Raw genomic sequence first — 55249 nt, forward strand, 5'->3', positions numbered from 1 at the left:
GTTGCGAAAAGACAGCGAAGTTGACCCCTTCGCCATCGAAAGTTGCACCAAGCGGGTTTGGCCGCCCTGCACTCAACAGGTGTCGCTGGCCGAATGGCTGACCGCGCTGAAGATCCCTGACGATCAGGTGCCGCCCCTTGCCTCGGCCATGGCCGCAGAGGGCCGCACCACCCCTGCCACCGCGCTCTTCGCCGCTTCTCGCCATCTGGCCCGCCTGACCAACCGGGCTCGCAGATTGTTTACCGCCGCTGATGCGGTTTTGATGCCCGTCTTGTCCTCCGCTCCCCTGCCTGTTGGCTCTCTCGACCTCTCTGGCACCGATCCGGAAGCCCACATGGCGCGGCTGGAGTCTTTCTCCCCGAATGCCGCGCTGGCGAATGTCGCGGGGCTGCCCGCGCTTGCCTTGCCCTTTGGCATGTCAGGTGGTCTGCCGCTTGGTGTCCAACTGATCGGCCCGCCCGGTTCTGACTTTGCGCTGCTATCCCTGGCGGCAATGATCGAAGCCCGCGCCCCCGCCCTGTCCTTTCCGTCCGCAATTGCAGGCCTGCCCGTATGACCAAGGTTCTGGAACTTCACAACATCACCAAACGGTTCGGCGCGCTCACGGCCAATGACGATGTCACCCTGACATTGGACCAGGGCGAAATCCTTGCGCTTCTGGGCGAAAACGGTGCAGGCAAGACGACGCTGATGAATATCCTCTTCGGCCACTATGCCGCCGATGAGGGGCACGTGAAGGTGTTCGGACAAGACCTGCCCCCCGGCCTTCCCCGCGCGGCCATCGCGGCGGGCGTCGGCATGGTCCACCAGCATTTCACGCTGGCAGGCAACCTGACGGTGCTGGAAAACGTGATGCTGGGGTCGGAGCCGCTGACACGGCTGAAATCGGCACGGGGAGAGGCGCGGAAGAAATTGATGGAGATCGCGGACCGCTTCGGCCTGCCGGTGAAGCCAGAGGCGAAGGTCAGCTCGCTATCCGTGGGCGAGCGGCAGCGGGTCGAAATTCTCAAGGCGCTTTACCGCGATGCGCGGGTGCTGATCCTCGATGAACCCACGGCTGTTCTGGCCCGACCCGAAGCGCAGCGGCTGTTCGAGACGCTCCGCGACATGACGCAAGAGGGTCTCTCGCTCATCTTCATCAGCCACAAGCTGCACGAGGTGATGGCAGCCTCGGACCGCGTTGCGGTGCTGCGCGGCGGTAAGATGGTGGCGGAACGCAAAACCTCCGAGACAAGCCCCGGTGAACTGGCCGAGCTGATGGTGGGCCGTAAGGTCGAACGGCCCGTCCGCCATGACCACCAGATTGGTGCGCCAGTTCTGGTAGCCGACAAGGTGCGCGTTGAGGACGGCGGTGAAACCCGGCTCGACGACGTGTCGTTTACCGTCCATGCGGGCGAGATCCTTGGGATCGTCGGCGTGTCTGGCAACGGTCAGGCGGCGCTTGGCGCGCTGTTGTCCGGTCTGACACATCCCGCATCAGGCTCGCTGACGCTGGCGGATCAGGATGTGGGTCATCTGGGGCCGCGCGGCATGATCCGGGCCGGCGCTGGCCGGGTGCCGGAAGATCGCCACGAAGAGGGCGTCGTGGGCGAGCTGTCGCTTTGGGAAAACGCGGTTCTGGAACGGCTGCGAACGCCAGAGTTTTCGCGCCGGGGCTTTGTGCGTCAGGCTGCTGCCAAGGCTTATACAAACGACCTTATCAAACGCTTCGACATTCGCGGAGCGGCCCCCGAAACGCGCATAAGGCTGCTGTCTGGCGGCAATATGCAAAAGCTCATTCTTGGCCGCGTTCTGTCCAACGGCCCCCGCTTCGTGCTGGCCAACCAGCCCACGAGGGGCCTCGACGAAGGGGCGATTGCCGCGGTTCACGCGGAACTACTGGCCGCGCGGGCCGAAGGTGCCGCGATCCTTCTTATATCAGAAGAACTGGAGGAAGCCGTGGCGCTGTCCGACCGCATTCAGGCCATCGTCAAGGGACGCCTGTCAGAACCCATTTCGGCGGACGAGGCGGACCCGCAACGCTTGGGGCTGATGATGGCGGGTGTCTGGACGGAGGACGATCATGCGGCTTGAACGACGGTCCCATGTGCCCCTGCATCTTGTTATTCTCGCGCCATTGGCGGCGGTCTTTGCGGCGCTTCTGCTGGCCTCTGGCCTGATCGCAGCGGCGGGGGTCAATCCGCTGACCGCCTATGGCGAGATGCTGACCGGCGCGCTTGGGTCACGCCTGTCGATTACCGAGATGCTAACCCGCGCGACACCGCTTATTTTCACCGGGCTGGCCGCCGCCGTCGCCTTCCGCGCGCGGCTGTGGAATATCGGCGGCGAGGGGCAGTTCTTCGTCGGCGCATTGGTGACGGCATGGATCGGCCATTCCCTCGGCGTGCCGGGCTGGATCGGTATCCCGCTGCTGATGCTGGCGGGCATGGCGGCGGGGGCGGCGCTGTTGGCGGGACCTGCCTTCCTGCGGCTTAGGTTCGGCGTGGATGAAGTGGTGACGACGCTGTTACTCAACTTCATCGTCATCCTCTTCGTGGGCCTGATGATCGAAGGACCCTTGCGTGATCCGCTGGCCTTTGGCTGGCCGTCCTCCGTGCCGGTGGACGGAGATTTTCGCCTGCCAGACCTCGTTCCCCGCACGCGGCTGCATATCGGTCTGCTCTTTGCCGTCGCCGCCGCCGGGGCCGTTTGGCTGGTTCTGGCGCGCACGGTCTTCGGCGCGGAAACGCGGGCGGCTGGCCTCAATGCCTCGGCCGCGGCCTTTGCAGGCATCTCCCTCCCCAAAACCATCATGGGCGTGGCGCTGCTGTCCGGCGCGCTGGCTGGTCTTGCCGGATCGGTCGAGGTGATGGGGGTCACGGCGGGCGTTACCACCACGATGAGCCCCGGCTTCGGCTATGCAGGCATCGTCGTCGCGATGCTCGCCGCACTGCACCCCGCAGGCGTGGTCGCTGCCGCTGTCTTCGTGGCCACCGTCTTCGTGGGCGCCGACGCCATGAGCCGCGCAACCGGCGTTCCCAGCTTCATTGCCGACGTGATCGTGGCGCTCTGTCTGTTGACCATGATCGTGGCCCTTTTGTTCACAACCTACCGGGTGCGCCGATGAGCGATGCGATTGACCTTCTCATGAACACGAGCCTTTGGGCCGCCGTCCTGCGCCTTGCCACGCCGTTGATCTTTGGTGTCCTTGGTGCATTGCTGTGCGAGCGTTCGGGCGTTCTGAACCTTGGGATTGAAGGCATTATGACCATGGGCGCCATGAGTGGTTGGCTGGCCGTCTATATGGGTGCGCCGCTGCTGATGGGGTTGATGGTTGCTGCCGTGTGTGGGGCGCTAATGGGGCTGATCCATGCGGGGCTGACCGTACCGCTTGGCCTGTCGCAGCATGTGTCGGGGCTTGGCATCACGCTCTTTGCCTCGGCGCTGGCCTATTACCTTTACCGGCTGATCGTGGTGGTGGGCGAAACCCCGCCCGCGATTGAGGCGTTTCAGCCGCTCGACCTGCCCATCCTGTCGGATCTGCCGATAATCGGGCCCATCCTGTTTTCACAAAGCGTCCCCACCTACCTGGCGCTGCTTTCCGTTGCGGTCATGGCCTATGTGCTGGCGCGCACGCCGCTTGGGCTGGCCATTCGCATGACCGGCGAAAACCCCCACGCGGTCGAGGCGCAGGGGCTGAACCCGATCCGCATCCGCATCGGCGCGGTGGTGGCGGGGTCTGCTTTGATGGCGGTTGGCGGGGCGTTCCTGACCACCGCGGCGTTCAACAGCTTCTTCCCCGGCATGGTGCAGGGGCGCGGATGGATCTGCATCGCACTTGTGGTCTTCGCAAGCTGGCGGCCGGGCAAGGCTCTGGTCGGCGCGTTGCTGTTTGCGTTCTTCGACGCCTATCAGCTGCGCCTGCAAACCGCGATCGAGGGCGTGCCCTATCAGCTGTTCCTGATGGCGCCCTATGTGCTGTCGATTGTGGCGCTGATCCTGGTGGCGCGGCGCGCGGAAGTTCCGGCGGCGCTGATGGCCCCCTACCGGCGCGGAGAACGCTAGTCCAAGGCCGCCATCGCGTGTGACAGGCCATTGCGGATATGGGTTTCTAGAATGGACTGTGCCTTGTCTGCGTCGCGGGCAAGTGCCGCCTGGAACATCGCCCGATGTTCCTGCGCGGCGATCTCTCCCCGATGGGTCAGGACGAGCATCTGATAGCGCAGATACTTGTCGAACAGCGTGGCGTGAAGGGACAGCAGATTGCGGGAGTTGCACGCCTGGATCATCGCCAGGTGAAACTCCCAGTCATAGCGCTTCCACTGTTCCTTGTTGGTTTCGTCCCCTGACAGCATTTGCCGTTCAAGGAGATGCAGCTTGTGATGCGCGGCCACGAGGTTGCCCTCCCAATCCGCGTCTCCGTTATCGATTGAAACTTTGAGAGCGGAGCATTCCAGCAGCACCCGCAGATCGGCGATCTCGATCAGATCCTCACGCGACACGGGCGTCACGAAGAACCCGCGCTGCTCCTCGGCCGCGACGAACCCTTCGCTGGCCAGACGGTTCAGCGTCTCACGCAAGGTGGACACGCTGGCGGCATAGCGCGACTTCAGCGGCTCCAGCTTCAACTTCGACCCCGGGGCCAGCCGCCCAAATATGATGTCGCGCTTGATCGCGTCATAGGTGGTCGAGCCGACCGTGCTCAGGGTCTTTCCCATACCGATCTCCTGCCCGGTATTTCACTGCATTGCAGACAAGTTGCTACTTGTCCGACAGGCTTCAATCTAGCACCAATTTTCACATTTTTCAAAATATCATATATTATTGATTTCATCTGCTGACGTGTCTATCGTCGATTCGATGACTATCGCACGGGGTGACAGGGCCTCGGACAAACCGGGACAAAACCGAACGTGACAACAACGGCCAATCCAGACACTCCCCGCAAAAATTGCCTCGCCATGGGCCGTGTCGCGCCATGAACGGCCCGACGCGCATCGCGATTGTCGGCGCGGGGTTGGTGGGTCGGCGTCACGCCGATGCCATCTGGCGCAATCCGGGGGCAGACCTCTCGGCCATCGTTGACCCTAGCGACGAAGGCCGCCAATTCGCGGCGCAACATGGCGTTCCCTGCCACGGCAGCCTTGCAGAGCTTTTTGCCGCCGACCACCCCGATGGGGTCATCCTGTCCACTCCGACGCCATTGCATGTAGAACAGGGGCTGGACTGCATCCACAATCGCTGTGCCGTGCTGGTGGAGAAGCCCATTTCGAACTCAGCCGAAGATGCGATGCGTCTGGTTCTGGCGGCCGAGCGGGCGAATGTGCCGCTTTTGGTGGGTCATCACCGCCGCCACAACCCGCTGATCCAGAAGGCCAAGCAGATCATCGAAAGCGGCGCTGTTGGCGCGATCCGCGCCGTGCATTCGCAATGCTGGTTTTACAAGCCAGACCATTACTTTGACATCGCACCTTGGCGCGCCCAGAAGGGGGCCGGCCCAATCTCGGTCAACCTGGTGCATGACATCGACCTTCTGCGCCATCTTTGCGGCGAGATCATCAGCGTTCAGGCGCAGGTCGCCCCATCGAGCCGTGGTTTCGAAAACGAAGAAGTCGCCGGCGCGGTCATGCGATTTGACAATGGCGCGATCGGCACGCTGACCCTGTCGGACGGGATCGTCGCCCCCTGGAGCTGGGAGCTGACCGCGCGCGAATATCCGGTCTACCCGGCGACCTCCCAAAGCTGCTATCTTATCGGTGGCAGCGAAGCGTCGCTGTCCTTGCCCGATTGCACGCTATGGAACCAGAACGGCAAGCGGGACTGGTGGGAGCCGATCAACGCCACAACGATTGCGCGGCCCTCATCGGACCCGCTCGACAACCAGATCGCGCATTTTCTCTCGGTCATCGCGGAAGAGGCCGTGCCGCTGGTGTCTGGCCGCGAAGGCACAAGAACGCTGAGCGTGATAGAAGCGATCCAGAAATCTGCGCGCACCGGACAGGCGGAAAGGCCGATGACGTTCGACGACGCCCCTTCGGTCGGGGTGGCCATATGAGGGGCAGTACGACGCGCAACAAATTTACCGCCCCCCGCAGGCACCGCCGAACCGGTCGTTGCGGGGACACCACCACAAACTGCTGATAATCCAGCAAAACCAGTGTCAGGGAGGACACATCATGAAACTGAACATCACACGCAGAGTCGCCATGTCGGCAACCCTTGCCGCGGGCCTAATGGCCAGCGTTTCGGGCGCCGCCTTCGCTGACGGCCATATGATCCAGCTGCGGCTATCCATGGCCGGGTCGGAAACCGACCAGCGCTCGGTCGCCATGGCAGAGGTCTTCGGCCCCGCCGTGTCCGGTTTCGCCAGCTACGAGCCCGCCTATAACGCGACGCTTTTCGCACAGGGCACCGAGCTGGAGGCAATCAGCCGTGGGAACCTGGAAATGTCGATCACCTCGGCACAGGAGCTGGCACAGTTCTTCCCTGAGTTCTCGATCTTCACCGCAGGCTATGTCCATCAGGACGCAGCCCACCAGGTTGCCGTCTTCAACGATCCGCTGTTCGAGCCGTTCAGCCAGCGGGTGATCGACGATCTGGGCGTGCGCCTGCTGTCGGTCATGTATCTGGGCCGTCGTCAGGTGAACCTGCGTCAGACCCGCGATGAGCTGGAAGTAATGACCCCCGCCGATCTGGCTGGCGTGAACCTGCGGATGCCCGGCACCGACGCATGGCAGTTCCTGGGCCGCGCCCTGGGGGCCAGCCCGACGCCAATGTCCTTCAGCGAGGTTTACACCGCCCTGTCAACCGGCGCGGTTGACGGGCAGGACAACCCGTTGCCGACCGTTGTCGACGCGCGCTTCTACGAAGTGACCAACCAGATCGTTCTGACCTCGCATCTTGTGGACCTGAACTACATCGCCATTTCCGAAGCTGTCTGGCAGAGCATGGATGCCGAGCAGCAGGCGATTGTGCAGCAAGCGGCAGATGACGCGGCAGAACTGGGCCGCCAGCGCCAGCTGCAACTGGAGGACGAGCTTGTCGCCTTCCTTGAAGAGCAGGGTATGGAAGTCTACGAGCCCGATCTGGCCACGTTCCGCAACCAGGTGCAGGCGATGTATCTCGACAGCGAATTTGCCGAGACATGGCCGGAAGGCGTTCTTGAGCAGATCAACGCCCTCGGCAACTGATCGACTGAAACAAGTTCCGTTCCGGAGGAAACCCCATGCTGGACAAACTTCGCAAGTGGTTCACCCACGGAACGGAATTCATCGCCGCGATGATGCTCGCGGCGATGTTCCTGACCTTCCTGATCCAGATCTTCTCACGCTATGTGATGCAGGCCCCGTTCGGCTGGACGCTGGAGCTGTGCCTGATCCTCTGGGTCTGGATCGTCTTCTTCGGCTGCGCCTTCATCGTGAAGGAGCGCGACCACGTTACGTTTGACATTTTCTACCTTTCAGGCGGGCGCAAGACACGCCAGGTTCTGGCGCTGGCCGCCGCCGCGGCCATTGTCATCGGCATGGGCATCTCTTTCCTGCCGACCTGGGACTATATCGACTGGATGCGGATGCGCCGCACCTCGACCGTGGAGAACCCGTTTACGGGCGATCGCATCCCGCTGCGCACGATCTTTTCCGTCTATGCGCTGTTCATGATCGCGATCATCGCCCGCTATGCTTGGCGTTTCATCGACGTTCTGCGAAATGGCCCGCCCGATGAGGACCACGAAATACCAGGGCATGACCCCGAGCCGCCCCATATCCGCCATGGGGAGGACGCGACATGAGCATCGAGCTTGCGTCCTGTCTTGTCACCCTGTTCGTTCTGGCCGGCATCGGAACGCCGATCGGCTATTCGATCATCCTCGCCTCACTGGTCTATTTGGGGTTCGCAGGGCTGGATCTGGCGCTGGCCGGTGAAAAGATCCTGCAAGGGCTCTATCGCAGCTTCATCCTGTTGGCCGTGCCGCTGTTCATCGTCGCTGCAAATATCATGAATGCGGGCACGATTTCGGACCGGTTGTTGCAGTTCTGCGTGGCGGCCGTGGGCCGGTTCCGGGGCGGCCTGGGTCATGTGAACGTCGTAGCGTCCCTCATCTTTTCCGGCATGTCCGGCTCTGCGGTCGCGGACGCAGCCGGCATCGGCAAGATCATCATCCAGATGATGACCAAGGGTGGCCGCTATGCGCCGGGCTATGCCGCCGCGATCACCGCCGCCTCGGCCACGATCGGGCCGATCATCCCGCCGTCGATCCCGATGGTGCTGTATGCGCTGGTGTCGAATTCCTCCATCGGGGCGCTGTTTCTGGCAGGCATTGTGCCGGGCCTGATCATGGGCGTCGTGCTGATGGCGATGAATTACTATATCTCGGCCAAGCGCGGCTTTGCGCTGGAAGAACCGGTGCCGCTGAAGCAATTGCCCCGGCATACCGCCAATGCCTTCCCTGCGCTGCTGATGCCCGTCATTCTGCTCTATGGCATCTATGGCGGCGTCACGACCCCGACCGAGGCTGCTGCCGTTGCCGCGCTTTATGCGCTGCTGCTGGCCGGGCTGTTCTACCGGGCCCTGTCGCTGCGTTCCCTATACAACATCTTCGTTGAAAGCGCCCGGTCCTCTGCCGCTGTGGGCCTTGTGATCGGTGGCGCGCTGATCCTGAATTTCGTGGTGGTGTCGGAGAATATCCCGGCCATGGTTGCGAACTCTTTGGTCGGGATCGACATTCACCCGCTGGTGTTCCTGTTGCTTGTTAACCTGCTGATCCTCGCCCTTGGCTGCGTGTTGGACGCCACGACGATCATCCTTGTGATCGTGCCACTGTTCATCCCCGCCTGCCGAGAGCTTGGGATCGACCTTGTGCATTTCGGGGTTCTGGTGGTGGTGAACTCGATGATCGGGTTGATCACGCCGCCCTATGGCATCCTGCTGTTCGTGATCAATGCGGTGACGGGCATTCCCCTGAAAGAGATCATTGGGGAAATCTGGGCCTTTCTTGCGGTTCTGATTGCTGCCCTTCTGTTGCTGATCATCTTCCCTGATCTCGTACTCTTCCTGCCAAGGCTGCTTGGTTTCTAAGGCCGAAAGACCCACACCATGCCGCTTACCATTGCAACCTCTGCCGTGCCGGGGGACTTGCCGCAAAAGCTTGAGGCTATTGCTGCAGCCGGTTTCGCGGGTGTTGATCTGGCGGAGGCTGATTTTACCGGGTTCAGCGGCTCAGCCAGTGACCTGGCTGTGATCGTTGCCGGGCACGGGCTGACCCTGAATGCACTGGTTCCGTTCGACGGATTGGAGGGGGTGCAAGGCCCGGACCGCATCCCCGCCTTTGATCGGCTTGAGCGGGTGTTCGACCGAATGGAGACGCTGGGAACCGAGCTGTTGGTTCTGCGCGCCTCGTCCCTCCCCGATGCTGATCCACAGCCCGACCGGGTGCAGGAGGATCTGAGCGAGCTTGCCACCCGTGCCAAGGCGCGCACGCTTAGGGTCGCCTACCAGGCGGTGCCCTGGGCGCGTATCCTGCCGCACGAAACCGATGCCGGTGCCTTTATTGCCGACAAATTCGGGGCTGGCGTCCAGCATATCGCCCTGCTGAGCGACGACATATTCGAAACGTCTGACCTGTTGGCCACGTCAGGCTTTCAATGCCTGGCGATCCCTGCCAATTACTACGCCCATATCCAGTCGGTCTACGATCTGGACGAAGCCTTGGTGGCCCGTGTGAGGGCGGAAAATATCCTGTATGCGCGTGACGGCGGGGGCGAGTATTTCCAGATCTACAGCCTGCCGATCATTGGTGGCTTCTTTTTCGAGATCGTCGAAAGGCGCGGTGGCTATGCGGGCTATGGCGCGCGCAACGCACCCATACACATCGCCGCGCAAAGCCGTCTGCCACGCCCCGCCGGGATGCCCCTGCAATGACCCGGCAGCCATCCTTGACGGCCGGGTTGATCGGGCACGGGATCGCCGGATCGCTTACCCCTCCGATGCACGAGGCCGAAGGGCGCGCGCATGGCCTCGACTATCGCTACAAACGGCTGGACACCGCCCTGCCCCCTTACCGCGACCAAAGTCTTTCCCAAATGCTGGATGAGGCTGAACGTGCCGGTTTCAAGGGCCTGAACATCACCCACCCGTTCAAGGTGCAGGTTCTGCCGCTGCTCGATGAGTTATCTCCAGAGGCCAGCGCCATTGGCGCGGTGAACACGGTTCGGTTCCGCGATGGCCAGCGGATCGGGCACAACACTGATATTGGCGGCTTCACCACCGCCTTTCGCAGCGAACTGCCGGGTGTGGGCATGGATCATGTTCTGTTGCTTGGGGCCGGTGGCGCAGGCGCTGCGGTGGCCCATGCGCTGATTGCCCTTGGTGCGCGGGCGCTGTCGGTTATCAGCAAGGAACCAGACCAGACGCGGGGGTTGCTGGACGCGCTCGGCGCGCTTTACCCCGGTTGCCACCTGCGGGCGTTGGACGGGCTGAACCAAACGGCACTGCACGGCGTGCAGGGCGTGGTCAATGCGACCCCCATGGGGATGGACGCCTATCCTGGCACGGCGATTGCCCCCGATTTGCTGCGCCCTGACATGTGGGTGTCGGATATCGTATATTTTCCCCTGGAAACTGCGCTATTACAGGAAGCAAGAGCCATCGGATGCCGGACCATGTCCGGGGCCGGTATGGCAATTCATCAGGCCGCGCAGGCCTTTCAGATCATCACTGGGTGCAGGGCGGATGTCAGCCGCCTGAGCGCCGAGTTCGACAGGCTGACAACGCCCGACCCAGTCACACCAGCATCGTCAGGATAGCTTCAGATGACCGACGCAGACGAGATCCGCCATTGGTGGCGCACTTCCATCATCGACATGGAACCGGGCAAGATCGCTTTTCGGGGTCATCCGATTGAGGACCTGATCGGCGCGGTCAGCTTTCCGCAGATGATCTGGCTGATGGTCCGCGGCGATCTGCCCTCGAAGCAGCAGGCAGATCTTTTTGAATGCGCGCTTGTGGCTGGTGTCGATCACGGGCCGCAGGCGCCCTCGATCGCGGCAGCGCGGATGGCGGCGACTTGTGGCGTGGGGCTGAACAACGTGATGGCGACGGGCGTCAACATGCTTGGTGACGTGCATGGCGGCGCCGGCGAACAATGCGCCGAGCTTTATTATGACATTGCCGCCCGAATGGATGGTGGCGTGGTCCTGGATCAGGCGGTGCGCGACGGGCTGGACGCATGGCGGGCGGAATACGGCAAGATCGTCTCTGGCTTTGGCCACCGCTTTCACAAGCCCGTCGATCCTCGTGCGCCCCGGTTGATGGGGCTTGTCCGGGACGCGGCCCGCGACGGCACGGTATCGGGCCGGTTCGCGAAAATCGGCGAGGCCGTTCAGGACGAACTTGGGCGCCAACGCGGTGGACGCCCGATTGCGATGAATATCGACGGGGCCACGGCGGTGATCTTCTGCGAGCTTGGATTCCCCCCGCCCCTGTCACGCGGGCTGTTCTGCCTGTCGCGGTCCGTTGGTGTGCTGGCCCATGGCTGGGAACAGATGCAGCAGGGCGGCCGCAACAAGGGCCCGATGCCGCCGAAATACCTGCCCGAATACGAGCCCAAGGGCGACGCCAGCTAACCACCTAGGCCTTTGCAGAATGGCTTTTTTGCCGACCGGCAGCCGCATCAGAACCGCGCGCTGTCTTTCACCGCATTGTCGGTTTTTTGGCGTTTTCCCCTCACCAATGCCATGCGCGCCATCGGCAAGGCTCGGGTGATGCCAAAGTGATGCAGGGTTCGCACCGCGCAACCCACTCTAATTCTTGATAATTCCGAAGTTTGGCTTTCAGAGATCAGAATGACTGATGAAGTAATAAATATTGTATATTTTTGCCTTCATCACACAATTATGTTTGAATCTGCATCATGACTCTGCGGAGCTTTCGCTATGGCGAAGACCGATGCCCCCAACTGTACCAACCTCTCTGCGAGTACTGACCTGCGTGGTGCGGGTGACGTCCGCCAATGACCTGCTGCCAGCGCTTCAGGCCGCCGTTGACAGTGGCAAGCCCACGGTTCTGGATGTGGCAATGATCAACAACCCGCCGCCCACGACCGGGCATTGGAACATCCCGGATATCTATTCGCCGGATAAGGATGTCAGCCACGTGTCCGCCTGACGGCACCGGCTGCATCGCAGACGACAGGCCCCTCCCCCACCATTCGGGGGAGGATCGCGTTCAGGGCTTTGCTGTCAGCATCTCGCACAAATGGCGCACGGCCAGCGTATAGCCGTTGACGCCAAACCCCATCAGGACCGCGTCCGCCCGCAGGCCCACATAAGAGGTGTGGCGAAAGCTCTCGCGCTTGTGGATCTGGCTGACATGGACCTCGACCACGGGGCCTTCAAAGGTGTTCAACGCGTCCATAATGGCAATCGAGGTATGGGTATAGGCCCCGGCATTCAGCACAATCGCGGCGGCCTTCTCACGTGCCTCGTGAATCCAGTCGACAAGCTGACCTTCGTGGTTCGACTGCATCTGCCTGACCTCGACCTCGAAGCCCGCCGCCTCGGCCGCGCAGTTGCGTTCCACATCTTCCAGCGTGTCATAGCCGTAAAGCTCCGGCTGACGCTGCCCCAAGAGATTGAGGTTCGGGCCGTTCAGGATGTAGATGGTCTGGCTCATATCGGGTCTTTCCGGGGCATGAGGGGCGGCTCTCGCCTTCTAATGGCAGCGAAACCGCCCTGTATCAAGCCTTTGCGCCCAATGCGGTCAGAGCGAGGCCTCCTCCTCGAACTTGACCAGCTCCTCTTCGAGGATCGGGGTGGACATGGTCATGGCGTGAATGCCCATGATGGTGGTGAGCTGGATGACCTCCATGATTTCCTCGCGCGTGGCGCCTGCGCGCAGGGCGTTCTGAATGTGCCGCCGCACGCCCGGGGCCCAGAGATGCGTGGTTGCCGCGTTGATCGCGATGAAGATCAGCTCCTTGTATTTCTGTTCCAAGGGCCCGTGGTTTTGCGGGACAGACCGGAAATGCAGGAAGCCCTCCAGATACTCCGGGTCCATCTGGGCCATCTTGTCCCAGACCGGGTTCCAGTCATCCGATTGCCGCTGCGCCTCGGTGTAAGGGTATTTGCTATCGGTCATGGCCTAGCCTCCCCGGTGTTTGAAGCTGTCGCGGCGGAAGGAATAGAGCGCGGCGGGATCGACGGCCACGTCCACCACGGCGGGCTTGCCGCAGTCCAGCGCCGCCTTGATGCAATCGGCCACCTCATCCAGCGTTTCCGCCTTGAAGCCTGCCGCGCCGTAAAGCTCCGCCAGCTTGTCGAAGGGCGGGCTGGAGATATCGGCGCCGATATAGCGCTGGCCGAAGAAATCACGCTGATAGGCTTTCTCCGCCCCCCAACAGCCGTTGTTCATGACCACGTTCACGGTGTTGATGCCGCAATCAACCGCGGTGGACAGTTCCGACACCGTCATGCCGAAACCCCCGTCGCCCATCAGGCTGACAACGGGCCGGTCGGGCATGGCGAGTTTCACGCCAAGACCTGCGGCAAAGGAAAAGCCCACAAGGCCGAAATCGAGCGGGGTGAAGAGGCTCTTGGGTTGCCAATAGTTCATCGCATCCGTGGCCTGCAAACACAGGGTCCCCGCATCCATGGTCAGGGCGCTCTCTTTCGGCAACACGTCGCGCAGCGTCTTGAACAGGCCCGAGGGCTGGATGGGCAGCGTCGCCACATCCGCGTCTGCATCGCGTTTGGCCAGATACGCCTGCCGCTCGGTCTTGTAGGCCGCCGTCCAGGCCTCCGCCAATTTGCGGTCATCGAGTTTCGCCAGCGCCACCACCAGTTGCCGCGCCGCCGTTGGCGCATCGGCCAGGATGCCAAGGGTCGAGGGGAAGTATCGCCCGATCGCGGTCGGTTCCTGCTCGATCTGGATGATCGCGGCGTCGCGGTTGATGTTGTCGTAGCTGTAGAAGGTGGAGTTGAAGCCAAGCCGCGTGCCAAGCGCCAGGATCACGTCGGCCTCTTTCACCAACCGGGATGCCACCGGGTTGCCGCGCGGGCCCATCTGGCCTGCGTTGAGCGGATGGCCAAAAGGCAGAGCGTCACCATGGCCGGGTGAAGTGACGATGGGACAGCCCGCCGCCTCTGCCAGTGCAAGCGCGTCATCGGCGGCCCCGGTCATCTTGATGCCGCCCCCGGCAACAATCACCGGACGTTCAGCATCGCGCAGCATGGCGGCGGCCTTGGCAATCGCATCCTCCGCCCCGGCAGCAGGGGCATAGGCATAGGTTTCAGGGCCATGAAGCGGCTCGAAATCGGCTTCTCCCGACAGCACGTCGCGCGGCAGGTTCAGCTGCACCGGGCCCTTGCGGGGGGCTTGCGCCACACGAAAGGCTTCGCGCACCATTTCCGACACCCGGTCAGTGCTGGTCGCGGTCCAGGTCTTCTTGGTAATCGGGGTGAAGAGCGCCTCCTGGTCGACCTCCTGAAAGGCGTCCCGGTATTTATGGGCAGAGGACAGCATTCCCGCGATGGACACGACCGGCGAGTAGGCCGCCTTGGCCTGCGCAAGCCCCGTGACAAGGTTGGTGGCCCCCGGCCCGTTCTGGCCAGCGAGGATCACCCCGGCCCGGCCTGAAGCGCGGGCAAATCCATCTGCCATATGCGTCCCAGTGCGTTCGTCATGCACCCCGATGAACCGGATCTCGGGCGCGTCATAGAGCGCATCTAACATCTCCATCGTGGCCGAGCCGATGAGCCCGAAAATGTGATCCACCTTTTCGGCCTTCAGGGCCTCGACCGCCGCTTGACCGCCTGTCAGTTTCGTCATTGTCGCGTGTCCTTGTTCCTGACCTCAGCCCGTGTGACGGGAGAGGAAGTCTTTCGTCGGGCCGGTGAACAGATCGGGCCGTTCCAGAAGGCCCAGATGCTGCAAGTCCGTCACGATGATGGTCTCTGCGCCTTCGATCTCGCTCGCGATGGCATGGCTCATAGCTGGAGTGCTGCCGCTGTCATTCTCGCAGGTCATGACCAGCGTTGGATGGGTGATGGGCGGATCGGGCCGGATCAGTTCTGTGACGCCAGCCGCCAGCACGTAGCGGTGGCCGGTGTAGTTGTCGGGGTCGTTGGCGAGCACGGTGTCCCGCACCCAGTTCACCGTGTCAGCGTGATCCGCAAGAAACCCCGGCGTGAACCAGCGTTTCAGCGTTTCCTCGATGGTCGCCGCAGGCCCCCCTGCCCCTGTGTCGCGCGCGCGTTGTTCTACCAGCGCCTGCGCCTCCGGGCTCCGTTCATGGGGAGAGTTCTGGATGACCAGCGCCGTGGCGCGGTCCGGGTGATCCATCGCAAAGCGCCGGTTGATCATGCCGCCGAGCGAGAAGCCCACCAAAGCGGCCTTCTCGATCCCCAGATGATCCAGCAGCCGGACGATCTGCTCCGACAACACCGTCAGGCTCGGGGTTTCGCCCGGCAGGGCACTTTCCCCGTGACCGCAAAGGTCATAGGTCAGCACCCGGAACCGGTCGGCAAATGCAGGGACGTGATCGGTCCACGTCGCCCGCGTCAGCCCGAGCCCGTGGATCAGAACCACCACCGGCGCGCCATCAGGGCCCGTCAGATCATAGGCGGTGCCATCGGGGGCGATTGCCATCGCCTACACCCCCGCCGGGTTGTCGACGGAGCGGCCCATTTCCTCCAGATCCTCGTAGCGGTTGCCGATCCGGTGATGCGGATGTCCGCCGAGGCTGCCGCCAAGCGCCACGATGATCTCATCCTCCGCAGGGGCGTCGGGGATCGTGGTTTGCAGCGTCTGGTAGTGGGACCGCCGCCCGCCATCATCCTTGTCCATCATCGGGATGGTGATGGTGCAACCCGCCGCACCCCGCGTGTTGGAAAAGACCAGATAGGTCTTGGCATCAATCGCCTCGCGCAGTTGGTTGCCGAACCACAGCGAATGGGTCAGCGCCTGAGCGTGTTCCACCTCGCCGCCCATGCCGACTACCGACGCCTTGCCGACCCCTTCGATAGTGCCGCCCGACAGGCGCAGCAATTCTTCGGTCAGAAGTTTGCCAAGCGGCGGGCAATGTTCACGGATCTCTGGCTTCAGGTCCTCCACGAAGCCACGCCCGAACCAAGGGTTCCGGATCACCGCCATCGCGGCGAACATGCGGGTGGGCTCAGGCACCTCGCGGCCCCCTTCCACATGGGTGGTTTGAGTCATCGTGAGGATACGGCGGATTTCTACGGCCATGGTCTGTCAATTCCTGTTCGCATGTATGTCTTGGTGTCAGGCGTAAGCCGGCATGACCTTGTCGATGAAGAGCTTCAGGCTCTCCTTCTGCTGGTCCATGTCCATGCCCATGGAGGCGTAATAGATGAAGGAATCCACCCCGATAGCTTCGTAAAGCTTGAGCTTTTCAATCACCGTCTCAGGCGTGCCAAACATCAGGTTTTCTTCCAGCATCACCGGATCGACGCGGAAATTGCCCTCCAGTTCCTCGGCGTTCACCGTATCGGGGAAGCCGTTGCGGACTTCGCCTGTTTTGGTCATCAGATTGCCGAACATCGCCAGCTGCACCCGGATCGCGGCCAGCGCCCGCTGGCGGTCTTCCTCGGACTCATACACGGCGGTGTGGCGCATCATCGCCCATTGGCCCTTGAAGGGCCCATGCTTGGCGATGGCATCGTCCAGCCGTCCGCGATAGCTTTCCGCCTCGCTCATCGGCATGGTCAGGGGCCAGCTCATGATATTGCAGCCGTGTTCGACCGCGTAGTCGAACGTGATCGGCGCTCGGGCGGCAACCCAGATCGGCACGTCGTCTTGCAGAGGTTTCGGACAAGAGGTCGCCTTGGGGAAGTGCCAGAATTCGCCGTTGTGCTCGTAATCGCCCTTCCACAGCTCCTTCACCACCGGAAGCATTTCCTGCATGTAGCGCCAGCTGTCGCGCTGATCGAGACCGGGTTTCATCCGGTCGAACTCGCGCTGATAGGCCCCCGAACCGATACCGAATTCCAGCCGCCCCTCGCTGGTCAGGTCAAGGAACGCCGCCTCTCCGGCGAGGTTGATCGGATGCCAATAGGCCGCGTTCACGACACCGACGCCAAGGCGGATGTTCTTCGCATGCTCGCCCCACCAGGTCAGGATCTGGAACGGGTTCGGCGCGATGGTCATCTCCAGCGCGTGGTGTTCGGCGGCCCAGACAATCTCGAAGCCCGCTTCATCGGCCATTTTGACCATCTCCAGCGTGTGGTCACGGACGTCGCGGATATCGACGTCAGGCGTCATGCGTTCGAGATTGATCGCGAGGTGAAACTTCATTGTGTGATCCTCAACGGGGTTGGAAGGGGCTGGCGATGGGATCGTCGGACATGTTCATCCAGACGGTCTTGGGGCGGGTGAAATCCCACAGCGCCTGAAAGCCGCTTTCGCGCCCGTAGCCAGAGTTTTTCATGCCGCCGAATTCCGCGATTGGGGAAATCGCGCGGTAGGTATTGACCCAGACGATCCCTGCCTTGATGCGCTTGGACATGCGCAGGGCACGGGCATTGTTGCGGGTGAAGATGCCGGCGGCGAGGCCGTGGACAGTGTCATTGGCGAGTTCCAACGCCTCCTCCTCGGTGCGAAAGCGCTGCACCGCAAGGACGGGGCCAAACAGTTCCGTGTCCACAATGGTCAGGTCATTGCGCGGGCAGTCGATGATCGTGGGCTCATAGTAGAGCCCCGGCAGCCCCTCGGGCCGCTTGCCGCCGACCAGCACTTTGCCGCCTTCCTCCTGCGCCAGCGCAACCTGCCGGGTGATGTGGTCAAGCTGTCCTTGCGTGCAGAGCGGCCCCATCTCGGTTTCTTCGGCCTGCGGATCACCGATCAGAATGCCTTGGGCGATGCCAACCATTCGGGCCAGGAAGTCATCGGCGATATCCTCGTGAAGGTAGAGCCGCGACCCCGCCACACAGCTTTGCCCCGACGCCGCAAATATGCCCGCGACCGAGCCGTTTACGGCGCTTTCAATGTCCGCGTCGTCAAACACGATGAAGGGGGACTTGCCGCCCAGTTCAAGCGACACTTCCGCGAAGTTTTCCGCCGAGTTGCGCACCACATGCCGGGCCGCAGCCGGGCCGCCGGTAAAGGCGATGCGGGCGACCAGCGGGTGTTTCGTCAGCGCCTCGCCGCAGGCGACGCCTCCGGTGACAATATTGACGACGCCATCGGGAATGCCGGCCTCAGCGACAAGCTTGCCAAACTCCAGCAGCGGCGCAGATGCATGTTCGGAGGCCTTCAGAACGATGGTGTTGCCGGTTGCCAGCGCCGGGCCGATCTTGACCGCGCTCAGGAACATCTGAGAGTTCCACGGGATCACGGCAGCGATCACACCAAGCGGTTCGCGGTTGGTGAAAACGAACATGTCCGGCTTGTCTATGGGCAGCGTTTCGCCGTGGATTTTATCGGCAGCACCCGCGTAAAACCTAAGGAATTCCGCGATATAGCTGGCCTGCCAGCGGGTTTCCTTGAACATCTTGCCGGTGTCGCGCGTCTCGATCCGGCCAATATGTTCCGAGTTTTCAGCCAACAGATCCGCCAGCCGACCGAGGCATTTGCCCCGTTCTGTCGGCGTCATCTGCCCCCAGGGACCATCCAGCGCCGCATGGGCGGCCCGCACCGCGCGATCCACATCCTCGGGCGTCGCTTCGGGGATCTCGCACCAGTCGTCGCCGGTTGCCGGGTCGAAGGTTGTGAAGCGCGCGGCACTTGTGGCCTGAACCCACTCGCCACCGATCAGCATGTCATATCGCTGCAACTCGCCCATCAGTTCACGGCCCCCATGGTTTGAAGGGTTTTCGGTGTGACGCGGTGATAGGCCCCGTCGAGGTAGGTCAACGGCTCTCGGTCGCCCTGATCGACGGCCTCGACCCGGCCAAAGACGACAAGATGACTGCCCGACTTCACCACATTATCGACGGTGCAAGCGAAGCTTGTCGCACCCTCGATCTGCGGCGGCATACCCTTGGCGCCAAGGCACGGGATACCCGTGAAGCGATCTGCGATTTCGTGGTCATGGGCACCGGCGAAGCGGTCCGCGACGCGATCACTGTGATCGGGCAGCACGTTGACGCAGAAGCGCCCGTTTGCCTCAACCACCGCGGCGATGCGGCTTTTGGAATGCAGGCACACCAAAACTGTCGGTGGATCGGCCGAAACTGATGAGAAGGCGCTGACGGTCGCCCCGTGCCGACCGGCGTCGCCATCGGTGGTGACGACGGTCACGCTGGATGCCACGCGGCGCATGGCGCTGATGAATTCAGACCGCTCGACTGCGGGTGTCGGGGGTGTCCCCTGCATCGCAACCTCCCTTGCTCTGCCGATTTCGCGTTGAGGGAAAGGTTGCAGATTTCATCATATTTGTATAACGAATTAAATTAAGCGATAAATTCATATTTATTGAACTGTGAGCCCGTGAACCTCGCCGCCCTGCAAACCTTCGTTGCCATTGTCGAAACCGGATCGCTCGTGCGCGCCTCGGAACGGTTGCATGTTACGCAATCAACCGTGACCATGCGCCTGAAAGCCTTGGAGTCCGAGCTTGGCCAGACCGTGCTCAATCGGCAAAAATCGGGCGTGACCCTGACGCCTGCCGGCACCAAACTGCTGAACTACGCTCAAATTATGATTGGCCTTTGGCGACAGGCCAAGCTGGAGGCAGGACTGCCTACGGGCGTCAACATGATCTGCAACTTCGGCTGCACGCCCGATCTCTGGCCGATCGGCGGCAAGCGCATCTTCGACATGATCCGCGCCCGCAATCCCGATATTGCCCTTTCGGTCTATCACGGCAGCCCCGACGTACTGGACAGATGGATGGCGGCGGGCCAGATCGACCTGTGCCTGACCCGCGAACCAGTGGCGCGCAAGGGACAGTCAGTGATGGCGCTGCCCGCGGATGACCTGGCGCTCTATTCGGATCGCCCCGACACGCCTGTTCGCAGCGGCTCGAACTATATCTTTGTCGATTATGGCGAAGACTTCCGTCGCAGCCACGGCGAGGAATATCACGACGCGGGCACTGCTCGGACAACTTTCAACTCAGCCAGTGCCGCGCTGGACTTCCTGTTGGAAGTTGGAGGCTCGGTCTACCTTCCCCGCAGCCTGGTTGCATCGCGCCCTGATGCAGCCCGGCTGCATGAAATCAGCGAGGCGCCGCTCTTTGAGCTCGGCACATATCTTCTGATGCACGAAACAGCACGGAACAACTGGGGTTGGATCGTCGATGGCTTCTAGGCGGTTCGGCTATCATCTCGCGAAAAAGGAACCGGTTGCAATCCGGTCCCGGCCACTGTCTGATTTCCGAAAAGGCCGTGAATTGGACAAGCGACAATGACAGTGACCCTGAAGGATGTGGCAGAACGCGCGGGCGTGTCCCGCTCGGCCGTGTCACGGACCTTCACACCAGGAGCTTCCGTCTCGGCCAAGACCCGCGCAAAAGTGGAACGCGCGGCTGCTGAACTGGGATATGCGCCAAGCGCGTTGGCCTCGGGCCTGTCGACCGGGCGCACCAAGCTGATCGGCCTGGTGTCCAACAACTTCCGCAACCCTATCTTCCTGGAAGTGTTTGACCTGTTCACCCGTGCCATTCAGGATCGGGGCTTGCGCCCCTTGTTGGTGAACCTGTCTGACGATACCGATCCTGATGCCGCAATCCGCATGTTACGGCAGTATTCGGTGGATGCGGTGATCGTGGCCTCCTCTACCTTGTCACCCGCCTTCGCAGTGGATTGCAGTGCAGCGGGACTTCCGGTTGTTCACGCCTTTGGCCGCGCCACGGACCAGCTTCAGGTGCCGGTGGTCGGCATCGACAATGTAGAAGCGGGGCGAATGGCGGCGCGCGCGCTGCTGGCACGGGGCTATAGGGATATCGGCTTTCTGGGCGGCCCCGCAGGGGCAACCACCACGCAGGATCGCCTGGAGGGCCTGCGCAGAGAGCTATCGGGCCACGCGGGCATTCGGCTGAGGGAAAGCTTTGCAGGCGGCTATTCCCATGACGCTGGCGCGCGGGAAATGGCCCGGCTGATCACGGAGGAACCCCTGGCCGATGCCTATTTCTGTGGCGATGACGTGGTTGCGATCGGCGCTCTCAGTGCGCTTCGGGCCGCCGGGCGGGAGGTTCCGCACGATGTCGGACTGATCGGGTTTAATGATATGGAGGCAGCGTCATGGGGATTGGTCAATCTAACCACGATCCGACAGCCACTGGACGCAATCATCGTCGCCTCGGTGGAGATGGCCATAACGCTATCTGAACAGAGCGGATCGGCACCGATGTCGACGCTCCTGCCTCTCACGCTGGTTGAGCGCGGCACACTACGGCCCGAGGTCTGAGCGGGGAAGGCCCTTGGAAGGGCCTTTGACACGCGGTTTCGAAACCGCGTCCCCGCTCACCTCACCAGTTTCAGCGGAACATCGGCGGGCGGGCATCGACCCACGCGCAGTCCGCCTTGCCGCTTTCCGCCACGGCGAACACAGCCGCCATCGACCGCAAACCATCCTCGGCGCGGGGGTAAAGATCGGCTGCGGGGTCCATGGCCCGGCCTTCTTTCTGTGCCCGGATCGCCTCGGCCAGATCACGATAGATGTTGGCAAAGGCCAGCGGCATTCCCTCGGCGTGCCCGACCGTCACCCGGCTGGACCGGTCCGCCTCCGGGGACAACCCCCCTTCGCCGCGCTCGATCACCTGCAAGCGGCCCCGCAGCGGCATCCAGTACAGCTGGTTGGGCTGTTCCTGGCTCCAGCGCAGACCGCCATTCTCGCCGAAAACCTGTAGCGTCAGACCATGCTGGCGACCAAGCGCGACGGATGAGGTCCAAAGCCGTCCCACAGCCCCGCCATCAAAGCGCAGGTTAACCATGGCATCATCTTCCAGCTCGCGGCTGGCAATGCAGCTGACCGTATCGGCCGACAGACGCTCGGCCTCCTGGCCGATGACGAAACTGGCCATGTGAAGCGCGTGGATACCGCAATCAGCGAATTGCGCCGAGACGCCCGCCTGCGCCGGATCATAGCGCCAGCGCACCCGCGGGTTGTCCGCATCGGCGGCATCTGCGTGGTGGCCATGGGCGAATTCCGCCTTCACCAGCCGGATCGCCCCCAGATCGCCGCGCGCCACCATTGCCCGCATGTGGCGGACCAGAGGATAGCCGGTATAGCCATAATTCACCGCGCAAATGCGACCCGTCGCACGAGAGATCTTTACGATCTCTTCGCCCTCTTCCACGGTCATAGTCATGGGCTTTTCGCAGAGCACGTGAAAGCCCGCCTCCAGATAGGCTTTGGTGATCTCGAAATGGGTGGCATTGGGTGTGGCCACTGTCACGAGGTCGATGCGGTCCTCACGGCCCCGCTCACCCTCCAGCATCTCGCGCCAGTCGCCATAGGCACGGTCCGCCGCAAGTCCAAGCCGCTTGCCGTAATCGCGCCCCGCCTCGGGACGATGATCAAGCGCACCGGCAACGAATGCAAATTCGCCGTCCAGACCAGCCCCAAGCCGGTGTGCCGGGCCGATCTGGCTGCCTTCGCCGCCACCGATCATACCCCAGTTCAGTTTTCCCATGGCAGGTCTCCCTCAGTCAAAGCCAATGGATGTCAGATAGCCCCGGTTCGCCTTTGCATCGGCAATCGGGGAAATGTCGAGTGTCGGATCGCAATCCTGTTCAACCGTGCACCAGCCGCGATAGCCCCGCTCGATCAGCAGGCGCCGCACGGCCTGAAAGTTCACGTCGCCCTGGCCAAGATTGCAGAAGATTCCCTGCCCACAGGCTTCGTAGAACCCTGTTCGCTTGGCAATAACATCGGCCTTAACGCCCGGGTCAATATCCTTGAAATGGATATAGCTGATCCGGTCCATATGCCGTTTCATGAAGGCCACCGGGTCATAGCCCGCGTAAGAGTGGTGGCCGGTATCGAGGCAGATCTTCAGAAGACCCGCATCGACCTCATCGAGCAAGCGCTCCAGCTCTGGCTCGAAGTCAATGAAGCCGCCCGCATGGGCGTGAATCGAGACATCAAGCCCGTACACCTCCGCGGCCATTCTGGCGATTGTCACGATGCGGTTGCGGAACGCGGTCCACTCACTCGTTTCCATCTGCTCAGCTTCAGCGGCCCGACCCGCTGTTCCCGCCCGCCGAGGAGAGATGGCGTCAATCAGAACCAGCTGCTTCGCCCCGTGAGACGCAAGCGCCTTGCAGGTCCGCTCTGCCCCGTCCACCACGTCGAGCCACTTCTCGGGATCACTGAAGGGCCGATTGACAACGCCACCGATCAGGCTCAGCCCGTGTGCATCCAGCGCTTCGGCCAGCACTTCGGGGTTTTCCGGCATATAGCCGACCGGACCCAGTTCGATCCCATGAAATCCTGCCTCTGCGCACTCCTTCAGCACCCGCTGCCAAGGCGGATTGCGCGGATCGTCCGGAAACTCAACGCCCCAGGAACAAGGCGCATTGCCGATCTGGATCATGTTTCTCTCTCAGAACGCCGATGGAGACTGCCAGCTGCGCGAGGCATCAGAGGCCCGGGCCGCCGCTATAACTTGATGAACTTCCAGCCCAGCCTCGAAAGTTGGCCAGACCGCCTGGCCGGTGTCGATGGCGGTCAGGAAATCATGTGCTTCGATGATGATCTGGTCCTGATATCCGGTGCCATGCCCCGCCCCCTGACAGAACGGCAGGTAGTCAGGATGATCCGGCCCCGTGAGGATCTTGCGAAAGCCTTTCTGGCCGTCCGAATCGTCCTTTCGATACAACCAGATCGCGTTCTGATCTTCCTGATCAAAGCGGATCGCGCCATCGGTTCCTGTGATCTCGTAGGCATAGCCCATCTTACGACCCGTGGCGACGCGAGAGGCGCTGATATGGCCCATCACCCCACTGTCGAAGCGCACCATCATCTGGACCTGATCGTCATTCGTCACCGGAATGCCGTTGCGATCAGGGTAGACGGTTTCGATGATCGCATTGAGTTCCGCAATCGGCCCCATCAGCGCCAGCGCTGCGTTGATCGCATGGGGGGCAAGGTCACCCAGACAGCCATTGGCATCGCCCTCGCAGCGCCAGGCGGGCGTCTTTTGAGCGATGTGGAAATCCTCGTCATGCACACAGCGGAAGCCCGTGATCCGGCCAAGTGCGCCCTCGGCCAATAGCTGACGCACATATTGCGACGCGGGCGTTCGGATATAGTTATAGGCCACCATGTTTGCGACACCCGCCGTCCGCGCTGCCGCCACCATTGCCCGCGCCTCGGCCACGTCGAGCCCCATAGGCTTTTCGCACAACACCGGCTTGCCAAGCGCCAGGGCGGCCTTCGCAATCTCCAGATGGGTGCTTTGCGGTGAGGCGATGACCACGGCATCAACCGCAGGATCCGAGACCAGATCATGCCAATCCTGCGCGGCGCGGTCGATTCCGAAAGCCTTGGCATATCGTTCCGCACTGGCTATCGATGACGCCGCTATCGCCGCAAGGCGCGGCTTCAGACGGGTTTCGAACACCGCCCCCACCGAGGCAAAGGCGACCGAATGGGCCTTGCCCATATAGCCACCCCCAACGATTCCGATCCCGATCTGGCTCATCGCTTCGGACCCCTCTTTTTCGCATATTGCAACCGGTTGCAAAATTGTTATCCTGAGAGCAGGCATCATGCAACAGCGAATTCCCAAAGGCGACGAAAATGGCGGATCTCTCTCGGCTCTCCGGAAAAACCTTCCTCGTGATCGGACGGGCGGGGATGGATCTCTATGCTGACCCGCCCGGCGCGCGCACGGAAGAGGCCACTGCCTTCACCACGGCCCTGGGCGGATCATCTGCAAATATCGCTGCTGGCCTGTGCCGGTTGGGCTGCCACGCGGCTCTTGTCACGCGGGTCGCGGATGATGCCATTGGGCGTTTTTGTCTCAATCAGCTGGATGCATACGGCATCGACCGCACCCATGTGCACAGCGAAGGCGGCGAAGCACGAAATTCTCTGGCGCTCGTGGAAACGCGGCTGGAGAATACGCAATCGGTGATTTACCGCAACGGCGCGGCGGATTTCGAGATGACCATGGCTGATGTTGAGGCCGTGGACTACACGGCCTTCTCCGCCCTCGTCACGACCGGAACCGTTCTGGCGGCTGAGCCTTCGCGCAGCGCCTGTTTCCGGGCTTTCGATCTTGCCCGCGCCGCAGGATTGCCGCTGATCTTCGATGTGGATTATCGCCCCTATTCCTGGGCTTCGGCCAAGGATGCCGAGGAAACCTATTCTCGTGCCGCAGCTCTGTGCGACATCATCATCGGCAATGACGTTGAGTTCGGCTTTATGGCAGGTGGCATCGAGAAGGGTCTCGACAAAGCCCGGTCGCTGATCAGTGAAGGTGCGCAGATCGTCGTCTACAAAATGGGTGAACATGGCGCGATCACCATTACCCCGGAGGCCGAGGTTCAAACCGGAATCTACAAGACCAAGGCGCTGAAACCTACCGGCGCCGGTGACAGTTTCATGGCCGGGTTCCTGGCCACCCTGGCCGACGGCGGTGACGTCAAATCCGCCGTTCAGACGGGATCAGCCGCTGCCGCGATTGTGGTTTCACGCGTTGCCTGTGCCCCCGCCATGCCCACACCCGACGAACTGGCCCGCTTCATGGCCAATGCCGAGACATAAAAGGATATCGCAATGCACATCCCTCCTCATGACAACCAGAATAAGGCCATCGTTGATGTGAACGATGCCCATGTTCCGCTGACCTATTTCAACATCGTCAAGCTGAAGGCAGGCGAGTCATTCGATTATCGCCTACAGGGCTATGAAACCTGCGTGGTGCCGGCCACTGGCACCGTTACCGTGGAATGCGGCGGGGAAACCTTTGCGGATATCGGCAACCGGGGGGCGGATGTCTGGGACGGCGAGCCCGAGGGCGTCTATGTGCCGACCGATACCGGATGCCGGATCACCGCGCGAACCGATACCGAAACCTTCATCGCAGGTGCGAAATTCGCGGCGACGCTGAAGCCTTTCGCAGTGCGCAAGGATGAGCTGGATCTTGTTCAGTATGGGTCGGACGACACCAAAACGCACCGCAAGATCAAGCATATCCTCGGCGCGGGGCATCACGACCGGGTCGGGCGGTTGCTGGTCAGCGAGCTGTTCACCGTCGGCGCAGGAGGCTGGTCGGGCTTCCCGTCGCACAAGCACGATACGGATCGGTTGCCGGACGAAACCCGCCATGACGAATGCTACAACTTCCGCTTCAAGCCGGATTACGGCTCTGGCCTGCAAATGCTGCAACGGGTCGATAACGAGCCAGGCGACGCCTATCACATCATGGATGGGTCAACTGTTCTGATCGACAAGGGCTACCACCCCTGCTGCGCGCTGCCGGGGTATGAAATGTACTACTTCACCATTCTGGGCGGGCTCAGCCAGCGCAGCCTCAAGCAGTATTTCCAGCCGACACATGCGGAACAGCTGCACACGATCCCTGGTATCATGGATATGGTGGCAAAGTTCAAATGACCCGAGCCACGTTGTCAGAAGTGCTCCAACCGGCAATGGCCGGGGGCTATGCAGTTGCGGGGGTTGTCTGCCTTGGATGGGAAGATGCCCGCGCCTATGTGACCGCTGCCGAAGCCGAGGGCGCACCGCTGATCCTGCAAGCAGGCCCCGGCGCGCGGGCACATACCCCCCTGCCCGTCTGGGGCGCCATGTTTCGTGAATTGGCCGAGAATGCGTCGGTCCCCATTGTCACGCATCTGGACCACGGGACAGATGAGGAAGACTGCCGGATTGCCATCGAAGAGGGCTTTAGCTCGATCATGTATGACGGATCGCGTCTGGCCCTGGAAGACAACATCGCGCAGACCGCCCGCCTCGCGGAGATGGCCCATGCGGCGGGGGTCAGCTGCGAGGGTGAGATCGGTTTCGTGGGATACGCGGCGGGCGAAGCCTCTCGCGGGACCGACCCCGAGGAAGCGGCACGGTTCGCACGGGAAACCGGGGTCGATGCCATGGCCATTTCCGTTGGCAACACGCATCTGCAAACCACGGCGGGGGACGGGCTGGACGAGGCACGCATTGCGGCGATTGCGGCGCTGACGGCAACCCCGTTGGTGATCCATGGCGGATCGGGCGTGCCGCATGAGCAGCGCCACCGTCTCGCCACCGGGTCCAGTGTCTGCAAGTTCAACATCGGCACCGAGCTTCGCCAGATCTTCGGTGCAACCATCCGGCAAACCTTGGCTGCGAACCCGGATATGTATGACCGGATCGGTATTCTTTCGTCGCTGCATGATCCGCTTGTTCAGGCCGCTCGGACGGTGATCCGGGGCCTGCGCCCCTAGTCTGGCAGGATCGGTCAACGCCTTGGCAGGCGCGGTCAAGACCCGCGCCGCCATCATCAGGCATTTCCTTTGCATCACTACCAAGCAAAGGATTGACCAAATGCAAGAGCAACCCATTCTCGTTATCGGTGCCACCGGCAAGACCGGCGCACGGATTGTCCAGCTACTGGAAGCGCGCGGCCATGCCGTCCGCCCCGGTGCCCGCACCGCCCCCATTCCCTTCGACTGGGAAGATGAGACCACATGGCGGCCCGCGCTGACCGGCGTGCGCGCGGCTTATGTCAGCTACTTTCCCGATCTCGCCTTCCCCGGCGCTGCCGAAAAGATCCAGGCGCTGTCGGAGCTTGCCAAAGAGATGGGCACCGGTCGGCTTGTGTTGCTGTCGGGCCGGGGCGAAACCCATGCCAAGCACTGCGAAGACATCGTGCGCGACTCCGGCGTTGATTTCACCCTCGTGCGCTGTGCTTGGTTCGCGCAGAACTTCTCTGAAGGCTATCTGCGCGATCCGGTGATGGGCGGAATGCTGGCCATTCCGGCGGGCGATGTGCGCGAACCGATCGTGGACGTTGACGATATTGCGGAGGTCGCAGCCGCCGCGCTGACAGAGGACCGCCATTCAGGTGAGCTCTATGAGATCACCGGCCCGCGCCTGTTGCACTTTTCTGATGCAGCGAAAGCCCTGTCGGAAGCTACAGGCCGCCCGGTTCGCTATCAGCCGATCACGCTTCAGCAGTTCCATGACGCCATGACCGCTATCGGCGGCGGCTTCATCGCCGATGTCTTCACCCATGTCTGTGAAGAGGCGCTCGATGGCCGCAATGAATGGCTGGGTGATGGCGTGCAACGCGCACTTGGCCGTGCACCTACGGATTTCACAGAGTTTTGCCGCCGCGCAGCCGAGGCCGGCGCGTGGGCCGACACCGCATCGGGGAGGATCTGACCATGGCGTTTTGGGTTCTTTTCATCGCTCAGGCTTCGGTTCTGGCCTATGGGCTGCTTGGCGGCGTGTTCCTCGCGTTTTCCGATTTCATCATGCGTTCGCTCGGGCAGGTCTCAGGCCATGGCGGCGTCGAGGCGATGCAGGTCATCAACCGAGAGGTCTTTCGCATCGTCTTCATGGTGCTTTTTCTCGGCATGGCACCGGTATCGGTCCTGCTGATCGTTTACGGCCTCGCCTGGGGCGAAGGAAGCGGATCGCTGCTGATCGCAGGGGCCGGAGCAGTCTATCTGATCGGGGCGTTCCTGGTGACAGTGGTCCTTAACGTGCCGTTGAATGAAACGCTCGCCGGGATGGACACGGACGCACCCGCAACGGCGCGGTTCTGGCAGGACACCTATCTGCCCCGCTGGACCTTCTGGAATTCGGTCCGCACGGGCGCCTGTGCGCTGGCGTCGGTCCTGATGATGCTGGGGCTGATCTGGACGGCACAAAACCCGGCGGTCTAAGCCCGGCCCGCTGTCCCCGACGCCTCCGGCTACACACGGCCGGGGGCGTTTTGGTGCCTGCGGACAAGCCGATGATACCCATGGCCATGGCACAGGCGGGGTCCGGGCCCTAGGTTGACGGCATCAAGACCACTGACCAAGGCCCGAACTAATGCTCCGCCCCTCCGCCGTCCCCGCCCCCACCTTGCCCGCCAAAACCGTTCTGATCGCCGGGGCCACCGGCTATCTGGGGCGCTATCTGGTCGAGGAGTACGCGCGCCGGGGCTGGCGGGTGAAAGCGCTTGTGCGCCGCGATGCGGACCTACCCGCAGAGATGGTCCATGCAGAGGCCACACGGCCCGATACGCTGCACGACACCATGGACGGTGTCGATCTGGTGATCTCTGCGCTTGGCATCACCCGGCAACGCGACGGCCTGACCTATCGCGATGTGGATTATCAGGCGAACGCCAACTTGCTGGCCGAGGCCGTTCATGCCGGGGTGTCCCGCTTTGCCTATGTCCATGTGCTGAATGCAGACCGCATGGCCCATGTGCCGCTGGTTGCTGCAAAGACCGAGTTTGTCACATTGCTGCGTGCAGCTCCCATCGCGTCAACCGTCATCGCGCCTTCCGGCTACTTCTCGGATATGGGCGATTTCCTAGACATGGCGCGCAACGGCCGGGTCTGGCTGTTCGGCTCCGGCGCATACAGGATCAACCCGATCCACGGTGCCGATCTGGCCCATGCAACGGCCGAGGCCATCGTCGCGGGCCGCGATTGGCTGGACGTGGGTGGGCCCGAAGCGCTGTCGCATTCCGAACTTGCTGCATTGGCATTTGAGACTCTTGGCAAACCACCCCGCATCACCCGTCTGCCCGACGCCTTGCGCCGAATGGCCATGACGCTGTTACCATGGGTGACCCCCGCGCGTATCAACGGCCCTGCGCTGTTCTTCCTGACCGCAATGGGCGGGGACATGGTGGGTGAGCTGCACGGCTCGCACCGGCTTGCCGACCATTTTTCAGACTCTTCCAGCGTGACGGAACCGGAGACAAAGATGACCCTGATCAAGATAGGTGGGCTGGCAGCCCTTGCCTGCGCCATAACATACATGGTGGGCTTTGCCCTGCTGCTGACGCTGCTGGCCCCGCTTGGATATGGCACAGACACCATCGACCCGGTCGCCGTGGTGGCGTTCACTGCTGACAATCCCGGCCTGATGATCGCGTGGAACAGCACGATCTACATCGTCAATGCGCTGGCGCTGGTGCTGTTGGTGCTGGCGATCCATGCCCGTTTGTCGAGTGTGACGCCGGCCTGGGCAGAAGCGACACGCGGATTCGGGCTGATCTGGGCGGCACTGGTGCTTGGTGCGGGCATGATTGCTAATGTCTCGGTGGAAGAGGTCTCGCGGTTGGCCGTGATCGACCCTGCCGCTGCCGCTCAGACATGGGCCATGCTCCACGCGGTTGAGCTGGGGCTTGGCGGCGGAAACGAAATCGCGGGCGGGATCTGGATGCTATGCGTGGGTTTGGGGGCCCTCTCTGGCGCGTCCTTGCCCCGGATGACGGCCCTATTTGCGGTGATGGTCGGTGCGGCGGGCCTGTTGACCGTTGTGCCTGCCTCTGGCGAGGCAACCGGCGCAATCTTTGGTCTGGGCGCGATCCTTTGGTTTGTGCTGGTCGGCGTGAGTCTTTTGCGCAACAGCCCAACGGGCCCGTGATTTGCAATCCCCAAAGCTTTACCTTATGTAAAGGTTTCCCAACCTAAAAAACAAAACCCGAGCAGTCGTTTAACAGTTATGGTCGATTTTCTGAAGAAAGCCTGGAGCGAGGTTCTCCACCCCATGTTGCAGCGCCCCAAGCGGCTGCAAGTGGCGGCGCTGTGCTATCGGACGGATGAGACCGGCAAAAAGGTTCTGCTCGTCACCAGCCGCGGCACCGGGCGCTGGATTTTGCCGAAGGGCTGGCCCATCAACGGGCTGGATGCCGGTCAGGCCGCTCTTCAGGAAGCATGGGAAGAAGCCGGGGTGCGCAAGGGCTCGGTCGAGAGCCGGGCGATCGGCACCTATACCTATGACAAGGCGCTGGACGAAGGCTGGAGCATCGAGATCGAGACATTGGTCTATCCGGTCGAGGTTGAAGCGATACGCGAAAAGTTCCCCGAGGCGCATCAGCGCAAGCGGACGTGGGTCGACCCCTCGGAAGCGGCGAATATGGTGCGAGAACCTGAACTCCAGTCGATCCTGCGGGATTTGTAACGCTTTTATGAAGAATTTGTAACAAGAGCGGTTGATTTGCGACACGCTCTTGCCTAGGCCCAAGCCGCAGAGCGAGGGGAGCACTGGGCATGAGCGACGATTCCGGCGACGGCCGCCATCTTGAAACACTGGATCGGGACCTTCACCGGCTGTCCTATCTGGAATCCGCCACCAGCTATGTGGCTCGCCCGATGGTTGGGCCGGGCGTGGCGCTGATTTTCATCGTTCTTGCAGGGCTGTTGGCCGCCATCTTCTTCGGACAGGATTCCAACGGCATGATCGTCGTCGTAGCCGCTGGCTTCGGCGCCTATATGGCGATCAATATCGGCGCCAATGATGTGGCCAACAACATGGGCCCAGCCGTAGGGGCCAATGCGCTGACCATGGGCGGCGCGATTGCCATCGCCGCCATCTTTGAAAGTGCCGGTGCGCTGATTGCCGGGGGGGACGTGGTGTCCACCATCGCGAAGGGCATTATCGAGCCTGAATCCATGGTCACAGCCGAGATCTTTATCTGGGCCATGCTGGCGGCCCTGCTGTCGTCTGCTCTCTGGGTTAACCTTGCGACCTGGGTCGGCGCACCGGTTTCCACCACCCATTCCGTCGTGGGTGGCGTTATGGGGGCGGGCATCGCCGCCGCCGGGTTCACCGCCGTGAACTGGCCCACGATGAGCGCGATCGCAGCAAGCTGGGTGATCTCGCCGGTGCTTGGCGGGGCCATCGCGGCGCTGTTCCTTTGGTTCATCAAGGCCAACATTATCTACACTCCCGACAAGATCGCCGCTGCCCGCAAATGGGTGCCGGTTTTGGTCGGTATCATGGCCGGCGCCTTCGCGGCCTATTTGGCGCTCAAGGTGCTAAAGCACCTGATGCGGGTTTCGCTTGGGCTGGCGCTGTCCATCGGGTTCGGCGTGGCCATCGTGACCTGGCTGGCGATGATCCCCGTCATTCGCAAGCAGTCCGATGGGCTGGAAAACCGCAACAAGTCGCTCAAAGTGCTATTCGGAATTCCGCTGGTGATCTCCGCCGCTTTGCTAAGCTTTGCCCATGGCGCCAACGACGTTGCCAATGCCGTGGGGCCGCTGGCGGCGATTGTTCAGGCGTCCCAGTCCGGCGACTTCACACATGCCGTCAGCATCCCCACCTGGGTCATGATCATCGGGGCTTTCGGCATCTCTTTCGGCCTATTCCTGTTCGGCCCCAAGCTCATCCGCATGGTCGGCAGCCAGATCACAAAGCTCAATCCGATGCGCGCCTATTGCGTGGCACTGTCGGCGGCGATCACGGTGATCGTGGCCAGCTGGCTTGGCCTGCCCGTCAGTTCAACACATATCGCCGTGGGGGGCGTCTTTGGCGTCGGTTTCTTCCGGGAATGGGACGCGGAACGCCGCCTGCGTTTGGCCCGTGTGAATATGCCCGATGCAAACCGTATTGCCCCCGAGGAACGCCGCCGCCGCAAGCTGGTACGCCGGTCGCATTTCATGACCATCATTGCAGCCTGGATCATCACGGTGCCCGCGGCGGCGATCATGTCTGCGGTGCTGTTCTTCTGCATTCAGGCGGTTGTCGGCTAAGCCTGGATTGGCCGGGCGGGCGTTCTGCGCCCGCCTGGGCACGAGCAATGGGGCGAAAGGGAAGGGACGCATCGGGCTTAGCCCGCGAGAACCTCCCACACCAGTTTGATCGAGACCCCTGCCAGTGCAATTTCGACAAGCATGAAAAAGACCTTCTCGGGCAGAAGACGGGCAATCTTCGCCCCGCTCCAGGCCCCGGCAAGCGCGCATGGCACCAACCAGATCGCCTGCCCGAAACTGTCCCAGGTGATCTGTCCAGCCACGATATAGGGCGGCACTTTCATCAGGTTGACAGCTGAAAAGAAGATTGTCGTCGTGCCAAGATAAGTCAGTTTATCAAGCCGCTGCGGCAGGACGTAGGCCTGATAGGGTGGGCCGCCTGCATGGCTGATATAGCTGGTCAAGCCCGACAGCGCCCCCCAGATAAGACCGCGCGGGACATCCGCGGGCTTGGGCGGAAACTCTATGCTAGAAAACCGCCGCCGCAGGGAATGCAGCAGATAGGACAGGGCAATTGCCGCGACCATCAGCTTGATCGCATTGGCGGGCACATAGGAGACCGCCAAAAACCCGAGCCCCACCCCGCAGATGCCCGCGGGCATGAGGATTTTCAGGTTGCGCGCCGAGAATGCCTTGCGAAACAGGTAAACGGCATAGGCATCGGTCGTGATATAGATCGGCAGCAGCAGCCCCGCGGCCAGCGCCGGGTCCATGAATAGCGACATGAGCGGCACCGAGAGGATGGCGATCATGGGAACGCCGCCCTTTGAAAGCCCCATCAAGTAGGCGGCGAGCCCTGCCACGATCCAGAATTGTACGACCTCGCCCATGGCGGCTGTCCTTTCTGCGCTGGCACCGGGTTAGGGGGGATCGCCACCCGCCGCAAGGGGACGCGACATGACAGGGACGGGGTTTCGCAGCCCGCAGGCTGTCTCCGGCACTTCCGAGGTTTCTGGATCAAGCCGAAACGAGTTACAGACAGTCGAGTGCCTGCGAGAGCGCGCCTTGGGACCAAGGCCCAAGGTCTCTGGCGATGAGTGCCCCATCTGAAAGCCGCGTTGAAATGAGCCGGGACCAGCCGGTATCCGCAGTGAGGAATTCCGGGCCTTCCCCGCAATCGCGAATGCCGGAGGAAATATACCCCTCTCCGATGCGGTGATTGGTCAGGCCATTGGCCGCTGCAATTTCGGTCAATCCGCCATCCTCGTAACGCCAGATCCGCAGGGTCCGGGCCAGGTGAGGACGGTCGATATAGGCGATCTCCATCGCGCCGTCGTCATCAAGATCCGCCGCGCCGATTATGGCCAGCCAGCGGTTGCTGCGGCCGATATAGGGGGTTGTTGCCGCGAGGGTCAGATCGGTTCCGGTCCAGCGGTAGACGGCAAGCTGCGCGCCGAGGCGATGATGGCTGCGGGCGACGATCACCTCGTTGGTACCGTCACCGTCAAGGTCGGCCAGTCTTGGGGCCACATCTTCGAACACATGATCGGCGTCAAGCGTCAGCGCGTGCCCGCAGAGCCCCTGGTTGCCGATGGCATTGACATGGAGCGTTTCGGGCTCATGAGTGCGGCCCAGCACGAAGTGGCGGTAGCGGGTGACCGGAGCGTCAAACCATGCTTGCGCAATGGCCCCCCTCGTGTCGGAATCCACCGTTACGCTGCCGGGATAGGCCGTGGTGTTGGCGGGGTCGACCGTGCAGGCCCCTGCCCCGCTGGCCCCTCCGGCCCAGATCACCAGGGCCAGCCCATATGCCAGCCCCTTGATCATCAGATCTGCTTTTCGGGCATCCGCACGATCAGCCCGTCAAGCTCGTCCGTTACCTTCAGCTGGCAGGTCAGACGCGAGGTCTCGTCCGGCTCGTAGGCGAACTCCAGCATGTCCTCTTCCATCGCGTCCATGGCGGGCAGCTTGTCTTTCCAGCTTGCATCCACATGCACGTGGCAGGTGGAACAGGCGCAGGCGCCGCCGCAATCAGCCTCGATGCCGGGGATGTTGTTGTCGCGTGCGCCTTCCATCACGGTCAGCCCGTTGGGAACATCAACGACATGTTCGGTGCCGCCGAACTCGATATAGGTAATCTTTGCCATGGTCTGCCTGTCCTTGAACACTTGTCGGGCCATTACGTAGCGGTCCCAATCCAGCTTTGCCAGCCTGAATGCGTCACTTTTCCGGGGGGAAACCGTCAGCTTGCCGTGACGTGCAAATGTTCTATATTTGTTCTCATGGAGCCCAATGTCCGCCCCCCTGACTGGCCGCGCCCGCCCGTGGCCCTTCCCAATGCCTGGCTGAGCAGGCCGCCGCAGGGCGCGCGTGTCACCGTGGCGGGGCTGGTTCTGATCCGCCAGCGGCCCGGCACCGCGAACGGGGTGATCTTCCTGACGCTTGAGGATGAGACCGGCGCCTGCAACGTCGTGGTCTGGCGCAAGATCTATGAACGCTTTCGCCGTGCGGTGATCTCTGGCCGGCTGTTACGGGTCACGGGGCGGGTGCAGCACGGGCATGGGGTGGTCAATGTGATCGCTGAGGAGGTGGAGGATATCTCGCCCATGCTGGATGCGCTTTTGGCCCGGCCAGAGACGCGCGATGCCTGAGCGCTTTGCCTGGGCGCGAAAACCCTGTATCCTGCCGCGAACAAGGTCCGCAAAGGGCCGGCAGAACAGGCATATTGATGAAACCGACCTATCCCATGATCGCGGGCGTCCTTTGCCTTGCTGCCTGCGGACCCATGCCAGGCGCCGATGTCGCACGTCTGCTGGAACGCGACGGCACCATCGTGACGCGCGGCGAAGGGCCGGAAGATGCCCGGCCCGATGCCTGCTATGCACAGGATGTGACGCCAGCGGTGATCGAAACGGTCACTGAACAGGTGATCGTGCAACCGCCCGAGATTTCGACCGATGGCACCGTGCGTGCACCAGCGATCTTCCGCACCGATACGCGCCAGCGCATCGTGCAGGAACGGCAGGAAATCTGGTTCGAAACCCCGTGCGAGGCGCAAAGCGACCCAGATTTCATCGCCACCCTGCAACGGGCCCTGTCCGCACGCGGGCATTACCATGGGCCGGTCACCGGCGTGATGGACCGGCGCACGGAGCGGGCGATCCGAGAATTTCAGGAACCACAAGGTTTGGATTCGGGGGTGCTGTCCCTGGCCGGTGCACGGCTGTTGGGACTGGCGGTCTGGGATCCCGTCGCGGCGCAACGACCCGAGGAATAGCTGTCAGTTGACTGGCTGGAATCACTTGACTCATTTTTGACATTGATATCAATTTCAGAAATGACCCTCACCGCCCCTGCTCCAACTCAGCCCCCCGATAGCGCCCGCTTTGGCGATGCGCTGCTCCTTGGCACGCGCGCAGCGCCCAAGGCCGAGCGCACCCGCGCAAGGCTTCAGGCTGCCATCTGCGCGCTGCTCAATGACGCCGCGCCAGCCGATCTGAAAGTCGCGGATATCGCCCGCGCGGCTGGCAGTGCCCACGGCACCTTCTACACCTATTTTCCCGACATCCGCGCCGCACTGGCCGAGACGCTGACGGGCTTTGTCGCCTTCCTGCAAACGCAGATGCGGGCCACCGCGCGGGCCGGGGAGACACCAGAAGATCGGGCGCGGCAGGCAACGGCGGCTTACGTGCGGCTCTTTGAAGACAACCGGGGACTGATGCGCTGTCTTGTGACCCGGATGGAAGCCTTCCCCGAGGCCAGCGCCGCGTTCGAGCGGCTTAACCGCGAATGGACTGAAACCGTCGTCGCGGCTTGGGCCAGGCGCAGTGACACCCTGCGCGACGAGCTACTGCGCCGCGCCCATGCGCTTGGCGGGATGGTCGATCAATATCTGATCATGCTGCATTTCGGATCCGACCCCGAGCTCGCCCGCATCAGCCAGGACCGCGCGGCCGTGGTCGAAACCCTTTCCCATATCTGGCAACAAGGAATGCGCGGATGAGCCTGATCGACGGGGCCGAATTCCAATCGGCAGAGGATTTGCTGCCCGCACAGCAGCAGGCGTGGATAGCACAGCGCGCCCATGTGACGGCGAACTCTGCCTTCTATAAGACGCTCTGGAACGGCGCGGCAGTGCCCGAGGACCTGCGCGACCTTCCCGCCCTGCCCCTGTCCGACAAGGCGGGGCTTCGACTGTCACAGGCCGCTCATCCACCATTTGGCGACTATCTTGCCGCTCCGCGCAGCCAGGCAAACCGTCTGCACAGGACCTCCGGCACCACAGGACAGGCAATGAACCTCGCCATGTCGGCGCGCGATTCTGAGATCACGGGCACCGTGGGCGGTCGCTGCCAATCCTCTGCCGGGCTGACGCCCGATCATACTGTTGTGCATTGCCTGAATTACCAGATGTGGATGGGCGGTGTGACCGATCACATGACGCTGGAGGCAACGGGCGCCTTGGTCGTGCCATTTGGCGTCGGGTCAACTGAGCTCTTGATCCGCACCATTCAGGAGGTCGGGATAAACGCGATTTCCTGCACGCCCTCCTACCCAGCCGTTCTTGAGCGGGTGCTGGAAGGCATGGGGATGAAACCCCGCGACCTCGACCTGAAACTGGGTCTTTTCGGGGGCGAACCGGGGCTGGATGACCCTGCCCTGCGTGACCGCATCCGAGAGACATGGGGGATGGAACCCAGGAACGCCAATTACGGCGTGTCCGACGTGTTTTCCAACTTCGCAGCGCAATGTGAGCATGACACGCGCCTGCATTACATGGCCGCTGATGTGCTGTGGCCGGAACTGATTGACCCGGAAACAGAAGCGCCCCTGCCCATTGCGACGGGCGTGGAGGGCGAACTGGTGCTGACCCATCTGGCGCGCGATTGTCAGCCGCTGGTTCGGTTCCGCACCGGCGATATCATTGCGATTGATGCGACCGATCCCTGCAAATGCGGGCGGCACGGCTTCCGCTTCCGGGTGGTGGGGCGCAGCGATGACATGGTGGTGGTGCGCGGGCTGAACCTCTTTCCTACCATGGTTGCGGCGGTGCTGACCGGGATGGATGCTTTGTCGGGCGACTACCGCATCGTACTGAACGCTCCGCCCCCCTATGACGCCCTGCCGATCACGGTGGAACTGGCGAAAGGACGCGATGCGACCGATGCCCTGCGCGCCGAGGTCGAAGCCGCCATGAAACGCAACCTTGGGGCCACCGCGCAGGTCACGCTGGTGCCGCATGGCACTTTTCCAGTGACCGAGGGCAAAACGAAACGCGTGCTGAGGGAGTATTGAAGTGACCGGTTTCACCTACGACACGGTGCGAAGCGATCTTGTAGAAGATGGAATCCGCCGCATTGCGCTCAACCGCCCCGACCGGCTGAACGCCATGAACCCATCCCTGATCCGCGACGTGACGCGGGCCTTTGACGATGCCAACGCCTGCCCCGAAACGCGGGCGATCATCTTCACCGGCGAGGGGCGCGCCTTCTGTGCGGGCGACGACCGGCAGGACCATACCCACCCCGAAAGCGAGGCCGAGGCGCGCGCCCTGGTGGATCTTATCCAGGCCGCCACGCGGGCGATCTGCCTTGGGCCGAAACCCGTGGTCGGAGCAATCAACGGATGGGCCGTGGGCGGTGGGTTCGAATGGGCGATCAACTGCGATTTCCCGATCTGGGGGGAAAGCGCCAAGGGTTTCTTCCCTGAGGTTTCGCTGAACCTTTTCGTAACGGGTGCGGTCACAACGCTATTGCCCAACCTTGTGGGCTTGAACAAGGCGCGTGAGATGCTGTTCTTCGGTGAACGCTACGGCGCGGCGGAACTGCACGAACTGGGGGTCGCCTGGCGCGTGGTGGCAGACCAGGCGCTGGCAGACGAGGCACTGGCCATGGCACGGAAACTGGCGGCGTTGCCGGTTCTGTCAACGCGGGCGATGAAACGTGTGCTCTACGCTGCTGCCGTGCCCGACCTGCACAGGGCGCTGGCCTTGGAAACCGAGGCGACGGTGGCAGGCTTTCTCGACCCTGAAACCACGCGATTGCTAAAGGAATTCTGAGCCGTCAGGTCAACACCACCCACAGCACCTGCACCGCCATCCAGATCACGATGAGTGACCCGATGGTATAGAACGTGGCCCGGATTTCATGGGATTTCGCGGTCGCGTAGGCCCAGAAATGCCCGGCCCTTGCGGCAACAAACCCGTAGAGCAACACCCACGCCAGACCCGGCGCGGGGTTGATCAGAACGAACGGCAATCCGGCCACCCAGAATGCCGGAATGTTTTCCAGATCGTTGCGGTGCATCCGGCGGGACCGATCGACATAATCGTCGTGCTCCAGTTGCGACGGGTCAGGCGCGAGGTTCAGCAGGCCCTTTGCAGCGTCCTCGGGGCTCGCCAACCCCCGGCCCGTGGTCTGGAACCGCCAGACCGTCATCCAGCCCTGCCCCATCACCTTGAGCACCGTCACCGCCACCGCAACGACGTAGGCGGTGAAGACCGGGTTATCCCACGTAAGAAGGTCCAGAATGTCTGTCATGATCGTTCCCCTTCCAGTCCCGACTTGACGCGGGGCGTTCGGGGTCACAGTCTACCTACCATTGGTAAGTAAACAATAGGCTTTGGAATGGCAGGCGCAAAGACCAGAGACTTGATCCTCGATATTGCCCGCGACTTGCTGACCGGTGGCGGTCTTGGCGCGGTGTCCTTCGGAAGTATCGCAGCGCGGCTTGGGCGATCAAAACAGGCGGTGCTGTACTGGTATCCGACCAAGGCGGACCTGCTGGCGGCGCTGTTTCTGCCGTGGTTGGAGGAGGAGGCAGCGCTGACCGAAAACGCGGTACGGAATGCCCCCGATCCGGAAGAGGCCATTGCCCGGTTCGTGCGGGCCATAGCGGCGTTTCACCTGTCCGACCTGACCCGGTTTCGCGCAATGTACGTGCTGCCGCAAACCCTGACACGCGGCGCGGGCGACCCGCGGGACTCTCAGGTTCTCGATAGGGTGCACAAGATCACGGATCGGCTCTATGCAGCGCTGGCGGCACAACTTGGCCCCGACCCCGTTGCCGCCCGCCAACAGGCTCTTGCCCTGCACTCTGCCGTTCTTGGCCTGTCGCTGATGGCGGGGTTGGCCGAGGGGCTGGACGATCCGCTGAAGCACGGGAATCAGGCGATGATCGAGGCATTGGTGGCCCGATTGACCCCGTAACGACAGCCCCACTGAAAGATCAGTGGCGCCCGCAGATCCTACCCACCCGCTTGCCGCGCATAGTCATCAGCGTCGAACCAGCCACGAGAGGCCGCGACTTTCAGATCCTCGGTCAGCTCCCATTCCTCCCAGCCACGGATGTGAAGCGGGTTTCCGGTTCCCGCGTCGTGGCCTGTGAAGCTCCAGACAAAGATCGCGTGCGTGCCGGACACCCGCAGGTCATCACAGGTCAGCGTCAGGTCTGGCACATCAGCGTAAAAGCCCGCCGCCATATCCTGCACGCGGGCACGGCCGGTCCAGGGATCTCTCCGATTGATGATGATTTCGCCATCTTCCGCGTAGAACGACGCCACGGCCTCGGCCGATTTCGAGTTCCAGGCGGCTGTGTAACGGTTTGCCATCTCGGCCACGGCTTTTGGATCAATCATCATAGCGCCTTCCGTTTTCCAAGCATTCGCCTGATGGTTGCATGCTTAAGCGTACCTGTCCAACACTGCCTGCAAAAGAAAAACCCCGCCGGATGTGCTCCGGCGGGGCTTGCCCTGGCATGACACAGGGGCTTTCGCTTATTTGTCGATCGGCAGCGCCACGAAACGCGGGGTGCCGTCGCGGCGGATCAGAAGCAGGATCGAGTTCTGCCCCGCTTCTTCGGCCGCATCCACACGCGCCTGGAAGCTTTCCACGTCCGACACGGGCTGCTGCCCCACTTCGGTGATCACGTCACCGGCCTCCAGCCCGCGCTCGGCGGCCTCTGAGTCGGGGTCCACCGCTTCCACCAACAGACCGTCCTGAACGCCATTGGCCTCGCGAGCCTCATCGGTCAGGGGGGCCAGTGTCAGCCCGAGGATTTCGGAGGACGGCATAACCTCGGCACCCGGGACCTCATCGGGGAAGGCTTCGCCCTCGGCGGTTTCGCGGCGGCCAAGCGTTACAAGCAGGGTCTGCGTCGCGCCATCGCGGTAGACCACCACGCGCACCGTTTCGCCCACACCAGAAGCGCCGACCACTCGGACCAGTTCGCGGGTGTCATCAACCTCGATTCCGTCGAATGTGGTGATCACGTCGCCCACTTCCATGCCAGCCACGCGCGCGGGGCCTTCTGGAACATCCGTGACCAGGGCGCCGGTTACAACATCAAGGCCAAGACCCTCTGCGATTTCAGCGGTTACATCCTGAATCCGGACACCAAGCCAGCCGCGGCGGGTTTCGCCGAATTCCTGCAACTGATTCACGACCCCGGCGACGACATTGGAAGCCATCGAGAAGCCGATGCCAATCGAACCGCCATTGGGGCTCAGGATTGCTGTGTTCACGCCCACAACTTCGCCAGCCATGTTGAACAGCGGACCGCCCGAGTTGCCCCGGTTGATCGCGGCATCGGTCTGGATGAAGTCATCATAGGTGCCAGAGAGCGCCCGTTCGCGGGCCGAAACGATGCCCACAGAAACCGAGAAGCCCTGGCCGAGCGGGTTGCCCACGGCCATAACCCAGTCGCCAACACGCATGACGTCGCTGTCACCGAACGGAACAAAGGCCAGCGCACTTTCAGGTTCCACCTTCAGCACCGCGATATCGGTGTTGGGGTCGGTGCCGATGACGGTCGCTGGCAGTTCGCTACCATCACGGAATTCCACCATGATTTCATCCGCGCCCTCAATCACGTGGTTATTCGTGACGATGAAGCCATCCTCGGAGATCACGAAGCCCGATCCAAGTGCATTGGGCCGGCGCGGGGCCGGGCCATTGGGGCCACCCGGCTGCTGACGGTCGAGGAAGTCATTAAAGAAATCCTCCAGCGGTGAGCCGGGCGGCACTTGCGGGCCAGGGCCGGTGCCCGAGGCGACGAGGCTGGTGGTGGTGATGTTGACAACCGCGTCACCAACTTCGTCCACCAGATCGGCAAAGCTGGACGGTCCCGCAACCTGGGCACGGCCCGGCATCGCGGTAGATGCTATGGCGGCAAGCGCCATGGAAATGATCAATAGAAGGGTCGTCATGGGAAGGGCCGATGTTCGGCTGCGCGGCATTGCCAGCGCGACGGCCCGGCGGTCTGTGGTTTGCATGGTCACTCTCGATATCCTCCGGTCAAACCAGTTTAGGCTGTCCCTGCCCTCTGATGACAGAAGATATTTGCCTGAAGCGGGAGTCAATCAACCAATGCCGTTGCGATTTCAGTCAAATAGGCGTGATCACGCGCAAATAGTGCGCGTCTTGGCGATCTATGCACCCTGAGATTCCGCAAAAGCCGATGCATTGGGCGTCCAATCTGATTTTTGGGATCAATCAAACGCCCGCGCGACGGGCGCTGCGATGCCAAGGCCCCGATTGCCTTCAATGGTCGGAACCTAGGCGCGCCCCAGGCGGGCAGTTCCCAAAACGCTGAGAAGGACCATCACGGCAGCTGTGGCCAGGCAAAGGGGAAGACCGCCAAGCTGGTAGCTGGCACCGGACAGCACCGTTCCGATCAAGCGGCCCGCAGCGTTCGACATATAGTAGAACCCCACATCCAGAGTGACCCTGTCGTCAGTAGTGAAGGCGAGGATCAGATAGGAATGGAGCGCGGAATTCACCGCAAAGATAGCGCCGAAGATCAGCAGGCCGGTAATCAGGATGACCGTCAGCCACGGGGCCGGAGCCCCAGAGAGCGCCGTAAGAGCCGCAAGGATCACGGGAACGGCGACCAGCGCCAGGGCCCAGGTCCGGGCGTCACGGATGATCTGATCGGCGGGGCGATGCGCAGCCTTCAGAAGCTTGGGCGCCCAGGCCTGAACCCCGCCATAAAGGATGATCCAGACCGCCATGAAGCTGCCGATCAGGAAAAAGGCCGTGCGGTTGCCGGACTCGCTGCCATCCGACAGGACCGCGTAGAAGTAGATCGGGATGCCAACAACGAACCACACGTCGCGTGCGCCAAACAGAAAGAGACGCGCAAAGCTCAGCCAGTTTACGTCGGGATTTTTTGAAAAGACCTCTTTAAACTTGGCATCCTTGCGGCCCGTTGGCAGCCCGGCGGGCATCTTAAATATGATGACCAGAAGGATCAGGGCCAAAAGGGCCGCCATCCCCGTTACCGACGCGGTGAAGCCCACCACCCCCAACAGCACTGCCCCCAGGAAAAAGCCCAACCCCTTGACGGCATTCTTAGATCCCGTCAACAGCGCCACCCAACGGAACAGCCCCGCGCCCTCTTTCGGGGCCAGCAGTTTTACCGCCGATTTGGACGACATCTTGGCCAGATCCTTGGCCACGCCAGAGACACCCTGTACTGCCATCACGAAGGCAACAGAGGCCGCCACGGACCAGGCGGGGTCAAGCTGTGTCAACGCCAGAAGCGCTGCGACCTGCAAGGTCAGGCCCGCATATAGCGTCGAGGTCAGGCCAAACCGCGCAGCGATCCAGCCGGCGCTGAGATTCGTCACCACGCCCGCGATTTCATAGAGCACGAAGAGATAAGCCAGCTGCACCGGTGAAAAGCCGAGCCCGTGGAAATGCAGCAACACCAGCATCCGCAGCGCCCCGTCGGTCAGCATGAAGGCCCAATAGGCCGCCGTCACCGCGACATAAGCGGCGAGGCCACTGGGTTGCGTCACAGCGAGGCCCCCACCATCAGTGCCACATCTGCCAGGCGATGCGCGTAGCCCCATTCATTGTCATACCAGGCATAGATTTTCAGCTGCGTGCCGTTCACCACCATGGTGGATGGCGCATCAACGATCGAGGAACGGGGGTCGTTGGTGTAGTCGGTGCTGACGAGAGGGCGGGTTTCATAGCCGAGAATGCCCGCCAGCTCGCCATTGGCGGCGGCCTCGAAGGCGGCGTTGACCTCCTCCACCGTCACGGCGCGCTCCAGCTCGAACACCATGTCGGTCAGCGAGGCATTCAGCAGCGGCACCCGCACAGCGTGGCCGTTCAGCTTGCCGGTGAGCTCCGGGTAAATGAGCGTGATCGCGGTGGCGCTGCCCGTGGTGGTGGGGATCAGCGAATTCAGCGCCGACCGGGCGCGGCGCAGGTCTTTCGCCGGGCGGTCGACGATGGTCTGCGTGTTGGTCACATCGTGGATCGTGGTGATCGATCCGTGCTTGATGCCAAACTGCTCATGCACGACCTTCACGACCGGGGCGATACAGTTTGTGGTGCAACTGGCAGCGGTGACGATACTGTGTACGTCGGGGTCGTAATCGTGGGTGTTGACGCCATAGACGATATTGGCCGTGGGGCCATCCTTGACCGGGGCCGACACGACGGCTTTCTTCACGCCAGCGGCGAAATAGGGGGCAAGCTTGGCCTCCGTCTTGAATACACCTGTGCAATCGATCACCACATCAACGCCATCAAGGGGCAGGTTTTCGAGGCTGCGTTCGTTATGAACCGGCAGGCGGGTGCCGTCGATCGTGATGCTGCTTTTGTCGTGGCTGAAGGCAGCTGGCCAGCGGCCATGCACGGTGTCGAACTCCAGCAGATGCGCGTGCATTTCGGGATCGCCCACGGCGTCATTGATCCAGGCGATATCAGCGCCGCGTTCCAGCAGCGGGCGCAGGGCAAGCTTGCCCATCCGGCCAAGGCCGTTGAGTGCATAGGTGGTCATATGTCGGATTCCTTGGTCGCGGCGATGCGGTCGATCTCGGCCTGAAGCGATATGCGGTCGAGGCTGTGCAGTGGCAGGGCGGTGAAGGCGGCAATGCGGTTCCGCAAAGCGCCATAGGTTTGCTGAAAGGCAAGTGTCTTTTCAGCGTCGGTGCCAGTGGCTTTCACAGGGTCAGGCAGACCCCAATGGGCGCTGATCGGCTGACCTTCCCAAGGCGGGCACTCTTCGTTTGCGGCAAGATCGCAGACGGTGAAGACGAAATCGAACGAGGGCGCGTCGGGCCCCTGAAACTCCGCCACATTCTTGGCCCGCAGGGCGGACACGTCATGACCCTTCTGGCGCAGCATCCGGACTGCGATCGGGTTTAGTTCCGAATAGGGTTTCGTGCCGGCGGACTGCACGGCAAACCGGCCCTCGCCTAGGTCGCGCAGCAGGGTTTCGGCGATGATCGACCGGGCGGAATTGCCGGTGCAGATGAACAGAACGCTATAGGTCTTGTCGGGCATGGCCCCGGTTCCTTCACTGGTAAGGGTCAGCGCCGGTGGGCAGATATCGGGCCGCCCCCGGCAGCAATCGTTGAACAAGAAATCAACCAACCCTTGCGCGGCTGTCACATTTGCGCGGTAAAGCAGCGAAGTGCCCTGACGCGCCTGCGCAATCAACCCGGCCTCACGCAATGCGGCCAGATTGGCCGACGCGGTGGACGCCTTCTGGCCCAGCGCAGAGGCGATCTCGCCCGCTGGAACGGCGTCGGGATAGCGGCGCATCAACAACCGGAAGATGGCGTTGCGCCCTTCATGCGAGAGGGTTGAAAGTTGGGTGAGGCATTCAATTTCCATATTTCACGAAATACAGAAATATTGGATGCAGGCAACCCCCACCGGCTCCTAACAGACCTGTTTTACAGAAGTTTCACAATCGGGAGCGGCTCGTCTGGAGATAAATACTTTAAGCTTGAAATAAATCTCCGCCCTGCTAGCGTGACTGAAGTAGCTGAGTCTTTCGATCCATCCGAAAGGGGTTTCCCGAATGAAGATCATCTGTCTTGGTGGCGGTCCGGCGGGGCTTTACTTCGCGATCAGCATGAAGCTGCGCGACCCCTCGCATGACGTGACGGTGGTGGAACGCAACCGCGCCAATGATACCTTCGGCTGGGGCGTGGTGCTGTCGGACGACGCGCTGAGCCGGATGGAAACCAACGACCCCAAGTCGACGCAGGCGATCCGCGATCACTTCGCTTATTGGGACGATATCGCCGTTGTTCATGACGGGGTGCGCACCGTGTCGGGCGGCCATGGCTTTGCCGGGATCGGACGCAAGCAAATGCTGATCCTCCTGCAGGAGCGCGCCCGCGAACTGGGCGTTAACCTGCAATTCGAAACCGAGTTCGGCAGCGCCGAGGACTATCGCCGTGACTATGACGTGGTCGTTGCCACCGACGGGATCAATTCCCGTATCCGCAACGAATACGCCGATGTTTTCCAACCCGATATCGACACGCGGCTGTGCAAGTTCGTCTGGCTCGGCACACACCAGAAATTCGACGACGCCTTTACCTTCATCTTCGAGAAGACGGAGCACGGCTGGATGTGGGCGCATGTCTACCAGTTCGACGACCAGACAGCGACCTTCATCGTGGAATGCCTGCCCGAAACCTGGGACGCCTGGGGCTTCGAGGATATGTCCAAGGAAGAAACCGTCGAAACCTGCCGCAAGGTTTTTGAACGGCGCCTGGACGGACATGCGCTGAAGTCGAACGCGGCGCATCTGCGTGGGTCTGCCGTCTGGATGCAGTTCCCCCGTGTGATCTGCGAAAAATGGTACAACGGCAACGTGGTACTGATGGGCGACGCCGCCGCGACCGGGCATTTTTCCATCGGGTCGGGATCAAGGCTGGCCTTTGACAGCGCCATCGCATTGGCCGAATACCTGCATTCTGAACCAACGATGGAAGAGGCCTTCGAACGCTACCAAGAGGAACGCCGCGTCGAGGTGCTGCGCCTGCAATCGGCGGCGCGCAACTCGCTGGAATGGTTCGAGGAGGTAGAGCGGTATCTCGATCAGGACCCGGTGCAATTCAACTACAACCTGCTGACGCGGTCGCAGCGGATTTCCCATGAAAACCTGCGCCTGCGCGATCCCAAATGGCTGGAAAGCGCCGAACGCTGGTTCATGACCCAGGCCGGGTTGCCCGAGGATGCCCCGCATCGCACGCCGATGTTCACCCCCTTCCGTCTGCGGAACATGGAGCTGAAAAACCGCGTCGTGGTCTCGCCCATGGCGCAATACAAGGCCGTGGATGGCAACCCAACCGACTGGCATTTCGTCCACTACGCCGAACGCGCAAAGGGCGGCGCAGGGCTGGTTTATACGGAAATGACCTGCGTTTCGCCCGAGGGCCGGATCACGCCGGGTTGCCCGGGGCTCTATGCGCCGGAACATGAAGCCCAGTGGCGGCGACTGGTGGAATTCGTTCATGCAGAAACGCCCGCCAAGCTGTGCTGCCAGATCGGCCACGCCGGGCGCAAGGCGTCGACCCAATTGGGCTGGGAAGAGGGCGATGCGCCTCTGAAAGACGGCAACTGGGAGATCATCGCCCCTTCGCCGCTGCCGTGGTCCGACGCCAACGCGATTCCGCGCGAGATGACGCGTGCGAATATGGATGCGGTAACAGCCCAGTTCGTGTCGTCGGTCCAGATGGCGGACCGCGCGGGTTTCGACATGATCGAACTGCACGCAGCCCACGGCTACCTTATCTCGTCTTTCATCTCGCCCATGTCGAACAAGCGGGTGGATGAGTATGGCGGGTCACTGGAAAACCGGATGCGCTATCCGTTGGAGGTGTTCCGTGCAATGCGTTCGGCGTGGCCCGCTGAAAAGCCCATGTCAGTCCGGATTTCCGCCAATGACTGGGTGGGCAATGCCGGCGTGACCCCGGAGGAAGCAGTCGAAATCGCCCGGATGTTCCATCAGGCGGGGGCCGACATCATCGACGTGTCCGCCGGGCAGACCAGCACCGACGCGCAGCCCATCTACGGCCGCATGTTCCAGACACCGTTTTCGAACCGCATCCGCAATGAGCTGAACATGCCGACCATGGCCGTGGGCAATATCTTTGAAACCGACCATGCGAACTCTATCCTGATGGCGGGCCGTGCGGATCTTGTCTGCCTCGCCCGTCCGCATCTGGCCGATCCCTATTGGACGCTCCACGCGGGCGTGGAACTTGGTGACACAAGCACCGACTGGCCCCTGCCCTACCTTGCCGGGCGCGATCAGGCTTACCGCTTGCAGGAGAAGAAAGCGCAGGAGGAGATCCGGGCATGAGCCTTGCGGGCAAACGTGTTCTGATCACAGGCGGCGGGACCGGCGTGGGTGCCGATCTGGCAGCAGGCTATGCGCAGGCCGGGGCAGAGGTTGTGATCGCCGGACGGCGCGAGGGCCCCCTGGCGGCAGTTGCTGGAGGAAACATTCGGGCCGTGGTGGCGGATGTGACGGATGAGGCGTCCGTCAAGGCGATGTTCGACGCGGCGGGCCCATGCGATATCGTTATCGCGAATGCGGGCGCGGCCAGTTCCGCGCCGCTGAAGCACACCAGCCTGACCGACTGGGACGCGATGCTGACGGTCAATCTGACCGGCGTTTTCCTGACCTTCCGCGAGGGGTTAACCCGCATGAACGGATGGGGACGGTTGATTGCCGTGGCCTCGACGGCCGGTCTTAAAGGGTATCGCTATGTGGCCCCCTATGCGGCGGCCAAGCACGGGGTTGTCGGGCTGGTGCGGTCTCTGGCGCTGGAGGTGGCGAAGGGGCCGGTGACGGCCAACGCGCTCTGCCCCGGTTTCCTCGATACAGAGATGACGGACCGATCGATTGCCAATATTCGCGAAAAGACCGGGATGACTGACGAAGACGCGCGCAAGGCGCTGGTGGCCTCGAACCCGCAGAAACGGCTGATCCAGCCTGCCGAAGTGACCGCTGCCGCGCTGTGGCTGTCGGGTCCGGGGTCCGAGGGCATCAACGGGCAGGCGATTGCCATCGCAGGGGGCGAGGTCTGATGCGAGACACCGATCTGTCAGCCCGGCGTCTGCGCACCTGGATCAGGTTGCTACGCCTGACACGCGCCACCGAGAACCACCTGCGCGAATATCTGCGGGTGAACCATGACACCACCCTGCCCCGCTTTGACGTGATGGCGGCGCTGCATCGTGTCAGCGGCCCGATGAAGATGAGCGATCTGAGCCGGCAGTTGCTGGTTTCAAATGGCAACGCCACGGCAGTGGTTGAACGGCTGGAAAAAGAAGACCTGGCCCGGCGCGCGCCCTCTGACGGGGATCGGCGCGTGGTGCTGGTGGAACTGACAGACAAGGGCCGCGCTGTGTTCGAGGAACAAGCCAAGGACCACCGGACCGAGGTCGACCGGCTGTTCGCAATGCTGGGACATGAAGAACTGGATGCTCTGCGGGATATCCTGCACCGCGTGGAGGAGGCAAGCGATGGCCAAAATGGCTGATCTGAAACCGATGCATTTTGACTGGCAGGTGCGCGAGCGCGTGGCGCGCGTTCGGCTCAATCGCCCCGACCGCAAGAACCCGCTGACCTTCGACAGCTACGCCGAGCTGCGCGACACCTTCCGGGCGCTGGTCTATGCCGATGATGTGGACGTGGTGGTCTTCGCCTCGAACGAGGGTAATTTCTGCTCCGGTGGGGATGTGCATGACATCATCGGGCCGCTGACCAAGATGAACATGAAGGAGCTTCTGGCCTTTACGCGGATGACCGGCGATCTGGTCAAGGCCATGATCGGCTGCGGCAAGCCCATCATCTCGGCGGTGGATGGCGTGGCCGTGGGCGCTGGCGCGATCATCACCATGGCCTCCGATATGCGGCTGGCGACGCCAGAGGCGAAATGCGCCTTCCTCTTTACCCGCGTGGGGCTGGCCGGTTGCGACATGGGGGCCTGCGCGATGCTGCCCCGGATTATCGGCCAGGGCCGCGCGGCGGAACTGCTTTACACGGGCCGCACGATGCGGGCCGAGGACGGGCTGGCCTGGGGCTATTGGAACGCGCTGCATCCCGCGGATCAGCTGGAGGACAAGGCGATGGAGCTGGCCGAGCGGCTGGCGGCGGGGCCGGTCTTTGCCCATGGTATCACAAAGACGCAGCTCAACCAGGAATGGAACATGGGGCTCGACCAGGCGATCGAGGCCGAGGCGCAGGCGCAGGCCATCTGTATGCAGACAGCGGATTTCGAACGCGCCTATCGGGCGTTTGTGGCGAAAGACAAACCGGTGTTCAGGGGGGATTGATGGCGGATCGCAGCTTTCTCGACTGGCCGTTTTTTGATGCCCGGCACAAGGACTGGGCCGAGGGGCTGGATGCCTGGGCGGCGGAGGCCGTGGCCTCGCTCGATCACGGTGACACCGACACCACCTGCCGGGGTCTGGTGAAGGCGCTTGGCGAAGCCGGTTGGCTGCAACCGACCGCCGCCGGAGCCGGCGAAAAGTTCGACGTGCGCACCCTGTGCCTGAGCCGAGAGACCCTGGCGCGCCATGACGGGTTGGCCGATTTCGCCTTTGCGATGCAAGGGCTTGGGACCGGGGCGGTCTCGCTCTTTGGCACGGACGCGCAGAAAGCCGAGTGGCTGCCGCTGACGTGCACGGGTCAAGCGATTGCAGGCTTTGCGCTGACAGAACCCCAATCCGGGTCCGACGTGGCGAATTCCACCATGACGGCGGTAGAAGACGGTGACAGCTTCGTTCTGAACGGTGAGAAGACGTGGATCTCCAACGGCGGAATTGCCGATGTCTACACGGTCTTCGCCCGAACCGGCGAGGCCCCCGGCGCGCGGGGTCTGTCGGCCTTCGTGGTCCCCGCCGGCACGCCCGGATTGGAGATTGTTGAACGATTGGAAACAATCGCCCCCCATCCGCTGGCGCGCCTGCGCTTCAGTGATTGCCGCATCCCAAAGGCCGCCCTTATTGGTGGGCGTGGCGAGGGCTTCAAGATCGCCATGTCGGTGCTGGATGTCTTCCGCTCGACCGTCGCCGCCGCTGCCTTGGGCTTTGCCCGACGAGCGTTGGATGAGGCGCTGACGCGGGTCAGCACCCGCCATGTGCAGGGCGCGGCACTGTTCGAATTGCAGATGGTTCAGGGCCATATCGCGGATATGGCGGTCGATGTGGATGCCAGTGCGCTGCTTGTTTACCGCGCGGCCTGGGCCAAGGATTCCGGGGCGGCACGGATCACGCGAGAGGCGGCGATGGCCAAGCTCTTCTCTACCGACCAGGCACAGAAGGTCATTGACCGCGCGCTGCAACTGCATGGTGGAGACGGTGTGAAATCCGGCGAAACCGTCGAAAAGCTCTACCGCGAAATCCGGGCGCTTCGGATCTACGAAGGCGCCTCGGACGTTCAGAAAGTCATCATCGCCCGCCAGGCCATGGCGGCGCATACGGGAGGCTGACATGCTCGGACCGACGGCCCATACAGACACGTTTTCCCGCGAGGGCTTGCCACCCGCTGACCAGTGGCCGGATTTCCTGCTGGACGGGTTCGAGTACCCAGACCACCTGAACGCCGGGTGGGAACTTACGGACTCCATGGTCGAACAAGGATTTGGCGACCATACCGCGCTGATCGGGAACGGGCGCAGACGCACCTACAAGGAGCTGACCGACTGGACCAACCGCCTCGCCCATGTGCTGGTGGAGGATCTGGGCGTAAAACCCGGCAACCGGGTGCTGATCCGCTCCGCCAACAACCCGGCCATGGTGGCGGCATGGCTGGCGGCGACCAAGGCGGGCGCGGTCGTTGTCAACACCATGCCGATGCTGCGCGCGGGCGAACTGACCAAGATCGTCGACAAGGCCGAGGTCCAATTCGCGCTGTGCGACACGCGGCTGATGGAAGACATGATCGCCTGCGCCAAGACGAGCAAATTCCTGAAATCAGTCGTGGGCTTCGACGGCACCGCCAATCACGACGCCGAGCTTGACCGGCTGGCCCTGACCAAGCCGGTGAAGTTTGATAGCGTCCAGACCGGTCGGGACGATGTGGCTTTGCTAGGCTTTACCTCCGGCAGCACGGGCGAGCCCAAGGCCACCATGCATTTCCACCGCGACCTGATGATCATCGCGGACGGTTACGCGAAAGAGGTGTTGCAGGTGACGCCCGAGGATGTGTTCGTCGGCTCCCCCCCGCTGGCCTTCACATTCGGGCTTGGCGGGCTGGCCATCTTCCCGCTGCGCTTCGGGGCGGCGGCGACGTTGCTGGAAAACGCCTCGCCACCCAACATGATCGAGATCATCCAACAGTTCAAAGCGACCGTCTGCTTCACTGCCCCAACGGCCTATCGTGTCATGCTGCGGGCGATGGATGAGGGGGCGGACCTGTCCAGCCTCAGGGCCGCCGTCTCAGCGGGTGAAACGCTGCCCTCACCAGTCTATGACGAATGGATGCAAAAGACCGGCAAGCCGATGCTAGACGGGATCGGCGCGACCGAGATGCTGCATATATTCGTCACCAACCGCTTCGACGATCACCGCCCGGCCTGCACGGGCCGCCCCGTGACCGGCTATCAGGCGAAGGTGGTCGATGATGACATGAACGAGGTGCCGCATGGCGAAATCGGGCGGCTTGCCGTGCGCGGGCCGACCGGGTGCCGCTATTTGAACGATCCGCGCCAAACCACTTACGTGCGGGACGGCTGGAACATCACCGGCGACAGTTTCACCATGGATGAAGACGGCTATCTGCATTTCGCGGCAAGGAATGACGACATGATCGTGTCGGCGGGATACAACATCGCCGGGCCAGAGGTGGAGGCGGCACTGCTGTCCCATGCCGCCGTGGCCGAATGCGCCGTGGTGGGTGCACCAGACGAGGCGCGGGGCCATATCGTTGAGGCGCATGTGGTTCTTGCACAGGGGCATGAGGGCAATGCAGCGTTGATCGAACTGCTGCAAACCCACGTTAAAAGCACGATCGCCCCCTATAAATATCCGCGCCGGATAAAGTTCATCGACGCACTGCCAAAGACGCCAACAGGCAAGATCCTGCGCTACAAGTTGCGTGAGGAGGGTTGAGGATGCAGACCGTATTCGTCCAGATCCGCTGCCGCCCCGGCACCACCTATGACGTGGCCTTCGCCATCGTGCTGAAGGAAATCCACGCGGAACTCTATTCCACCAGCGGGGAATATGATCTTCTGGTCAAGCTCATCATTCCGAAGGAGGACGACATCGGCCGCTATATCAACGACCATTTCCGCGACGTAGACGGGATTGAGCGGACATTGACGACGCTGACCTTCAAGGCATTCTAAAAGAACAAACAACAGGGAGAGTTACCATGAAACTCAAAACACTTGCAGTGGCGGGCCTGATGGCCAGCACATCCACAATGGCGCTGGCTGACGGTGTCAGCATCGGCATGATCACCACGCTTTCGGGCGGCGGTGCCGGGCTTGGCATCGACGTGCGCGACGGCTTCATGCTGGCGATTGAACAGTCGGGCCGCGACGATATCGAGATGATCATCGAAGATGACGAACGCGCGCCGGACCGGGCCGTGCAACTGGCTGACCGCATGATCCAGTCCGATAACGTGGACATCATGACCGGTATCATCTGGTCGAACCTCGCAATGGCAGTGATCCCGTCTGCCACCGCGCAGGGCGTCTTCTACCTGTCACCCAATGCGGGCCCCTCGCAGCTGGCCGGTGCGGGCTGCCACGAGAACTATTTCAACGTCGCATGGCAGAACGACAACCTGCATGAAGCGGCGGGCGCCTATGCCAACACTGCAGGCTATGGCAACAGCTTCATCCTTGCGCCGAACTATCCGGCGGGCCGCGATGCGCTGACCGGCTATCAGCGGATGTTCGAGGGCGATGTGGCTGAAGAGGTCTATACCCAACTGGGCCAGACCGACTATGCCGCCGAGATCAGCCAGATCCGCAACTCGGGCGCGGACAGCGTCTATTTCTTCCTGCCCGGCGGCATGGGCATCGCCTTTGTTCGTCAATATGCGGAATCGGGCGTGGATATTCCTCTGATCGGCCCGGCCTTCAGCTTTGACCAGGGCATTCTGGGCGCCGTGGGCGAAGCCGCGCTTGGCGTGCATAACACCTCTCAGTGGAGCCACGATCTGGACAATGCCGCGAACGTAGCCTTCGTGGAATCGTTCCAGGCCGAATATGGCCGCCTGCCCTCGCTCTATGCGTCGCAGGGGTTCGACACAGCGAACCTGATCCTCTCGGCGATGGAGGTCGCGCATCCCGATGATGCCGATGCCTTCCGCGCCGCGCTGGAGGCCGCAAATTTCGACAGCACCCGTGGCGATTTCGAGTTCGGTCCGAACCATCACCCGATCCAGGATATCTATGTCCGCGAAGTGGTGATGCAGGGTGACGTTCTGACAAACGTGATCGTCGGCACCGCGCTGGAAGATCACGGCGACGCCTACGCGGACCAGTGCCAGATGTAATGGCCTGACCGGCCGGGCCTTCATTCCTGTAAGGCCCGGCCAACAAAAGGATTTCCAATGTCGGCAGCTCTACTGGTCGAGCAGCTTCTGAACGGGCTGCAATTCGGCGTGATGCTTTTTCTGATGGCAGCGGGCCTGACCCTGATTTTCGGGGTCATGGGCCTGATCAATCTCGCCCATGGCTCGCTCTACATGATCGGGGCCTTCGCGGCGGCGGGTGTCGCGGGCTGGACTGGTTCGTTCTGGCTTGCGCTGGTGGGCGCGTTGATGGCGGCAGCGATCATCGGTGCTCTGGTGGAAATGGTGGTTATCCGAAGGCTTTATGACCGAGATCACCTCGATCAGGTGCTGGCCACATTCGCGCTGATCCTGATCTTCTCAGAGGGCACACGGTTTCTGTTCGGCTCGCTGCCGCTTTACCTCGATACGCCCGACCTGCTGTCGGGGCCGACCATGCTGCCGGGCGGGATCGAGTATTCAAAATACCGTCTGTTCATCATCGCCGTGGGGCTGGCCGTTGGCGCGGGGCTGTTCTGGCTGATCGCGCGCACCCGGATCGGCATCCAGATCCGCGCAGGCGAAGCGGACCGCGAAATGATCGCCGCGCTTGGCGTCGATATCCGCAAGCTCTACACGATGGTCTTCGCGCTTGGCGCGGCACTGGCCGGGCTGGCTGGCGCGATGATCGGGCCCATTCAATCGGTCGAGGTCGGCATGGGCGAACCGGTGCTGATCCTGGCCTTCGTGGTGATCGTGATCGGCGGCATCGGATCCATCAAGGGGGCCTTCATCGGCGCGCTTCTGGTCGGGCTGACGGATACGCTCGGCCGGATCATGCTGCCGCAGCTTTTCGGCATGTTCATGGATGCCAGCAGCGCCACGACAGTTGGGGCATCGCTCGCGTCGATGTCGATCTACATTCTGATGGCGGGCATATTGCTGTTCAAACCCTCTGGCCTGTTCGGAGGGCAATCCTGATGCGGCGCGAAACGATCCTGAACATCGCCATTCCCGGCATCCTTCTGGCTACCGCGCTGATCGCATGGGCCATGGGCGAAACCTATATCATAACGCTGGCCACCCGGGTCGCGATCTTGGCCCTGGCGGCAGTGGGTCTCAACATCGCGCTCGGGCTTGGTGGGCTGGTCAGCCTGGGCCATGCTGCGTTTTTTGGTGTCGGCGGCTATGCCATGGGTATCCTCGCCTTCCACGCACAGAACTACATGCCCATCTGGGGAGCGATCGAGGGCACCAAGTCGATGCCGGTGATCTGGCTTGTTGCGGTGATCGCGTCGGCCCTGACGGCTCTGGTCATCGGGGCGATGTCGTTACGCACATCGGGCGTCTATTTCATCATGATCACGCTGGCCTTTGGACAGATGCTGTTCTACTTCGCGATTTCCTGGCCCACCTATGGCGGCGAGGACGGCATGTCGATC

At 62.2% G+C, this 55249-nt stretch carries 59 protein-coding genes (1 of these 59 cut by a window edge); 38 read left to right on the top strand and 21 right to left on the bottom strand.

The genetic code is table 11. The features are described 5' to 3' along the window. The 4 genes from ACROHD_RS12535 to ACROHD_RS12550 all read left to right on the top strand — a co-directional run. Window positions 1-556: amidase family protein (locus ACROHD_RS12535; RefSeq protein WP_432678252.1), on the top strand; the 556-nt coding region annotated here is incomplete at its 5' end. Then, the gene (locus ACROHD_RS12540; protein ID WP_432678253.1) at window positions 553-2073 is read left to right on the top strand and encodes an ABC transporter ATP-binding protein; all 1521 of its coding nucleotides are present in this window, start codon (window positions 553-555) and stop codon (window positions 2071-2073) included. The genes ACROHD_RS12535 and ACROHD_RS12540, both read left to right, overlap by 4 nt. Further along, on the top strand, window positions 2063-3106 hold the full coding sequence (locus ACROHD_RS12545) for an ABC transporter permease (RefSeq protein ID WP_432678254.1): 1044 nt from the start codon (window positions 2063-2065) through the stop codon (window positions 3104-3106). Before ACROHD_RS12540 ends, ACROHD_RS12545 begins: the two co-directional genes overlap by 11 nt. Then, complete coding sequence (locus tag ACROHD_RS12550; protein WP_432678255.1) at window positions 3103-4044, top strand: ABC transporter permease; 942 nt, start codon at window positions 3103-3105, stop codon at window positions 4042-4044. Before ACROHD_RS12545 ends, ACROHD_RS12550 begins: the two co-directional genes overlap by 4 nt. On the opposite strand, the gene ACROHD_RS12555 is transcribed toward ACROHD_RS12550, so the two are convergent. Next, a complete protein-coding gene (locus ACROHD_RS12555) occupies window positions 4041-4697 on the bottom strand; it encodes a GntR family transcriptional regulator (protein ID WP_432678256.1) in 657 nt (218 codons plus the stop codon). The two genes, ACROHD_RS12550 and ACROHD_RS12555, sit on opposite strands and share 4 nt — an antisense overlap. A gap of 260 nt (window positions 4698-4957) precedes the next feature. On the opposite strand from ACROHD_RS12555, the gene ACROHD_RS12560 reads away from it, so the two are divergent. The 8 genes from ACROHD_RS12560 (at window position 4958) to ACROHD_RS12595 (ending at window position 12141) form a co-directional block, all read left to right on the top strand. Beyond that, entirely contained in the window at window positions 4958-6034 is a 1077-nt protein-coding gene (locus tag ACROHD_RS12560; RefSeq protein ID WP_432678257.1) for a Gfo/Idh/MocA family protein, read from the top strand. Between the two features lie 121 nt (window positions 6035-6155). Beyond that, window positions 6156-7169, top strand: coding sequence for a TRAP transporter substrate-binding protein DctP (gene dctP, locus ACROHD_RS12565; protein WP_432678258.1), 1014 nt, complete (start codon window positions 6156-6158; stop codon window positions 7167-7169). Window positions 7170-7204: 35 nt separating this feature from the next. Then, on the top strand, window positions 7205-7768 hold the full coding sequence (locus ACROHD_RS12570; protein ID WP_432678259.1) for a TRAP transporter small permease: 564 nt from the start codon (window positions 7205-7207) through the stop codon (window positions 7766-7768). Next, window positions 7765-9054, top strand: a complete 1290-nt coding sequence (locus tag ACROHD_RS12575) for a TRAP transporter large permease (protein ID WP_432678260.1) — start codon at window positions 7765-7767, stop codon at window positions 9052-9054. Before ACROHD_RS12570 ends, ACROHD_RS12575 begins: the two co-directional genes overlap by 4 nt. An 18-nt stretch (window positions 9055-9072) precedes the next feature. Continuing rightward, a complete protein-coding gene (locus ACROHD_RS12580) occupies window positions 9073-9897 on the top strand; it encodes a sugar phosphate isomerase/epimerase family protein (protein ID WP_432678261.1) in 825 nt (274 codons plus the stop codon). Further along, window positions 9894-10781 carry a shikimate dehydrogenase gene (locus ACROHD_RS12585; RefSeq protein WP_432678263.1) on the top strand — a complete coding sequence of 296 codons (888 nt, stop codon included), beginning with the start codon at window positions 9894-9896 and terminating at the stop codon, window positions 10779-10781. Before ACROHD_RS12580 ends, ACROHD_RS12585 begins: the two co-directional genes overlap by 4 nt. 6 nt (window positions 10782-10787) lie before the next feature. After that, entirely contained in the window at window positions 10788-11600 is an 813-nt protein-coding gene (locus ACROHD_RS12590; protein WP_432678265.1) for a citryl-CoA lyase, read from the top strand. 322 nt (window positions 11601-11922) lie between these two features. Continuing rightward, the gene (locus tag ACROHD_RS12595; RefSeq protein WP_432678266.1) at window positions 11923-12141 is read left to right on the top strand and encodes a hypothetical protein; all 219 of its coding nucleotides are present in this window, start codon (window positions 11923-11925) and stop codon (window positions 12139-12141) included. 60 nt (window positions 12142-12201) lie between these two features. Here the strand turns inward: ACROHD_RS12595 and aroQ are convergent, their stop codons facing one another. The 8 genes from aroQ to ACROHD_RS12635 form a co-directional block, all read right to left on the bottom strand. Further along, complete coding sequence (gene aroQ, locus ACROHD_RS12600; protein ID WP_432678267.1) at window positions 12202-12648, bottom strand: type II 3-dehydroquinate dehydratase; 447 nt, start codon at window positions 12646-12648, stop codon at window positions 12202-12204. Window positions 12649-12735: 87 nt separating this feature from the next. After that, window positions 12736-13113, bottom strand: a complete 378-nt coding sequence (locus ACROHD_RS12605) for a carboxymuconolactone decarboxylase family protein (protein WP_432678268.1) — start codon at window positions 13111-13113, stop codon at window positions 12736-12738. A 3-nt stretch (window positions 13114-13116) separates the two neighbouring features. After that, entirely contained in the window at window positions 13117-14802 is a 1686-nt protein-coding gene (locus ACROHD_RS12610) for a thiamine pyrophosphate-binding protein (RefSeq protein WP_432678269.1), read from the bottom strand. A gap of 24 nt (window positions 14803-14826) precedes the next feature. After that, on the bottom strand, window positions 14827-15621 hold the full coding sequence (locus ACROHD_RS12615; RefSeq protein WP_432678270.1) for an alpha/beta fold hydrolase: 795 nt from the start codon (window positions 15619-15621) through the stop codon (window positions 14827-14829). 3 nt (window positions 15622-15624) lie between these two features. Further along, on the bottom strand, window positions 15625-16221 hold the full coding sequence (locus ACROHD_RS12620) for an amino acid synthesis family protein (protein WP_432678271.1): 597 nt from the start codon (window positions 16219-16221) through the stop codon (window positions 15625-15627). Window positions 16222-16257: 36 nt separating this feature from the next. After that, the gene (locus tag ACROHD_RS12625; protein WP_432678272.1) at window positions 16258-17289 is read right to left on the bottom strand and encodes an LLM class flavin-dependent oxidoreductase; all 1032 of its coding nucleotides are present in this window, start codon (window positions 17287-17289) and stop codon (window positions 16258-16260) included. Window positions 17290-17299: 10 nt separating this feature from the next. After that, window positions 17300-18775, bottom strand: coding sequence for an aldehyde dehydrogenase (locus ACROHD_RS12630; RefSeq protein ID WP_432678273.1), 1476 nt, complete (start codon window positions 18773-18775; stop codon window positions 17300-17302). After that, complete coding sequence (locus tag ACROHD_RS12635) at window positions 18775-19308, bottom strand: flavin reductase family protein (protein ID WP_432678274.1); 534 nt, start codon at window positions 19306-19308, stop codon at window positions 18775-18777. Before ACROHD_RS12635 ends, ACROHD_RS12630 begins: the two co-directional genes overlap by 1 nt. A 114-nt stretch (window positions 19309-19422) precedes the next feature. Between ACROHD_RS12635 and ACROHD_RS12640 the strand changes: the two genes are divergently transcribed. After that, entirely contained in the window at window positions 19423-20244 is an 822-nt protein-coding gene (locus ACROHD_RS12640) for a LysR family transcriptional regulator (RefSeq protein ID WP_432678275.1), read from the top strand. A gap of 96 nt (window positions 20245-20340) precedes the next feature. Beyond that, window positions 20341-21342 (top strand): LacI family DNA-binding transcriptional regulator, encoded by a 1002-nt coding sequence (locus ACROHD_RS12645; protein ID WP_432678276.1) that lies wholly within the window; start codon window positions 20341-20343, stop codon window positions 21340-21342. A 70-nt stretch (window positions 21343-21412) separates the two neighbouring features. Here the strand turns inward: ACROHD_RS12645 and ACROHD_RS12650 are convergent, their stop codons facing one another. Genes ACROHD_RS12650 through ACROHD_RS12660 form a run of 3 tightly spaced genes read right to left on the bottom strand, consistent with a single transcriptional unit; the run spans window position 21413 to window position 24583 of the window. Further along, the gene (locus tag ACROHD_RS12650; protein ID WP_432678277.1) at window positions 21413-22570 is read right to left on the bottom strand and encodes a Gfo/Idh/MocA family protein; all 1158 of its coding nucleotides are present in this window, start codon (window positions 22568-22570) and stop codon (window positions 21413-21415) included. Between the two features lie 12 nt (window positions 22571-22582). Continuing rightward, a complete protein-coding gene (locus ACROHD_RS12655; protein WP_432678278.1) occupies window positions 22583-23473 on the bottom strand; it encodes a sugar phosphate isomerase/epimerase family protein in 891 nt (296 codons plus the stop codon). A 9-nt stretch (window positions 23474-23482) separates the two neighbouring features. Then, a complete protein-coding gene (locus ACROHD_RS12660; RefSeq protein ID WP_432678279.1) occupies window positions 23483-24583 on the bottom strand; it encodes a Gfo/Idh/MocA family protein in 1101 nt (366 codons plus the stop codon). Between the two features lie 98 nt (window positions 24584-24681). Between ACROHD_RS12660 and iolC the strand changes: the two genes are divergently transcribed. The 8 genes from iolC to ACROHD_RS12700 all read left to right on the top strand — a co-directional run bounded on the left by iolC (window position 24682) and on the right by ACROHD_RS12700 (window position 32588). After that, complete coding sequence (iolC, locus tag ACROHD_RS12665) at window positions 24682-25650, top strand: 5-dehydro-2-deoxygluconokinase (protein ID WP_432678280.1); 969 nt, start codon at window positions 24682-24684, stop codon at window positions 25648-25650. Window positions 25651-25662: 12 nt separating this feature from the next. Beyond that, window positions 25663-26502, top strand: coding sequence for a 5-deoxy-glucuronate isomerase (locus tag ACROHD_RS12670; protein WP_432678282.1), 840 nt, complete (start codon window positions 25663-25665; stop codon window positions 26500-26502). Continuing rightward, entirely contained in the window at window positions 26499-27326 is an 828-nt protein-coding gene (locus tag ACROHD_RS12675; RefSeq protein WP_432678283.1) for a class II fructose-bisphosphate aldolase, read from the top strand. Before ACROHD_RS12670 ends, ACROHD_RS12675 begins: the two co-directional genes overlap by 4 nt. 100 nt (window positions 27327-27426) lie before the next feature. Further along, complete coding sequence (locus ACROHD_RS12680) at window positions 27427-28266, top strand: NmrA family NAD(P)-binding protein (protein ID WP_432678284.1); 840 nt, start codon at window positions 27427-27429, stop codon at window positions 28264-28266. 2 nt (window positions 28267-28268) lie between these two features. After that, window positions 28269-28772, top strand: coding sequence for an anthrone oxygenase family protein (locus ACROHD_RS12685; protein WP_432678285.1), 504 nt, complete (start codon window positions 28269-28271; stop codon window positions 28770-28772). 151 nt (window positions 28773-28923) lie between these two features. Then, on the top strand, window positions 28924-30477 hold the full coding sequence (locus ACROHD_RS12690) for an SDR family oxidoreductase (protein ID WP_432678287.1): 1554 nt from the start codon (window positions 28924-28926) through the stop codon (window positions 30475-30477). 78 nt (window positions 30478-30555) lie between these two features. Beyond that, entirely contained in the window at window positions 30556-31014 is a 459-nt protein-coding gene (locus ACROHD_RS12695; RefSeq protein WP_432678288.1) for an NUDIX hydrolase, read from the top strand. An 89-nt stretch (window positions 31015-31103) separates the two neighbouring features. After that, window positions 31104-32588 (top strand): inorganic phosphate transporter, encoded by a 1485-nt coding sequence (locus ACROHD_RS12700; RefSeq protein ID WP_432678289.1) that lies wholly within the window; start codon window positions 31104-31106, stop codon window positions 32586-32588. 77 nt (window positions 32589-32665) lie between these two features. Here ACROHD_RS12700 and ACROHD_RS12705 read toward each other — a convergent pair whose 3' ends face one another. From ACROHD_RS12705 to ACROHD_RS12715, 3 genes are all read right to left on the bottom strand, one after another. Further along, window positions 32666-33418, bottom strand: a complete 753-nt coding sequence (locus ACROHD_RS12705) for a sulfite exporter TauE/SafE family protein (protein ID WP_432678290.1) — start codon at window positions 33416-33418, stop codon at window positions 32666-32668. A gap of 142 nt (window positions 33419-33560) precedes the next feature. Continuing rightward, window positions 33561-34355, bottom strand: coding sequence for an FG-GAP repeat domain-containing protein (locus ACROHD_RS12710; RefSeq protein ID WP_432678291.1), 795 nt, complete (start codon window positions 34353-34355; stop codon window positions 33561-33563). Next, a complete protein-coding gene (locus ACROHD_RS12715; protein ID WP_432678293.1) occupies window positions 34355-34675 on the bottom strand; it encodes a 2Fe-2S iron-sulfur cluster-binding protein in 321 nt (106 codons plus the stop codon). Before ACROHD_RS12715 ends, ACROHD_RS12710 begins: the two co-directional genes overlap by 1 nt. A 135-nt stretch (window positions 34676-34810) precedes the next feature. Between ACROHD_RS12715 and ACROHD_RS12720 the strand changes: the two genes are divergently transcribed. From ACROHD_RS12720 to ACROHD_RS12740, 5 genes are all read left to right on the top strand, one after another. Continuing rightward, window positions 34811-35179, top strand: coding sequence for an OB-fold nucleic acid binding domain-containing protein (locus tag ACROHD_RS12720; protein ID WP_432678294.1), 369 nt, complete (start codon window positions 34811-34813; stop codon window positions 35177-35179). A gap of 77 nt (window positions 35180-35256) precedes the next feature. Beyond that, window positions 35257-35805, top strand: coding sequence for a peptidoglycan-binding domain-containing protein (locus ACROHD_RS12725; RefSeq protein ID WP_432678296.1), 549 nt, complete (start codon window positions 35257-35259; stop codon window positions 35803-35805). Between the two features lie 60 nt (window positions 35806-35865). After that, on the top strand, window positions 35866-36531 hold the full coding sequence (locus ACROHD_RS12730) for a TetR/AcrR family transcriptional regulator (RefSeq protein ID WP_432678297.1): 666 nt from the start codon (window positions 35866-35868) through the stop codon (window positions 36529-36531). Continuing rightward, window positions 36528-37823 carry a phenylacetate--CoA ligase family protein gene (locus tag ACROHD_RS12735; protein WP_432678299.1) on the top strand — a complete coding sequence of 432 codons (1296 nt, stop codon included), beginning with the start codon at window positions 36528-36530 and terminating at the stop codon, window positions 37821-37823. Before ACROHD_RS12730 ends, ACROHD_RS12735 begins: the two co-directional genes overlap by 4 nt. 1 nt (window position 37824) lies before the next feature. Then, on the top strand, window positions 37825-38586 hold the full coding sequence (locus ACROHD_RS12740; RefSeq protein WP_432678301.1) for an enoyl-CoA hydratase/isomerase family protein: 762 nt from the start codon (window positions 37825-37827) through the stop codon (window positions 38584-38586). A gap of 4 nt (window positions 38587-38590) precedes the next feature. On the opposite strand, the gene ACROHD_RS12745 is transcribed toward ACROHD_RS12740, so the two are convergent. Beyond that, the gene (locus tag ACROHD_RS12745; protein ID WP_432678304.1) at window positions 38591-39067 is read right to left on the bottom strand and encodes an MAPEG family protein; all 477 of its coding nucleotides are present in this window, start codon (window positions 39065-39067) and stop codon (window positions 38591-38593) included. A gap of 87 nt (window positions 39068-39154) precedes the next feature. Between ACROHD_RS12745 and ACROHD_RS12750 the strand changes: the two genes are divergently transcribed. Further along, the gene (locus ACROHD_RS12750) at window positions 39155-39736 is read left to right on the top strand and encodes a TetR/AcrR family transcriptional regulator (protein WP_432678306.1); all 582 of its coding nucleotides are present in this window, start codon (window positions 39155-39157) and stop codon (window positions 39734-39736) included. A 38-nt stretch (window positions 39737-39774) separates the two neighbouring features. On the opposite strand, the gene ACROHD_RS12755 is transcribed toward ACROHD_RS12750, so the two are convergent. From ACROHD_RS12755 to ACROHD_RS12775, 5 genes are all read right to left on the bottom strand, one after another. Continuing rightward, window positions 39775-40164, bottom strand: a complete 390-nt coding sequence (locus ACROHD_RS12755; protein WP_432678307.1) for a nuclear transport factor 2 family protein — start codon at window positions 40162-40164, stop codon at window positions 39775-39777. Between the two features lie 138 nt (window positions 40165-40302). Further along, window positions 40303-41733 (bottom strand): Do family serine endopeptidase, encoded by a 1431-nt coding sequence (locus tag ACROHD_RS12760; protein WP_432678309.1) that lies wholly within the window; start codon window positions 41731-41733, stop codon window positions 40303-40305. Between the two features lie 348 nt (window positions 41734-42081). Beyond that, complete coding sequence (gene arsJ, locus ACROHD_RS12765; protein ID WP_432678311.1) at window positions 42082-43326, bottom strand: organoarsenical effux MFS transporter ArsJ; 1245 nt, start codon at window positions 43324-43326, stop codon at window positions 42082-42084. Continuing rightward, a complete protein-coding gene (locus ACROHD_RS12770) occupies window positions 43323-44321 on the bottom strand; it encodes an ArsJ-associated glyceraldehyde-3-phosphate dehydrogenase (protein WP_432678313.1) in 999 nt (332 codons plus the stop codon). Before ACROHD_RS12770 ends, arsJ begins: the two co-directional genes overlap by 4 nt. Then, window positions 44318-45160, bottom strand: coding sequence for an arsenate reductase/protein-tyrosine-phosphatase family protein (locus tag ACROHD_RS12775; protein WP_432678315.1), 843 nt, complete (start codon window positions 45158-45160; stop codon window positions 44318-44320). The genes ACROHD_RS12770 and ACROHD_RS12775 overlap by 4 nt, the downstream gene beginning before the upstream one ends. 190 nt (window positions 45161-45350) lie before the next feature. Between ACROHD_RS12775 and ACROHD_RS12780 the strand changes: the two genes are divergently transcribed. The 10 genes in view from ACROHD_RS12780 to ACROHD_RS12825 are tightly spaced (at most 57 nt apart) and all read left to right on the top strand, a layout consistent with a single transcriptional unit that may run on beyond the window. Next, the gene (locus ACROHD_RS12780) at window positions 45351-47648 is read left to right on the top strand and encodes a bifunctional salicylyl-CoA 5-hydroxylase/oxidoreductase (protein WP_432678317.1); all 2298 of its coding nucleotides are present in this window, start codon (window positions 45351-45353) and stop codon (window positions 47646-47648) included. Then, complete coding sequence (locus ACROHD_RS12785) at window positions 47645-48379, top strand: SDR family NAD(P)-dependent oxidoreductase (protein WP_432678318.1); 735 nt, start codon at window positions 47645-47647, stop codon at window positions 48377-48379. Before ACROHD_RS12780 ends, ACROHD_RS12785 begins: the two co-directional genes overlap by 4 nt. Beyond that, on the top strand, window positions 48379-48834 hold the full coding sequence (locus ACROHD_RS12790; protein WP_432678319.1) for a MarR family winged helix-turn-helix transcriptional regulator: 456 nt from the start codon (window positions 48379-48381) through the stop codon (window positions 48832-48834). The genes ACROHD_RS12785 and ACROHD_RS12790 overlap by 1 nt, the downstream gene beginning before the upstream one ends. Next, window positions 48818-49630, top strand: a complete 813-nt coding sequence (locus ACROHD_RS12795) for an enoyl-CoA hydratase family protein (protein WP_432678321.1) — start codon at window positions 48818-48820, stop codon at window positions 49628-49630. Before ACROHD_RS12790 ends, ACROHD_RS12795 begins: the two co-directional genes overlap by 17 nt. Continuing rightward, window positions 49630-50787 carry an acyl-CoA dehydrogenase family protein gene (locus ACROHD_RS12800; protein ID WP_432678324.1) on the top strand — a complete coding sequence of 386 codons (1158 nt, stop codon included), beginning with the start codon at window positions 49630-49632 and terminating at the stop codon, window positions 50785-50787. The genes ACROHD_RS12795 and ACROHD_RS12800 overlap by 1 nt, the downstream gene beginning before the upstream one ends. Window position 50788: 1 nt before the next feature. Beyond that, complete coding sequence (locus tag ACROHD_RS12805) at window positions 50789-52408, top strand: AMP-binding protein (protein ID WP_432678326.1); 1620 nt, start codon at window positions 50789-50791, stop codon at window positions 52406-52408. Window positions 52409-52410: 2 nt separating this feature from the next. Then, entirely contained in the window at window positions 52411-52647 is a 237-nt protein-coding gene (locus ACROHD_RS12810) for an Lrp/AsnC ligand binding domain-containing protein (protein WP_432678329.1), read from the top strand. Window positions 52648-52673: 26 nt separating this feature from the next. Then, a complete protein-coding gene (locus ACROHD_RS12815; RefSeq protein ID WP_432678331.1) occupies window positions 52674-53810 on the top strand; it encodes an ABC transporter substrate-binding protein in 1137 nt (378 codons plus the stop codon). Between the two features lie 57 nt (window positions 53811-53867). Beyond that, window positions 53868-54788 carry a branched-chain amino acid ABC transporter permease gene (locus tag ACROHD_RS12820; RefSeq protein ID WP_432678333.1) on the top strand — a complete coding sequence of 307 codons (921 nt, stop codon included), beginning with the start codon at window positions 53868-53870 and terminating at the stop codon, window positions 54786-54788. Next, window positions 54788-55249 carry the 5' end (the start) of a branched-chain amino acid ABC transporter permease gene (locus ACROHD_RS12825; RefSeq protein ID WP_432678335.1) on the top strand. The gene runs 513 nt beyond the window's last position, so 462 of the gene's 975 nt are visible here — the first part of the coding sequence; it begins with the start codon at window positions 54788-54790; its stop codon lies off the right edge, out of view. Before ACROHD_RS12820 ends, ACROHD_RS12825 begins: the two co-directional genes overlap by 1 nt.

This window comes from Nioella aestuarii, assembly GCF_050896395.1.
Lineage (GTDB): Bacteria > Pseudomonadota > Alphaproteobacteria > Rhodobacterales > Rhodobacteraceae > Nioella > Nioella aestuarii.

Excerpts from the sequence above, each read along its gene's own strand:
- ACROHD_RS12715 (WP_432678293.1), bottom strand. The coding sequence starts at position 34,675 with ATGGCAAAGATTACCTATATCGAGTTCGGCGGCACCGAACATGTCGTT.
- ACROHD_RS12620 (WP_432678271.1), bottom strand. The coding sequence starts at position 16,221 with ATGGCCGTAGAAATCCGCCGTATCCTCACGATGACTCAAACCACCCAT.
- ACROHD_RS12615 (WP_432678270.1), bottom strand. The coding sequence starts at position 15,621 with ATGGCAATCGCCCCCGATGGCACCGCCTATGATCTGACGGGCCCTGAT.
- ACROHD_RS12605 (WP_432678268.1), bottom strand. The coding sequence starts at position 13,113 with ATGACCGATAGCAAATACCCTTACACCGAGGCGCAGCGGCAATCGGAT.
- ACROHD_RS12675 (WP_432678283.1), top strand. The coding sequence starts at position 26,499 with ATGACCCGAGCCACGTTGTCAGAAGTGCTCCAACCGGCAATGGCCGGG.
- ACROHD_RS12680 (WP_432678284.1), top strand. The coding sequence starts at position 27,427 with ATGCAAGAGCAACCCATTCTCGTTATCGGTGCCACCGGCAAGACCGGC.
- ACROHD_RS12725 (WP_432678296.1), top strand. The coding sequence starts at position 35,257 with ATGAAACCGACCTATCCCATGATCGCGGGCGTCCTTTGCCTTGCTGCC.
- ACROHD_RS12770 (WP_432678313.1), bottom strand. The coding sequence starts at position 44,321 with ATGACCACCTATGCACTCAACGGCCTTGGCCGGATGGGCAAGCTTGCC.
- ACROHD_RS12735 (WP_432678299.1), top strand. The coding sequence starts at position 36,528 with ATGAGCCTGATCGACGGGGCCGAATTCCAATCGGCAGAGGATTTGCTG.
- ACROHD_RS12705 (WP_432678290.1), bottom strand. The coding sequence starts at position 33,418 with ATGGGCGAGGTCGTACAATTCTGGATCGTGGCAGGGCTCGCCGCCTAC.
- ACROHD_RS12670 (WP_432678282.1), top strand. The coding sequence starts at position 25,663 with ATGCACATCCCTCCTCATGACAACCAGAATAAGGCCATCGTTGATGTG.
- ACROHD_RS12750 (WP_432678306.1), top strand. The coding sequence starts at position 39,155 with ATGGCAGGCGCAAAGACCAGAGACTTGATCCTCGATATTGCCCGCGAC.
- ACROHD_RS12540 (WP_432678253.1), top strand. The coding sequence starts at position 553 with ATGACCAAGGTTCTGGAACTTCACAACATCACCAAACGGTTCGGCGCG.
- ACROHD_RS12690 (WP_432678287.1), top strand. The coding sequence starts at position 28,924 with ATGCTCCGCCCCTCCGCCGTCCCCGCCCCCACCTTGCCCGCCAAAACC.
- ACROHD_RS12800 (WP_432678324.1), top strand. The coding sequence starts at position 49,630 with ATGGCGGATCGCAGCTTTCTCGACTGGCCGTTTTTTGATGCCCGGCAC.
- ACROHD_RS12575 (WP_432678260.1), top strand. The coding sequence starts at position 7,765 with ATGAGCATCGAGCTTGCGTCCTGTCTTGTCACCCTGTTCGTTCTGGCC.
- ACROHD_RS12685 (WP_432678285.1), top strand. The coding sequence starts at position 28,269 with ATGGCGTTTTGGGTTCTTTTCATCGCTCAGGCTTCGGTTCTGGCCTAT.
- ACROHD_RS12545 (WP_432678254.1), top strand. The coding sequence starts at position 2,063 with ATGCGGCTTGAACGACGGTCCCATGTGCCCCTGCATCTTGTTATTCTC.
- ACROHD_RS12610 (WP_432678269.1), bottom strand. The coding sequence starts at position 14,802 with ATGACGAAACTGACAGGCGGTCAAGCGGCGGTCGAGGCCCTGAAGGCC.
- ACROHD_RS12580 (WP_432678261.1), top strand. The coding sequence starts at position 9,073 with ATGCCGCTTACCATTGCAACCTCTGCCGTGCCGGGGGACTTGCCGCAA.
- dctP (WP_432678258.1), top strand. The coding sequence starts at position 6,156 with ATGAAACTGAACATCACACGCAGAGTCGCCATGTCGGCAACCCTTGCC.
- ACROHD_RS12585 (WP_432678263.1), top strand. The coding sequence starts at position 9,894 with ATGACCCGGCAGCCATCCTTGACGGCCGGGTTGATCGGGCACGGGATC.
- ACROHD_RS12805 (WP_432678326.1), top strand. The coding sequence starts at position 50,789 with ATGCTCGGACCGACGGCCCATACAGACACGTTTTCCCGCGAGGGCTTG.
- ACROHD_RS12720 (WP_432678294.1), top strand. The coding sequence starts at position 34,811 with ATGGAGCCCAATGTCCGCCCCCCTGACTGGCCGCGCCCGCCCGTGGCC.
- ACROHD_RS12655 (WP_432678278.1), bottom strand. The coding sequence starts at position 23,473 with ATGATCCAGATCGGCAATGCGCCTTGTTCCTGGGGCGTTGAGTTTCCG.
- ACROHD_RS12555 (WP_432678256.1), bottom strand. The coding sequence starts at position 4,697 with ATGGGAAAGACCCTGAGCACGGTCGGCTCGACCACCTATGACGCGATC.
- ACROHD_RS12810 (WP_432678329.1), top strand. The coding sequence starts at position 52,411 with ATGCAGACCGTATTCGTCCAGATCCGCTGCCGCCCCGGCACCACCTAT.
- ACROHD_RS12595 (WP_432678266.1), top strand. The coding sequence starts at position 11,923 with ATGCCCCCAACTGTACCAACCTCTCTGCGAGTACTGACCTGCGTGGTG.
- iolC (WP_432678280.1), top strand. The coding sequence starts at position 24,682 with ATGGCGGATCTCTCTCGGCTCTCCGGAAAAACCTTCCTCGTGATCGGA.
- ACROHD_RS12795 (WP_432678321.1), top strand. The coding sequence starts at position 48,818 with ATGGCCAAAATGGCTGATCTGAAACCGATGCATTTTGACTGGCAGGTG.
- ACROHD_RS12650 (WP_432678277.1), bottom strand. The coding sequence starts at position 22,570 with ATGGGAAAACTGAACTGGGGTATGATCGGTGGCGGCGAAGGCAGCCAG.
- ACROHD_RS12760 (WP_432678309.1), bottom strand. The coding sequence starts at position 41,733 with ATGACGACCCTTCTATTGATCATTTCCATGGCGCTTGCCGCCATAGCA.
- ACROHD_RS12560 (WP_432678257.1), top strand. The coding sequence starts at position 4,958 with ATGAACGGCCCGACGCGCATCGCGATTGTCGGCGCGGGGTTGGTGGGT.
- ACROHD_RS12780 (WP_432678317.1), top strand. The coding sequence starts at position 45,351 with ATGAAGATCATCTGTCTTGGTGGCGGTCCGGCGGGGCTTTACTTCGCG.
- ACROHD_RS12815 (WP_432678331.1), top strand. The coding sequence starts at position 52,674 with ATGAAACTCAAAACACTTGCAGTGGCGGGCCTGATGGCCAGCACATCC.
- ACROHD_RS12660 (WP_432678279.1), bottom strand. The coding sequence starts at position 24,583 with ATGAGCCAGATCGGGATCGGAATCGTTGGGGGTGGCTATATGGGCAAG.
- ACROHD_RS12570 (WP_432678259.1), top strand. The coding sequence starts at position 7,205 with ATGCTGGACAAACTTCGCAAGTGGTTCACCCACGGAACGGAATTCATC.
- ACROHD_RS12590 (WP_432678265.1), top strand. The coding sequence starts at position 10,788 with ATGACCGACGCAGACGAGATCCGCCATTGGTGGCGCACTTCCATCATC.
- ACROHD_RS12775 (WP_432678315.1), bottom strand. The coding sequence starts at position 45,160 with ATGGAAATTGAATGCCTCACCCAACTTTCAACCCTCTCGCATGAAGGG.
- ACROHD_RS12820 (WP_432678333.1), top strand. The coding sequence starts at position 53,868 with ATGTCGGCAGCTCTACTGGTCGAGCAGCTTCTGAACGGGCTGCAATTC.
- ACROHD_RS12625 (WP_432678272.1), bottom strand. The coding sequence starts at position 17,289 with ATGAAGTTTCACCTCGCGATCAATCTCGAACGCATGACGCCTGACGTC.
- ACROHD_RS12790 (WP_432678319.1), top strand. The coding sequence starts at position 48,379 with ATGCGAGACACCGATCTGTCAGCCCGGCGTCTGCGCACCTGGATCAGG.
- ACROHD_RS12785 (WP_432678318.1), top strand. The coding sequence starts at position 47,645 with ATGAGCCTTGCGGGCAAACGTGTTCTGATCACAGGCGGCGGGACCGGC.
- aroQ (WP_432678267.1), bottom strand. The coding sequence starts at position 12,648 with ATGAGCCAGACCATCTACATCCTGAACGGCCCGAACCTCAATCTCTTG.
- ACROHD_RS12550 (WP_432678255.1), top strand. The coding sequence starts at position 3,103 with ATGAGCGATGCGATTGACCTTCTCATGAACACGAGCCTTTGGGCCGCC.
- ACROHD_RS12745 (WP_432678304.1), bottom strand. The coding sequence starts at position 39,067 with ATGACAGACATTCTGGACCTTCTTACGTGGGATAACCCGGTCTTCACC.
- ACROHD_RS12635 (WP_432678274.1), bottom strand. The coding sequence starts at position 19,308 with ATGCAGGGGACACCCCCGACACCCGCAGTCGAGCGGTCTGAATTCATC.
- ACROHD_RS12695 (WP_432678288.1), top strand. The coding sequence starts at position 30,556 with ATGGTCGATTTTCTGAAGAAAGCCTGGAGCGAGGTTCTCCACCCCATG.
- ACROHD_RS12730 (WP_432678297.1), top strand. The coding sequence starts at position 35,866 with ATGACCCTCACCGCCCCTGCTCCAACTCAGCCCCCCGATAGCGCCCGC.
- ACROHD_RS12630 (WP_432678273.1), bottom strand. The coding sequence starts at position 18,775 with ATGGGCGAGTTGCAGCGATATGACATGCTGATCGGTGGCGAGTGGGTT.
- ACROHD_RS12755 (WP_432678307.1), bottom strand. The coding sequence starts at position 40,164 with ATGATTGATCCAAAAGCCGTGGCCGAGATGGCAAACCGTTACACAGCC.
- ACROHD_RS12645 (WP_432678276.1), top strand. The coding sequence starts at position 20,341 with ATGACAGTGACCCTGAAGGATGTGGCAGAACGCGCGGGCGTGTCCCGC.
- ACROHD_RS12700 (WP_432678289.1), top strand. The coding sequence starts at position 31,104 with ATGAGCGACGATTCCGGCGACGGCCGCCATCTTGAAACACTGGATCGG.
- ACROHD_RS12710 (WP_432678291.1), bottom strand. The coding sequence starts at position 34,355 with ATGATCAAGGGGCTGGCATATGGGCTGGCCCTGGTGATCTGGGCCGGA.